The organism is Dokdonella sp. (genome assembly GCF_019634845.1).
Classification (GTDB): domain Bacteria; phylum Pseudomonadota; class Gammaproteobacteria; order Xanthomonadales; family Rhodanobacteraceae; genus Dokdonella_A.
This window is the reverse complement of the sequence record NZ_JAHCAQ010000001.1, coordinates 1-57,671: the sequence shown is the minus strand read 5'-3', so window position 1 is coordinate 57,671 and position 57,671 is coordinate 1. Positions and strand designations below refer to the sequence as shown.

General features: G+C 68.7%; 46 protein-coding genes and 1 riboswitch (1 of these 47 running past the window's edge). Of the genes, 22 read left to right on the top strand and 24 right to left on the bottom strand.

Annotated features, from left to right (window positions below):
* The 5 genes from KF903_RS00230 to rapA form a co-directional block, all read left to right on the top strand.
* Positions 1 to 696, top strand: the 3' portion of a protein-coding gene (locus KF903_RS00230) for an ABC transporter ATP-binding protein (RefSeq protein WP_291209633.1). The gene continues 447 nt to the left of window position 1, outside the view; only the last 696 of its 1,143 coding nucleotides appear in the window; its start codon lies off the left edge, out of view; it ends in the stop codon at positions 694 to 696.
* Positions 693 to 1,679 (top strand): ABC transporter permease subunit, encoded by a 987-nt coding sequence (locus tag KF903_RS00225; protein WP_345777723.1) that lies wholly within the window; start codon positions 693 to 695, stop codon positions 1,677 to 1,679. Before KF903_RS00230 ends, KF903_RS00225 begins: the two co-directional genes overlap by 4 nt.
* Positions 1,676 to 2,485, top strand: coding sequence for an ABC transporter permease subunit (locus KF903_RS00220; protein WP_291209631.1), 810 nt, complete (start codon positions 1,676 to 1,678; stop codon positions 2,483 to 2,485). Before KF903_RS00225 ends, KF903_RS00220 begins: the two co-directional genes overlap by 4 nt.
* An 82-nt stretch (positions 2,486 to 2,567) precedes the next feature.
* Positions 2,568 to 4,409: a choice-of-anchor tandem repeat NxxGxxAF-containing protein gene (locus KF903_RS00215; protein ID WP_291209630.1), complete on the top strand. Its 1,842-nt coding sequence runs from the start codon at positions 2,568 to 2,570 to the stop codon at positions 4,407 to 4,409.
* 125 nt (positions 4,410 to 4,534) lie between these two features.
* A complete protein-coding gene (gene rapA, locus KF903_RS00210) occupies positions 4,535 to 7,381 on the top strand; it encodes an RNA polymerase-associated protein RapA (RefSeq protein ID WP_291209628.1) in 2,847 nt (948 codons plus the stop codon).
* Between the two features lie 49 nt (positions 7,382 to 7,430).
* On the opposite strand, the gene KF903_RS00205 is transcribed toward rapA, so the two are convergent.
* The 13 genes from KF903_RS00205 to prmB form a co-directional block, all read right to left on the bottom strand.
* Positions 7,431 to 8,039, bottom strand: a complete 609-nt coding sequence (locus KF903_RS00205; RefSeq protein ID WP_291209626.1) for a hypothetical protein — start codon at positions 8,037 to 8,039, stop codon at positions 7,431 to 7,433.
* On the bottom strand, positions 8,036 to 8,656 hold the full coding sequence (locus tag KF903_RS00200; RefSeq protein ID WP_291209624.1) for an SCO family protein: 621 nt from the start codon (positions 8,654 to 8,656) through the stop codon (positions 8,036 to 8,038). The genes KF903_RS00205 and KF903_RS00200 overlap by 4 nt, the downstream gene beginning before the upstream one ends.
* Complete coding sequence (locus KF903_RS00195; RefSeq protein WP_291209622.1) at positions 8,625 to 10,112, bottom strand: cbb3-type cytochrome c oxidase subunit I; 1,488 nt, start codon at positions 10,110 to 10,112, stop codon at positions 8,625 to 8,627. Before KF903_RS00195 ends, KF903_RS00200 begins: the two co-directional genes overlap by 32 nt.
* A 1-nt stretch (position 10,113) precedes the next feature.
* A complete protein-coding gene (locus KF903_RS00190; RefSeq protein ID WP_291209621.1) occupies positions 10,114 to 10,683 on the bottom strand; it encodes a cytochrome oxidase in 570 nt (189 codons plus the stop codon).
* Positions 10,684 to 10,794: 111 nt separating this feature from the next.
* A complete protein-coding gene (accD, locus tag KF903_RS00185; protein ID WP_291209619.1) occupies positions 10,795 to 11,661 on the bottom strand; it encodes an acetyl-CoA carboxylase, carboxyltransferase subunit beta in 867 nt (288 codons plus the stop codon).
* 43 nt (positions 11,662 to 11,704) lie between these two features.
* The gene (trpA, locus tag KF903_RS00180; RefSeq protein WP_291209617.1) at positions 11,705 to 12,538 is read right to left on the bottom strand and encodes a tryptophan synthase subunit alpha; all 834 of its coding nucleotides are present in this window, start codon (positions 12,536 to 12,538) and stop codon (positions 11,705 to 11,707) included.
* Positions 12,535 to 13,770: a tryptophan synthase subunit beta gene (gene trpB, locus KF903_RS00175; RefSeq protein ID WP_291209615.1), complete on the bottom strand. Its 1,236-nt coding sequence runs from the start codon at positions 13,768 to 13,770 to the stop codon at positions 12,535 to 12,537. The genes trpA and trpB overlap by 4 nt, the downstream gene beginning before the upstream one ends.
* A gap of 198 nt (positions 13,771 to 13,968) precedes the next feature.
* Positions 13,969 to 14,604 carry a phosphoribosylanthranilate isomerase gene (locus KF903_RS00170; RefSeq protein ID WP_291209613.1) on the bottom strand — a complete coding sequence of 212 codons (636 nt, stop codon included), beginning with the start codon at positions 14,602 to 14,604 and terminating at the stop codon, positions 13,969 to 13,971.
* The gene (gene truA, locus KF903_RS00165; RefSeq protein WP_291209610.1) at positions 14,601 to 15,419 is read right to left on the bottom strand and encodes a tRNA pseudouridine(38-40) synthase TruA; all 819 of its coding nucleotides are present in this window, start codon (positions 15,417 to 15,419) and stop codon (positions 14,601 to 14,603) included. Before truA ends, KF903_RS00170 begins: the two co-directional genes overlap by 4 nt.
* A gap of 151 nt (positions 15,420 to 15,570) precedes the next feature.
* Positions 15,571 to 18,123 (bottom strand): FimV/HubP family polar landmark protein, encoded by a 2,553-nt coding sequence (locus KF903_RS00160; protein WP_291209608.1) that lies wholly within the window; start codon positions 18,121 to 18,123, stop codon positions 15,571 to 15,573.
* Between the two features lie 357 nt (positions 18,124 to 18,480).
* The gene (locus KF903_RS00155) at positions 18,481 to 19,509 is read right to left on the bottom strand and encodes an aspartate-semialdehyde dehydrogenase (RefSeq protein WP_291209606.1); all 1,029 of its coding nucleotides are present in this window, start codon (positions 19,507 to 19,509) and stop codon (positions 18,481 to 18,483) included.
* A 104-nt stretch (positions 19,510 to 19,613) separates the two neighbouring features.
* Positions 19,614 to 20,702, bottom strand: coding sequence for a chorismate synthase (gene aroC / locus KF903_RS00150; RefSeq protein ID WP_291209605.1), 1,089 nt, complete (start codon positions 20,700 to 20,702; stop codon positions 19,614 to 19,616).
* 82 nt (positions 20,703 to 20,784) lie between these two features.
* The gene (prmB, locus tag KF903_RS00145) at positions 20,785 to 21,705 is read right to left on the bottom strand and encodes a 50S ribosomal protein L3 N(5)-glutamine methyltransferase (RefSeq protein WP_291209604.1); all 921 of its coding nucleotides are present in this window, start codon (positions 21,703 to 21,705) and stop codon (positions 20,785 to 20,787) included.
* 100 nt (positions 21,706 to 21,805) lie between these two features.
* Between prmB and KF903_RS00140 the strand changes: the two genes are divergently transcribed.
* The 3 genes from KF903_RS00140 to KF903_RS00130 all read left to right on the top strand — a co-directional run bounded on the left by KF903_RS00140 (position 21,806) and on the right by KF903_RS00130 (position 23,911).
* The gene (locus KF903_RS00140) at positions 21,806 to 22,456 is read left to right on the top strand and encodes an SCO family protein (protein ID WP_291209602.1); all 651 of its coding nucleotides are present in this window, start codon (positions 21,806 to 21,808) and stop codon (positions 22,454 to 22,456) included.
* Positions 22,456 to 23,322 (top strand): archaetidylserine decarboxylase, encoded by an 867-nt coding sequence (gene asd / locus KF903_RS00135; protein WP_291210029.1) that lies wholly within the window; start codon positions 22,456 to 22,458, stop codon positions 23,320 to 23,322. Before KF903_RS00140 ends, asd begins: the two co-directional genes overlap by 1 nt.
* Before the next feature lie 148 nt (positions 23,323 to 23,470).
* Positions 23,471 to 23,911 carry a hypothetical protein gene (locus tag KF903_RS00130; RefSeq protein WP_291209600.1) on the top strand — a complete coding sequence of 147 codons (441 nt, stop codon included), beginning with the start codon at positions 23,471 to 23,473 and terminating at the stop codon, positions 23,909 to 23,911.
* Between the two features lie 227 nt (positions 23,912 to 24,138).
* Here the strand turns inward: KF903_RS00130 and KF903_RS00125 are convergent, their stop codons facing one another.
* Entirely contained in the window at positions 24,139 to 25,659 is a 1,521-nt protein-coding gene (locus tag KF903_RS00125; protein ID WP_291209598.1) for a transglycosylase SLT domain-containing protein, read from the bottom strand.
* Between the two features lie 136 nt (positions 25,660 to 25,795).
* Between KF903_RS00125 and KF903_RS00120 the strand changes: the two genes are divergently transcribed.
* Entirely contained in the window at positions 25,796 to 27,286 is a 1,491-nt protein-coding gene (locus tag KF903_RS00120; protein WP_291209596.1) for a helicase HerA-like domain-containing protein, read from the top strand.
* 112 nt (positions 27,287 to 27,398) lie between these two features.
* Positions 27,399 to 27,899 carry a transcription elongation factor GreB gene (greB, locus tag KF903_RS00115; RefSeq protein ID WP_291209593.1) on the top strand — a complete coding sequence of 167 codons (501 nt, stop codon included), beginning with the start codon at positions 27,399 to 27,401 and terminating at the stop codon, positions 27,897 to 27,899.
* 89 nt (positions 27,900 to 27,988) lie between these two features.
* Here the strand turns inward: greB and KF903_RS00110 are convergent, their stop codons facing one another.
* The 3 genes from KF903_RS00110 to KF903_RS00100 form a co-directional block, all read right to left on the bottom strand.
* The gene (locus KF903_RS00110; protein ID WP_291209592.1) at positions 27,989 to 29,143 is read right to left on the bottom strand and encodes a polyketide cyclase; all 1,155 of its coding nucleotides are present in this window, start codon (positions 29,141 to 29,143) and stop codon (positions 27,989 to 27,991) included.
* A gap of 196 nt (positions 29,144 to 29,339) precedes the next feature.
* A complete protein-coding gene (locus KF903_RS00105; RefSeq protein ID WP_291209590.1) occupies positions 29,340 to 29,981 on the bottom strand; it encodes a response regulator transcription factor in 642 nt (213 codons plus the stop codon).
* Positions 29,978 to 31,165 (bottom strand): histidine kinase, encoded by a 1,188-nt coding sequence (locus KF903_RS00100; protein WP_291209588.1) that lies wholly within the window; start codon positions 31,163 to 31,165, stop codon positions 29,978 to 29,980. The genes KF903_RS00105 and KF903_RS00100 overlap by 4 nt, the downstream gene beginning before the upstream one ends.
* 208 nt (positions 31,166 to 31,373) lie before the next feature.
* Between KF903_RS00100 and KF903_RS00095 the strand changes: the two genes are divergently transcribed.
* The 6 genes from KF903_RS00095 (at position 31,374) to KF903_RS00070 (ending at position 34,807) form a co-directional block, all read left to right on the top strand.
* Positions 31,374 to 31,991 carry a GNAT family N-acetyltransferase gene (locus tag KF903_RS00095; protein ID WP_291209586.1) on the top strand — a complete coding sequence of 206 codons (618 nt, stop codon included), beginning with the start codon at positions 31,374 to 31,376 and terminating at the stop codon, positions 31,989 to 31,991.
* Complete coding sequence (gene minC / locus KF903_RS00090; protein ID WP_291209584.1) at positions 31,988 to 32,764, top strand: septum site-determining protein MinC; 777 nt, start codon at positions 31,988 to 31,990, stop codon at positions 32,762 to 32,764. The genes KF903_RS00095 and minC overlap by 4 nt, the downstream gene beginning before the upstream one ends.
* A gap of 112 nt (positions 32,765 to 32,876) precedes the next feature.
* Positions 32,877 to 33,689 (top strand): septum site-determining protein MinD, encoded by an 813-nt coding sequence (minD, locus tag KF903_RS00085; protein WP_291209582.1) that lies wholly within the window; start codon positions 32,877 to 32,879, stop codon positions 33,687 to 33,689.
* A gap of 3 nt (positions 33,690 to 33,692) precedes the next feature.
* A complete protein-coding gene (gene minE / locus KF903_RS00080) occupies positions 33,693 to 34,007 on the top strand; it encodes a cell division topological specificity factor MinE (RefSeq protein ID WP_291209581.1) in 315 nt (104 codons plus the stop codon).
* 44 nt (positions 34,008 to 34,051) lie between these two features.
* Positions 34,052 to 34,495: a hypothetical protein gene (locus KF903_RS00075; protein WP_291210027.1), complete on the top strand. Its 444-nt coding sequence runs from the start codon at positions 34,052 to 34,054 to the stop codon at positions 34,493 to 34,495.
* A gap of 66 nt (positions 34,496 to 34,561) precedes the next feature.
* A complete protein-coding gene (locus KF903_RS00070) occupies positions 34,562 to 34,807 on the top strand; it encodes a hypothetical protein (RefSeq protein ID WP_291209578.1) in 246 nt (81 codons plus the stop codon).
* Between the two features lie 12 nt (positions 34,808 to 34,819).
* Here KF903_RS00070 and KF903_RS00065 read toward each other — a convergent pair whose 3' ends face one another.
* Positions 34,820 to 35,992: a multidrug effflux MFS transporter gene (locus tag KF903_RS00065; protein WP_291209576.1), complete on the bottom strand. Its 1,173-nt coding sequence runs from the start codon at positions 35,990 to 35,992 to the stop codon at positions 34,820 to 34,822.
* Positions 35,993 to 36,164: 172 nt separating this feature from the next.
* Positions 36,165 to 36,225, top strand: a riboswitch (Fluoride riboswitch).
* A gap of 85 nt (positions 36,226 to 36,310) precedes the next feature.
* Here KF903_RS00065 and crcB point away from each other — a divergent pair.
* From crcB to cfa, 3 genes are read left to right on the top strand one after another with little or no spacing between them, the layout of a single operon-like run.
* The gene (gene crcB / locus KF903_RS00060; protein ID WP_291209574.1) at positions 36,311 to 36,697 is read left to right on the top strand and encodes a fluoride efflux transporter CrcB; all 387 of its coding nucleotides are present in this window, start codon (positions 36,311 to 36,313) and stop codon (positions 36,695 to 36,697) included.
* 12 nt (positions 36,698 to 36,709) lie between these two features.
* The gene (locus KF903_RS00055) at positions 36,710 to 37,024 is read left to right on the top strand and encodes a DUF190 domain-containing protein (RefSeq protein WP_291209572.1); all 315 of its coding nucleotides are present in this window, start codon (positions 36,710 to 36,712) and stop codon (positions 37,022 to 37,024) included.
* A 40-nt stretch (positions 37,025 to 37,064) separates the two neighbouring features.
* Positions 37,065 to 38,183 carry a cyclopropane fatty acyl phospholipid synthase gene (cfa, locus tag KF903_RS00050; protein ID WP_291209570.1) on the top strand — a complete coding sequence of 373 codons (1,119 nt, stop codon included), beginning with the start codon at positions 37,065 to 37,067 and terminating at the stop codon, positions 38,181 to 38,183.
* 86 nt (positions 38,184 to 38,269) lie between these two features.
* Here cfa and KF903_RS00045 read toward each other — a convergent pair whose 3' ends face one another.
* Both KF903_RS00045 and KF903_RS00040 read right to left on the bottom strand, forming a co-directional pair.
* The gene (locus KF903_RS00045) at positions 38,270 to 38,650 is read right to left on the bottom strand and encodes a DUF805 domain-containing protein (RefSeq protein WP_291209568.1); all 381 of its coding nucleotides are present in this window, start codon (positions 38,648 to 38,650) and stop codon (positions 38,270 to 38,272) included.
* A 36-nt stretch (positions 38,651 to 38,686) separates the two neighbouring features.
* Complete coding sequence (locus KF903_RS00040) at positions 38,687 to 39,517, bottom strand: hypothetical protein (protein ID WP_291209566.1); 831 nt, start codon at positions 39,515 to 39,517, stop codon at positions 38,687 to 38,689.
* Between the two features lie 294 nt (positions 39,518 to 39,811).
* On the opposite strand from KF903_RS00040, the gene parC reads away from it, so the two are divergent.
* The gene (gene parC / locus KF903_RS00035) at positions 39,812 to 42,052 is read left to right on the top strand and encodes a DNA topoisomerase IV subunit A (protein ID WP_291209564.1); all 2,241 of its coding nucleotides are present in this window, start codon (positions 39,812 to 39,814) and stop codon (positions 42,050 to 42,052) included.
* Positions 42,053 to 42,199: 147 nt separating this feature from the next.
* Here parC and KF903_RS00030 read toward each other — a convergent pair whose 3' ends face one another.
* Entirely contained in the window at positions 42,200 to 44,179 is a 1,980-nt protein-coding gene (locus tag KF903_RS00030; protein WP_291209563.1) for a GEVED domain-containing protein, read from the bottom strand.
* A gap of 291 nt (positions 44,180 to 44,470) precedes the next feature.
* The gene (locus tag KF903_RS00025) at positions 44,471 to 48,889 is read right to left on the bottom strand and encodes a GEVED domain-containing protein (protein ID WP_291209561.1); all 4,419 of its coding nucleotides are present in this window, start codon (positions 48,887 to 48,889) and stop codon (positions 44,471 to 44,473) included.
* Between the two features lie 350 nt (positions 48,890 to 49,239).
* Here KF903_RS00025 and KF903_RS00020 point away from each other — a divergent pair, with 350 nt between their 5' ends.
* Positions 49,240 to 51,657: a penicillin acylase family protein gene (locus KF903_RS00020; protein WP_291209559.1), complete on the top strand. Its 2,418-nt coding sequence runs from the start codon at positions 49,240 to 49,242 to the stop codon at positions 51,655 to 51,657.
* 90 nt (positions 51,658 to 51,747) lie between these two features.
* On the opposite strand, the gene KF903_RS00015 is transcribed toward KF903_RS00020, so the two are convergent.
* Positions 51,748 to 53,745: a hypothetical protein gene (locus KF903_RS00015; protein WP_291209557.1), complete on the bottom strand. Its 1,998-nt coding sequence runs from the start codon at positions 53,743 to 53,745 to the stop codon at positions 51,748 to 51,750.
* A 205-nt stretch (positions 53,746 to 53,950) separates the two neighbouring features.
* On the bottom strand, positions 53,951 to 55,897 hold the full coding sequence (locus tag KF903_RS00010; protein ID WP_291209555.1) for a hypothetical protein: 1,947 nt from the start codon (positions 55,895 to 55,897) through the stop codon (positions 53,951 to 53,953).
* Between the two features lie 313 nt (positions 55,898 to 56,210).
* On the opposite strand from KF903_RS00010, the gene KF903_RS00005 reads away from it, so the two are divergent.
* Positions 56,211 to 57,671, top strand: a 1,461-nt coding sequence (locus KF903_RS00005) for a tetratricopeptide repeat protein (protein WP_291209553.1), incomplete at its 3' end; no start/stop codon positions are given.

Genomic DNA, 57,671 nt, shown 5'->3' with positions numbered 1-57,671 from the left:
CCCGACCAGTTGTCGGGCGGCCAGCGCCAGCGCGTGGCGCTCGCGCGCGCGCTGGCCAAGCAGCCCAAACTGCTGCTGCTCGACGAGCCGCTCGGCGCGCTCGATCGCAAGCTGCGCGAGCAAACCCAGTTCGAACTCGTCGGCATCCAGGAGCGCATCGGCATCACCTTCATCACGGTCACCCACGACCAGGAAGAAGCGATGACGATGTCGAGCCGCGTCGCGGTGATGGATGCCGGGCGCATCGTGCAGGTGGCCACGCCCGCGCAGCTGTACGAGTTCCCCGCCAACCGCTTCGTCGCCGGCTTCATCGGCGCCGTCAACCTGTTCGACGGGCGCGTCTCGCAGCAGCAGGGCGAGGACCTGGTGTTCCACTGCGAGGCGCTGGGTGGCGATTTCCTCATGTACCACGGCGATCCGCTGCCGATCGGCACGCCGGTGACGGTGGCGGTGCGGCCCGAGAAGGTCAGCGTGCATGACACGCGCCCGACCGACCGCCGCAACGCCGTGCACGGCAAGGTGGTCGAGATCGCCTACCTCGGCGACGTGTCGATCTACCACGTCGCCACCGACCACGGCCAGGTGGTACGCATCCAGATCACCCACGAGGCGCGCTATTCGCGCCCGCACTACAGTTGGGACGACGAGCTGTGGCTGTCGTGGGATCCCGACGATGGCGTGGTGCTCACCGCGTGAACGGCAGCGGCTTCAACTGGCTCGGCTTCTGGAACCTCGTGTTCAGCGCGCTGGTGCAGCGCATCGGCGTGCTCGGCCGCGAGCTGCGCCAGCGGCGCGGCCGCCTCGTGGTCGCGGGCATCCCGATGCTGTGGCTCGGCCTGTTCTTCCTGCTGCCTTTCCTCATCGTCGCCAGGATCAGCCTCACCACGATCGACCCGAACGCGCAGCCGCCGTACTCGAGCATCGTCACCTTCACCCAGGGCTGGCAGCTTGAGCTGCATTTCAACCTCGACAACTACCGGCGGCTGTGGCAGGACGGCCTGTACCTGAGCGCCTACCTCAACTCGCTCAAGACCGCGGCGATCTCGACGCTGCTGTGCCTCATGATCGGCTTTCCGATGGCGCTGGGCATCGCGCGCGCGAGCACGCGCTGGCGCCTGCCGCTGCTCACGATGGTCATCGTGCCGTTCTGGACCAGCTTCCTCATCCGCATCTACGCGTGGATCGGCCTGCTCAAGGACCAGGGGCCGCTCAACAACCTGCTGCTGTGGCTCGGCGTCATCGACGAGCCGCTGCACATCCTCTACACCAACACCGCGGTCTACATCGGCATCGTCTATTCCTACCTGCCGTTCATGGTGCTGCCGCTCACCGCGACGCTCCTCAAGCACGACCGCAGCCTGCTCGAAGCCGCCTTCGACCTCGGCTGCAAGCCGATGCGCGCGTTCTGGCGCGTCACCTTCCCGCTCGCGCTGCCGGGCGTGATCGCCGGCAGCCTGCTGGTGTTCATCCCCGCGGTCGGCGAGTTCGTGATCCCCGACCTGCTCGGCGGACCCGATTCGCTGATGATCGGCCGCGTGCTGTGGACCGAGTTCTTCCAGAGCCGCGACTGGCCGCTGGCCTCGGCGGTGGCGATGGCGATCCTGCTGCTCATCGTGATCCCGACACTGCTGTTCGAACACCTGCAGGCGCGGCGCGGCGCGCAGGAGGCGCGGCGATGAGGCAGCGCTCGACCTTCGTGTTCACGATGATGGCGTTCGGCTATGCCTTCCTGTACCTGCCGATCTTCTCGGTCGTCCTGTACTCGTTCAACGCCTCGCGCCTCGTGACGGTGTGGGGCGGCTTCTCGACGCGCTGGTACGGCGCGCTGTTCCACAACGAGACGATCCTCCAGGCGACCGGCCGCAGCCTGCTCGTCGCGGCAATGGCGGCCACCCTCGCGGTCGCGATCGGGACGCTGGCCGCGGTCGCGTTCACGCGCTTCCAGCGCCTGCGCGCGCGCCCGCTCCTGTCGCTGATGACCAGCGCGCCGCTGGTCATGCCCGAGGTCATGCTCGGCCTGTCGGCGCTGCTGCTCTTCGTCGGCCTGCAGCAATGGATCGGCTGGCCTGCCGGTCGCGGGCTCATGACGATCACGATCGCCCACACCACCTTCTGCTGCGCCTACGTCACCGTGATCGTGCAGTCGCGCCTCGCGCAGATGGACGAGAGCCTCGAGGAAGCCGCGCTCGACCTCGGCGCGCGGCCGTGGAAGGTGTTCTTCCTCGTCACGCTGCCGGTGATCTTTCCCGCGCTGGCCGCGGGCTGGCTGCTCGCCTTCACGCTGTCGCTCGACGACCTCGTGGTGGCGAGCTTCGTGTCGGGACCCAGCTCCACCACGCTGCCGATGCTGATCTACTCCAAGGTCAAGTTCGGCGTCACGCCCGAGATCAACGCGCTGGCCACGCTCATCGTGCTCGTCGTCACCAGCCTCATCGTCGCCGCGACGCTGGTGATGGGACGCCGCAACGCCAATCCGCTGCGCTGATACGCCTAGCACGTCCGAGTCCGCCACGGGCATTGGCGTTATGCTCGCGGCATCCCCTGTTCATGACGCACTGGAGCGCGCCATGCCGGTATCACGCTGGACCTTCGCCACGCTCGCCGCCTTGTCGCTGCATGCGCTGCCGCTCATGGCCGCGCTGCCGGCGTGGGACCAGGTCGAACTCGAGGCCCGCAGCAACCTCATCGTCAACGACAACGGCTGGAACGTGCCGCCGGGCACCTCGTTCAACAGCATCTCGGCCAACCTCAACGATGCGGGCCAGGTGACCTTCACCGCGGGCGTGGTGCCGATCGGCGGCGACCTCGCGCGCACCGGTGCGGGCATCTGGCTTGGCGGCCATGGCAGCGGCAGCTTCGTCTCGGTGCATGAATCGACGAGCGCCGATCCCGACGCGACGATGATCATTTCCGATCGCCCCGGCATCAACCTGCACGGCAAGCTCGCCTACTACACCAGCGACGACGGTGGCCCCTACGTGATGCGGCGCTACGACCCGCTCACGGGCCAGTCGACGACAGTGAGCCTGCTGCCGCTGACCCCGACGGCACTGGCCAACCCCAACATCGGCGCCGACCGCAGCATCGGCTTCCGCGGCTCGTTCGGCAGCGGCTATGGCATCGCACTGGCCGGCTTCAACCCGGGCGTACTGTATGCGGTCGACCGCAACGTCGATGCCGCAAGCCCCTACGCCTACCTCTACTCGCCGGCAACCAATGACGGCCAACGCATCGCGGTCAAGGTCAGCACCAGCGACTACAACCACAACGAAATCCGCCTGTTCCGTGCCCTCAACGACAGCCGCCTCGTGGTCGCCGACCAGGCCACCGATGCAGCCTCGCCGTTCAGCAAGTTCGACAACGGCCTCGCCCTCAACAACGCCGATGCGGTCGCCGCGGTGGTGACGCTGGCGGCCGGCAACGTGCGCGCCGTGTATCGCTTCACGCCGGGCGCCAGCGGCTATGCAGCCAGCGAGATCGCGCGCGTGGAGCCCACCGGCATGGTGCGCGCGATCGACGCATTCGCGCCCGCGATCAACGCGGCCGGACTGGTCGTGTTCCGTGGCGCGGACGCCAATGGCCAGGCCATCTTCGCCGGCGACGGCAATGGCCTCGTGCGCGTGGTCGGCAACGGCGATGCGGTCACCACCGACCTCGGCGCAGGCCAACTCGGCCAGCACGACGCCAGTCCGGTGTTCAGCGGTGCGCCGGCGCTCAACGACTTCGGCGACATCGCCTTCGTGGCCGGACTGCACCCCGCAGGCAACAACCAGGTCGAATGGGGCAGCGGCGTGTTCGTGGCCTACGCGCAGCGTCCGCCCGTGCTGGTCGACGACACGCTGCTGCGCGACGGCTTCGAGGACATGACGCCGCACCTGTATGCGCTCGACGATGGCAGCGGCAATACCAACCAAGGGCCGCCGTCGACGTTCGACCCCGACATGCTGTGGGGCAACTACTTCCCGGTCGCCAGCAGCGGTGCGCTCATCACGCGCCTGCAGGCGGCGTTCGGGCCGACCTTCCCCTCGCTCGCGCACGGCCCGGTGACGTTCTGGCTGCTCGAGGACACCGATGCCGATGGCGACCCGCGCAATGCGCACGTGCTGGCCAGCGTCCAGGCCGTGCCGACCGTGTCGGGCAACACCTTCCACGAGGTCGACATCGCGCCGACCTTCGTGCAGGGGGCGCTGTTCGTCGGCGTGAGCGCCAAGCTCATGGGCGGACAGGACAAACCCGCGCGTGCAGACACCGACAACGCCGGCACCCGGTCCTGGTTCTTCTACGCGCCCGACATCGCCAGCGTGATCGACGACCTTGCCGCGGCACCGTTCGGCGCGCCGAACGTGCCGCCGAACTCGCCGCTGGGCGGGGCGTACATGGTGCGCGCGGTCGGTATTCCGGGGCCGTGACCGTGCACGTCGGCGCCGCGGCCTGAATCGCGCGCGAATGCTGCCGCCGCTCGTCGCCACGCATTTTCTTCCCGTAAGCGTGGCGAGGGCGGATAATCGCGGCCCGCTACCGTCGCCTGTCACGCATGGCCTACATCCCCGGTCAACGCTGGATCTCCAATGCCGAGCCCGAACTCGGCCTCGGCACCGTGGTGCGACTCGATGGTCGCACCGTGCAGATTCTGTTCGCCACCGCCGGCGTGCTGCGTCGCTATGCCACCCATGCCGCGCCGCTCACGCGGGCGCAGTTCCGCGTCGGGCAGAAGATTTCGGGGCAGAAGCAGAGCTTTGCGGTCGAACGCATCAGCGAAGCCGGCGGACTCATCACCTATCACGGCGCCGAGCGCACGCTGGTCGAAGCCGAACTGGATGACACCCAGCCCATGTCGCGCGCCGATGAGCGCCTGCTGTCGGCGCGGGTCGATGCCCCGCACCGCTTCGAGTTCCGCCTCGCCGCGCTGCGGCGACGCGCGGCCGCGCTGCGCTCGCCGGCCTGGGGCCTGGCCAGTGCGCGCATCGATCTCATCGCCCACCAACTGCGCGTGGCCGGCATCGTCGCCGCCCGGCAACCGCCGCGCGCGCTGCTGGCCGACGAGGTCGGCCTGGGCAAGACCATCGAGGCCGGCATGGTGCTCGCCCGCCAACTGGCCAGCGGCCGCGCCGCGCGCGTGCTGGTGCTGGCGCCGGCCAGCCTCACTGCGCAGTGGCTGGTGGAACTGCTGCGCCGCTTCAACCTGCCATTCGCGCTGTTCGACGCCGAGCGCTGCGAGGCGATCGCGATCAGCGACCCTGCGCGCAATCCGTTCGAGGACGAGCAGTGCGTGATCGCCGACATCGGCTGGCTCGCCCACGACCCCGGTCGCGCCGCGCAGGTCGGCGCGGCAGGCTGGGACATCGTCGTCGTCGACGAGGCGCACCACCTGGAATGGTCGCCACAGCACCGTGGTCCGGCCTACGCGCTGGTCGAGCAACTGGCCGCACACGTGCCCGGCCTCATCCTGCTCACGGCGACGCCGCAGCAGCTCGGCCGCAGCGGCCATTTCGCCCGCCTGCGCCTGCTCGACCCGGCACGCTACACCGATCTCGATGCCTTCATCGCCGAGAGTGATGACTACACGCGGCTGTCGGCAGTGGCCGAGCGCCTGCTCGCGGCGCAGCCGCTCGACGCCGCCGATCATGCCTTCCTGGCCACGCGCTTTGCCAACGACGACGAGCTGGCTGACCTGCTCGCGCGCTACGACGCTGCGCGCGGCGAACTGGCAAGCACGCTCATCGACGCGCTGATCGACCGCCACGGCACCGGACGCGTCATGTTCCGCAACCGCCGCGCGCAGATCGGTGGCTTCCCGCGCCGTGTGGCCTGCCTCGATCTGCTCGACGGCGACAACCTCGACGAGGCGCAGCGCGAGCACCTGCTCGCCGAATTCCACGCCGATGCGCAGGAGCAGTCCGCGCCGGTGGAGCTCGACTACGCTGCCGATCCGCGCCTGCCGTGGCTGCTCGCGCTCATCGAGCGCCATGCCGGCGACAAGCTGCTGCTGATCTGCCGCACCCAGGCCAAGGTGCTGGCGCTGGAGGAAGCGCTGCGCACGCGCAGCGGTGCCAGGCTCGCGCGCTTCCACGAGGGCATGAGCATCATGCAGCGCGACCGCAACGCGGCGTTCTTCGCCGACCCCGCCGGTGCGCGCGTGCTGCTGTGCTCGGAAATCGGCTCCGAGGGGCGCAACTTCCAGTTCGCGCATCGGCTCGTGCTGTGGGATCTGCCGCACGATCCCGACCTGCTCGAACAACGCATTGGTCGCCTCGATCGCATCGGCCAACGCCACGACATCCAGATCCACGCCGCGGCGTTTGCCGGCACGGCCCAGCACGCGCTGCTGCGCTGGTACGTCGAGGGTCTCGATGCGCTGGCGACGAGTCCGGCCGACGGGCGCGAGATCCTGCGTCGCTTCGGCGCCATGCTGCACGAACTGGCCGAACAGCACGCCCGCGGCGGCGGCGATCCCGATGCCGAGCTCGACGCGCTCATTGGCGAAACCGCGGCCGCCCATCGTGAGCTGTCGGCGCTCGTGCAGCGCGGGCGCGACCGCCTGCTCGAACTGGCCAGTGAACGCGAGGCGCGCGATCAGGCGCTGGCCGACGCGCTGCGCGCACAGGATGCCGATGCCGACAACGATGCCTTCATCCTCGAGCTGTTCGAGGAGTTCGGCATCGACAGCGAAGAGACCGCGCCGCGCTGCGTCGTGCTCGATCCCGAATACCTCAGCACCGATGGCCTGGCCGGATTCAAGGATGGCCCGCAACAGGTCACGTTCGACCGCGCCGTCGCGCTGGCGCGCGAAGAATTGCCGCTGCTGCGGCTCGACCATCCACTCGTGCACGGTGCGCTCGACCTGCTGCTGGAAAGCGAGCAAGGCAATGCCGCGATCCTCGTCGATGCCGCACTGCCGCCACGCAGCGCGCTGCTCGAGTGCGTGTTCGTGCTCGAATGCGTGGCCGACCGCAGCCTCGAAGTGGGCCGCTTCCTGCCACCGCTGCCGATCCGCAGCGTGGTCGACACGCGCCTGACCCCACGCGCGGATTATGTGGCCGACCCGGCCAGTCTCGTGCGTGCGCGCGAGCAGGCACCCGATGCCGCGCGCTACCGGCCGCTGCTGGCCAAGCTCGTGCCGCCGATGCTCGGTGCCTGCGAGACCGAGGCACGACGCCTGGCCGCCAGCGAAATCGGCGCCGCGTTGACCGCGAGCGAGCGCGAGCTCGGCGCCCAGCGCGCGCGGCTGGCGGCGCTGGCCAAGGTCAACCCGGCGGTGCGCAGCGACGAGATCACCGCCGTCGAGGCCGAACTCGATGCACTGCGTGCGGCGCTGGCCGCGGCCGCGCCGCGGCTCGACGCCGTGCGCTTCGTCTGCAGCAGCGATCTCGCCGCGCGCTGATCGCGTCCACGCTGCGCGCAGGCACTGCGGCGACGCGCGGCGGTCGCGTTCAGGGCCGGTCTGGCGGGTCTGCGCCGCTGCCCCGCGTGTCGAAGCGCCCGGCCAACAGCTTGCCGAGCAACGCCACGCACAGCGCCAGGCCAATCGCCAGCAGCCACTGGCCGAGCCGCCGCTGGTCGTCGATGAGATAGTTGCTGCACAGCGACTGCGGGGCGACGAGGTACAACCAGCCGAGCCGGAAGCAGGTCGCCACCGCTTCCATGCAGAACACCCCGCGCAGCACAAAGCCCATGCGCGGCCAGGACAGCGCAAACGGTGCGCCGATCAGCAGGGGCACGCCGGCGAACTTGACCAGTGCCACCCATGGCAGGTCCACGGCGGCATCGAGCGCACGCGGCAGCATCCATGGCAGCGCGGCAACCGAGGCCAACAGCAACCCGCTGCAGCCGCCGCGATCCCACGCCGCCAGCGCCGTGCCCAGGCGTGCCGGCAGCGCCGCCGCCAACCAAGCGCCGAGCAGCGCCAGCAGCGGCAGCTGCACGAGCATCTGCAGCGTCATCGATGCCTCCAGCGTGCGGCGCAGCGGGGGCGTCGCCAGCAGCACCACGGTCAACAGCGCGATCGCCGCGCGCGCACGCGCATGACGCTGCTGGCTCATCGCAGCAGCCATTGCTGCACCGCGCCTGCCACCACGCCGGCTGCACCGGCGTCGAACACGTCGACGAGGCGCCCCTGCGGATCGACCAGCATGATCGAGGCGTTGTGCACGTAGCCGCCTTGGCCATCGGCGATGACCTTGATGCCGAATGCCTGCGTCAGCGTGGCCAGCTCGGCGGCATCGACGGGCCTTGCCGCGCTCCAGCCGTGGCCGCGATCGGCAAAGCGCCGCCGATACGCGACGAGCCGTGCGGGATCGTCGTGCTGCGGATCGAAGCTGATGCTGAGCAGGTGCAGGCGACCCTGCGCCAACGGCTGCGCCAGCCGATCCTGCAGTTGCGCAAAATCACCACCCAGCACGCTGCAGTAGCTCTGGCAGCGCGTGTAGATGAAGTCGACGAGCAGCCAGCGCCCGCGATAGTCGCGCAGGTCGATGAAGCTGCCGTCGTCGGCCTGCAGCCTGAGCGCCGGCAGCGCACGCGGCGCCTCGCGGATCGCCAGCCGCCGCGCCGATTCGGTGGTGAAGGCCCGCAGTCCGTCGCTGGCGGCGTGCAGCGTGGCGCCGCCCGCCGCCACGATGAACAGGTCAAGCAGCAGCGTTCGCAGCAGACTCGACACTGGGCGCCCGCAACAGGCCGGCAATGATGCGCGCGGCGAAGTAGAGCATCGCCAGCAGCACGAGACTGGCGCCGATCGCGCCGACGCGGTCATTCATGATCCACGCCGGCAGGTGCGATGACATGCGCCGCGCCACGCTCATGTGGCCGGCATCGAGGAAGGCCAGCGCGAATACCATGCCGCCGACGAGATAGACCGGCACGCCGATGCGATCGGCAGCCGAATCGGGCGCTGCGCCGCGCCGGCTGCCGACGACGTGATACAGCAGCGCAAGCACCATCGGCAGCACGCCGAGCAGCAGGTAGAAGTGGAAATGCCCCGGCACCCACTGCGTGTTGTGCATGACGCGGTTGATGCCGATCGTGCCGTCGAGGATCGCCGGCACGATGCCGGCCGCCCAACCGAACAGCGACAGGATCATCAGCCGCGCCGGCGTGGTCCAGCGCATGCCCGAACGATGGATGTTGTTGAGCGCGCCCCACACGGTGACGAGGAATACCGGGAAGCCCGCAAGGTAGGACACCACCTGGCCTGTCACCGACACCCAGCGCGGCTGCGCGTAATCCATCAGCAGGTGATGCGGGAACACGATGATGACGAACACGCAGCTCGCCGCCCATGACCACAGGAATGGCCGCGAGATCGCGTAGGGTCGGCCCGAATAGCGCGCCAGCAGCTCGTAGACGGCGATCACGCCCATGTAGATCGCCGCGTTGATGTACATGTGCCCGAACCAGTAGGTGAGGTTCTTCGCGTACAGCGCGTTCATCGTGAACCCGGGATAGGCGATCGCGACGAGATACATGACCAGCACCACCGCGCCGGCGAGGATGCCGAGCGAGTTGGCGATCACCACCATCGTGCCCGCCACCACGGTCTTGGGATGGTCGGGATCGATGGTGCCGCCGAACAGCCACTGCAGGCCCATCGCGCGGCCAAAGTTGCCATAGCGGGCGATGATGCCGGCGGCGGCATCGAGGTAGAACAGCAGCGAGCCGACACCGATGAACAGGTAGCCGACCATGAAGCAGGCGGCTGCGCTGTTTTCCCACATGCCCATCGGATGGGTCGGCAGCGGATACAGGAACGTCCACAGCCCGGCATAGCGGCCGATGAAGATCGCGCCGATGATGATGAGCGCACCGGTCAGGAACAGCAGGTAATTGGCGAGGAAGGCCCACAGGTGCAGCGTCACGTACTTGCGCAGGAAGAACCACATGACCGCGGTGGTCGCCAGCGACATCGTGCCGACCATGCCGGCACCGTGCATCGACAGGATCCGGTAGAACAGGTCGGGCGGCACGTTCAGCCACAACCCCTGCCCCATGCGCATGATGAGGCCGAGCGTCATCATCAGCACGAACAGCAGCAGCGCGCTGACCATGTACAGGTTGAAGGTGATGCGCTCGCCGCGCGGCAGGCGCTCGGATTGCGGATACAGCGTCAACGCAGCCATCTCAGCCTCCCGTCGCTGCGGCGACTTCGAACGCACTCACCATCGGTGCATGGCCGAGCCCGCAGTACTCCAGGCACATCACGCGGTAGGTTCCCGGCTCGGTGAAAGTGTGCAGGATCTTGTTGGTGAAGCCCGGCATGGCCTGGGTCTGGATCGCGATGCGGCCGTTGGGCGCGTAGATCGCGAAGCCGTGGTTGACATCGGCGCTGGTGACGCGGAATTCGACCGGCGAGCCACTGGTCAGGCGCAGCATCGCGCCCGGTTGCTGGCCCGGTTGGCTGAGCTGCCACGACCATTGGCGCGCCTGCACGTCGACCACCTGCGCAGCGTCGAGCGCCGCATGCTGCAACGGGATCGGAAAGCGATGCAGGCTGACGTAGCTGGCGGCGATGAACACCGCCACCAGCGCCCAGAACAGTCCCTTGCGCAGGCCGGCGCTACGCCGCTGCGCGGCAGTCTGCGCCGCCGGGTCGATGCGGTTGCCGGCGTTGACGATCACGTAGAGGAAAGCCAGCGCAACCAGGCCCATGCCAGTCAGCGCAATGGTCCACACGAGGTTCTGCAAGATCACGGCCCCTCCCGCTCGCGGTCGGACCGTCCGGTTCTACTCTCGTGGCGGACGCGCTGTCAAATCGGCAGGTGGCTGCGCATCGATGCGGACGTGGCGCGGCGGGCCAAGCCGTCAGGCCGCACGCGGTTGGCGCATGAGGATCGCGAGCAGTGCCGCCAGCGTGTCGCGCAGTTCGCGGCGATCGACGATGAGATCGACCGCGCCATGGTCGAGCAGGAATTCGGAACGCTGGAATCCTTCGGGCAGGGTTTCGCGCACGGTCTGCTCGATCACGCGCGGCCCGGCGAAACCGATCAGGGCCTTGGGTTCGGCGACATTGAGGTCGCCGAGCATGCCGAGGCTGGCCGACACGCCACCCGTGGTCGGATGGGTCAACACCGACACGAACGGCACGCCGGCCTCGCGCAGGCGCGCCAGCGCGGCCGAGGTCTTGGCCATCTGCATGAGCGAGTACAGACCTTCCTGCATGCGCGCGCCGCCGGTGGCCGAAAAGCACACCAGCGGCATGCGCTCGGCCAGCGCGAGTTCGGCACTGCGCGTGAATTTCTCGCCGACCACCGAGCCCATCGAGCCGCCCATGAACGCGAAGTCGAACGCGCAGGCCACGCACGGCAACGACTTGAGCGTGCCGCGCATCGCCACCAGCGCGTCCTTCTCGCCGGTCGCCTTCTGCGCCGCGACCAGGCGTTCCTTGTACTTCTTGGAATCGCGGAACTTGAGCGGGTCGGTCGCCTCCAGGGTCGTGAACAGCTCACGCGCGCTGCCGGCATCGAACAGCGCTTCGAGGCGGGCACGGGCGCGGATCGCATGATGGTGGCCGCATTTGGGACACACCATCAGCGCCGCTTCGAGCTCGGGCTTGTACAGCACCGCGCCACAGCCGTCGCACTTCTCCCACAGGCCCTCGGGCACCTTGCCCTTGGCCGTGCCATTGCTGCTGCGCGAACGCGGACCGACCAATTTCTGCAACCAGTTCATGGGAATTTCCGTAGCCAGCGATCACCCGCCGCAGCGGGATCGGTCAGTTGGATTGATGCCGCTCCTGGCGCGCGTGCGTCCCTGCGTCCAATGCCGCGCGAACCGGGGCGACGAACTCGCGCGCCCTTGCTCGCGCTTCATCGACGCTTGCCGCACCGGCCAGCCGCGCGACCAGCGCACTGCCGATGACGACCGCGTCGGCGAACGCGGCGATCGCCTGCGCGGAGGTCGCGTCGCGGATGCCGAAGCCAACCGCCACCGGCACCTTGGCCCATTGCCGCAATCGCTCCACATGGGCGCGCACCGCACCCACATCGATGCGATCGGCGCCGGTGATGCCGGCAAAGGACACGTAGTATAGGAAACCGGCCGCTTCCGCGCAGATCCGCGCCAGGCGCTCCTCGCCGGTGGTCGGCGCGGCGAGCAGGATCTGCTGCAGCCCGGCCTCGCGCAGCGGCGCCGCCGTGGCCGCCTCCTCGATCGGGCAGTCGACCAGCAGGATGCCATCGACGCCGGCCGCCACCGCTGCGTCGGCGAACCGCGCAGCGCCGTGGATCTCGACCGGGTTGAGGTAGCCCATGAGCACGATCGGCGTCGTCGCGTCGCGCTGGCGGAACTCGCGTACCCAGCCGAGGATCGTCGCCAGTTCGACGCCGTGCGCCAGCGCGCGTTCGCTGGCGTGCTGGATCACCGGCCCGTCAGCCATCGGATCGGAAAACGGCACGCCGAGCTCGATGAGGTCGGCGCCGGCGGCGACCAGCTCGTGCATGATCGCGACGGTGGCGGCCGGCAGTGGATCGCCGGCCGTGAGGAAGGTGATGAGGCCGGTGCGGTCCTGCGCGCGCAGCGCGGCAAAACGGTGGTCGATGCGGCTCATAGCGCAATGCCCTCGCGCGCGGCGATCGTGTGCACGTCCTTGTCGCCGCGCCCAGACAGGTTGCACAGCACGAGCCGGTCGGGCGGCAGGTCCTGGGCAAGCTTGATCGCCTGCGCCACCGCATGGCTCGATTCGAGCGCCGCCAGGATGCCTTCGCTGCGCGCGAGCTGGTGAAACGCCGCCAGCGCTTCGGCATCGGTGACGCCGACGTACTCGGCGCGCCCGCTGTCCTTGAGAAACGCGTGCTCGGGGCCGACGCCGGGGTAATCGAGGCCGGCCGACACCGAATGCGTCTCGGTGATCTGGCCGCCATCGTCGCACAGCACATAGGTGCGGTTGCCATGCAACACGCCGGGCCGCCCGGCGGCGAGCGAGGCGGCGTGACGACCCGTGGCGAGACCCTCGCCGGCCGCTTCGGCACCGACGATGCGCACCTGCGCGTCGTTGAGAAAGGCGTGGAACAGGCCGATCGCATTGGAGCCGCCGCCAACGCAGGCGGTAATGACATCGGGCAGGCGCCCGAACTGTTCGAGCATCTGCGCCCGCGCCTCGCGACCGACCACCGCGTTGAAGTCGCGCACCATCTGCGGATACGGATGCGGCCCGGCAACGGTACCGATGATGTAGAACGTGTCGGCGACGTTGCTGACCCAGTCGCGCATCGCCTCGTTGAGCGCGTCCTTGAGCGTCCTGGAACCGGCGGTGACCGGCACCACCTGCGCCCCGAGCAGCTTCATGCGATAGACATTGATCTTCTGCCGCTCGATGTCGGTGGCCCCCATGTACACGACGCAATCGAGACCGAAACGCGCACACACGGTGGCGGTCGCCACGCCGTGCTGACCGGCGCCGGTCTCGGCGATCACGCGCCGTTTGCCCATCGCGCGCGCGACCATCGCCTGGCCGATCGTGTTGTTGATCTTGTGCGCGCCGGTGTGGTTCAGGTCTTCACGCTTGAGCAGGATCTGGGCGCCGCCGACCTGCCGCGACAGGCGCTGCGCGTGGTAGATCGGCGAGGGACGACCGACGTAGTGCTTCAGGTCGTGCTCGAACTCGGCGCAGAAGGCGGCATCGCGGCGCAGGCGCTGGTAGGCGGCGCTGAGCTCGGCCAGCGGCGCGATGAGAGTTTCGGCGACGAAGGACCCGCCATAGGCGCCGAAGCGGCCGCTGGAGTCGGGGAACTGGTTGTAGTCGATCACCGCGGAAGGCGCGGTGGCTGGGTTGCTGGGCATGAACGTCTCCACACGAAGGCTTGCAGTCGCGCCGCGATGGCGCGGGCCTGGCTCGAACCGGCGAACGGACGCGGCGACGCTATCGCACGGCGGCGGCGGGCACACGGCGCCAGCGGCGCAGCGAGCGGCCGAACGGGGCGGACAGGCATGGGACGTGAATCATCGTGCGCATCTTAACCCGGATCGCCGCCGCCGACTTCAGGCCGGGGCGGCGTCGGCCTGACGCACGGCCGCCACGAAGGCCTGCATGCGCGCCGCATCCTTGATGCCGGGCGCGCTTTCGATGCCGCTGGACACATCGACCGCGAACGGACGCGCCAGCGCGATTGCCGCGCCGACGTTGCCCGCGTCCAGGCCGCCCGCGAGCAGCAGTGGCCGCGCGAGCGAATGCGGCACGCGCGCCCAGTCGAACGCGCCGCCGCTGCCGCCGGCCTCGCCCACCGCGTGGCTGTCGAGCAGGAACCCGCGCGCCTGCGGATGCTGCGCGACGTACGCCGCCACGTCGCTGACCGAGGCCATCGGCACGGCCTTGAGGTAGGGCCGGGCGCAGCGCGCCGCAAAGGCCGCACTCTCCTCGCCGTGGAACTGCACGAAGTCGGGCTGCACGAGTGCGCAGGCGTCGGCGACCCAGGCCAAGTCATCGTCCATGAACAGGGCCACCGCGCTCACGAATGGCGGCAGCAGGCTGCGCAGCTCGCGCGCCAGCGCCGGTTCGACGCAGCGCCGGCTGCGTCGCGTCAGCACGAAACCGACCGCATCGACGCCGAGCGCGATCGCGGCCTGCACGTCCTCGGCGCGACGCAGGCCGCAGAACTTGATGCGCGTGCGGCTCATGCGCCCGCCCCCGGCGCTCGCCGCGGCAGGAGCGCCGCCTGCGCGTCACTGAGCGTGCACTGCGGCGGCAGGCACCACTGGGCCGGGTAGGCGGGCGCGACGAACACGAGTCCGGCCGCAGCCGCGGTCGGCCCGGCCACGGTGCGGTCACGCCCCTGCAGCAACTGGGCGAGCCATGCCACGGGCCGCTCGCCGCGCCCGATCGGCAACAGCGAGCCCACGATGTTGCGCACCATGTGATGCAGGAAGGCATTGGCGGCGATGTCGATGGTGACGACTTCGCCGCTGCGCGCGACATCGATCGCCTGCACCTGGCGCATCGGCGTGCGCGCCTGGCACTGGGCCGTGCGAAACGCGCTGAAGTCATGCTCGCCAAGCAGCGCCTGCGCCGCCGCGTGCATCGCGCCGGTGTCGAGCGCGCAGCGCTCCCAGGCCATGCCGCGCGCATCGAGCGCGGCGCGCATCGGACGATTGAGGATCGTGTAGCGGTAGCGGCGCGAACGCGCCGCAAAGCGCGCATGGAACTCATCGGCCACCGGCTGCGCCCACAACACGGCGACATCGGCCGGCAGGTTCGAGTTGGCGCCGAGGGTCCAGGCACGCGCGCTGCGCACTGCCTCACTGTCGAAGTGGACGACCTGGCAGCGCGCATGCACGCCGGCATCGGTGCGGCCCGCGCACGTCACCTCGACCGCGTGCGCGGCCACGCGCGACAACGCCGCCTCGACCACGCCCTGCACGGTGCGGCCATGCCGCAGGCGTTGCCAGCCGAGGAAGTCGGTGCCGTCGTATTCGATACCCAGTGCGATGCGCATGGCCGGATTGTAGGACCGCCGAAGGAATCGAGGACCTGCTCGCGGGTGGCGCGAGCGGGCACCGCCGCGCAAAAAACAAGGGAGCCGCGCGAAGCGGCTCCCGTTCCAGTGCAGCGAGCGGGCCCGTGCGATGCACGGGCCTCGCCGGCGCTCAGCGCATCTGCGCGATGAGACGCTGCGCCTCGGCCTTCTGGGTTTCGTTGCCTTCGCTGGCGACTTCCTCGAGCATCGAGCGCGCTCCATCGGGATCGCCCATGTCCATGTAGGCCTTGGCCAGGTCGAGCTTGGTGGCGACGGCATCGGCATCGGCGAAGAAGTCATCGACCGGTGCCGGCGATGCGGCTTCGACCACGGGTTCAGGTTCGGCGGCCATGTGCGCGTCCTCGAGCGGCGGAAGATCATCAAAGCCGAAGCTCTCGTGAGACAGATCCTGTGCCGGCAACGACTCGTTCGCGTGTGGCGGCACGAAGAAGCCGAAATCGGGCTTGCCCGCCGCCGGGACATAGGACTCGGGCGCAGCATGTGATTCCAGATGCGCCTCGTGGTGACGATCCGCTTCCTCGCTGTCGTCCGCAGCGAACTCGGCATACTGTGCCTGTCCCGCCATGTCGCCGGACGACACTGCCCACAACGGGTTGTGCGGTGCGAGTTCCTCGCCCATCGCCTGCACTTCGGTCCACTCCAACTGGTGCGGATCGTGCACGTGTGCATGCATCGCCTCGGCGACCTGCTCGAAGCGTTCCACATCACGCTCGGCGTAATGGATGCTGAGCAGTTCGAGATAGGCACCGAGGTTGCCCGGATCGGCGGCGATCTGATCGTGCAGGTGCGCGATGTCGGCCTCGACGGCCTCGTGGCCGCCCGCGGCGGTCGTCGCCCCATCGGCGAAAGCATCGGCGATCGAGGGCGCACCCGCCGCTGCCTTGGCTGTTGCGGGCGCCTTGCGCTTGCGCATGCCGAGGAAGCCGAGCAACAGCAGCACCACGGCGCCACCGATGGCGGCGGGCTTGACCCAGGGCGCGTCGTACCAAGCGGGCGCCGGGGCGGGTGCCGGTTTGGCTGCCGGCGGCGGCGCTGCCGGCTTGGCTGCCGGCGTGGCCGGCTTCGCGACCGGTGTGGCCGCTGGTGCCGCTTCGCCGGGTTTGGCGGTCGCCTCGGCACCGGCGGCGGCCGGCGCTGGCGTCGCTGCGGTCACCTCGCCACCCGCCTTGTCAGCGGCTGCCGGCGCGGCCTTGCCGATATCGGCCGCCGCCGCAGGCGCGGCGTGATCGGCCGTCGCGGGCGCTGCAGCCTTGTCGGTCGGCGTGGCATCGGTGGCGGCGGGCGTCTTGGCGGCGTCGCCCCAGATGTCCTTCTTGTCGATCGCGGCCTCGGCCGGTTTGGCATCGGCCGGTTTGGCATCGGCCAGCTTCGGTTCGGCGGGCTTGGGTTCGGCCGGCCGGCTGTCCGCCGGCTTCGTCTCGGCCACGGCCTTGGCCGGCGTCGCCGGTGTTGCCTTGGCCGCCGCCTGCAGCTCCTTGAGCTTGGCCTGCAGTTCGGCGATTTCCGAATCCTTGAGCGAGATCAACCGCTCGTTCTTGCTGCGGATGTCTTCGAGATCCTTGACGCGCGACTTGAGTTCGCCGGACGCCTGTTCGCTGGCGGCAAGCGCTTCCTTGGCCCGCGCCAGGTCGCGCGCGGTCTCGCCGTTGGCGGTACCGCCACTGCTGCCCGCGCCGGGCTTGTCGGCCATCGCCAGACTGTCCTTGCCCGCCTTGGGCGGCACCAGCGCAAGCCGCTCCGCGGCGCTGTCGGTGGCCGCGGGCTTGGCCGGCGCGGGCGGTGCCGGCCGCGTGGCGGGCGGCGCGGTACCGGCCGTTGCGGCCACGCGCGTGGCATTGGCGCGTCCACCACGCCAATCCTCGATCTGCGCGTGCACCTGCTGTGCGGCCGCGGCCGCCGAACCAATGGCCTGTACCTCGTCGGCACTCGGCACGCGCAGGATCACGCCGCGCTTGAGCATGTTGATGTTGTTGCCGTAGAACGCGTCGGGGTTGCTCTTGAGCAGGGCCAGCATCGTCTGGTTGACGTCGGCATTGCCCGCGCGCACCGCGCGCGCAACGGTCGACAGCGTTTCACCGGCCTGGGTGGGGCCGTATTCGCCCTCCACCGCCTTGCGCGACGGGCTCGGCGCCACTGCCTCCTTGGCCACCGCAGGCGCGGCGGGCGCAGCCTTCGGCGCGGGCGCAGGCGCCGCCTTCGGCGCCGCAGGTGCCGGCTTGGCTGCAGCAACGGCAGCCGGCGCCGCTGCCGGCGCGGCAGCCGGTGCCGTGATCGGCGGATCGAGCAGCACCGTGTATTCGCGCAGCATGCGGCCCTTGGGCCAGTTCGCCTCGATGAGGAAGTCCAGATAGGTGGAGCGGACCGGTTCCTTGCTGGTCACGCGGATCACGGTCTGCCCCTGCGCATCCTTGCCCACCGCAAACTCGAGCGGGACGCCGAGATTGCTGCGGCTGATGCCGAGACGTTCGAAGTCTTCCTGGTCGGCCAAGCTCACGAGCAGGCCTTCGGCCTCACCGGGCGTGCCCTGGATGACCGGAATTTCGGCCTGCAGCGGCTGGTTGAGCCGGGAGGTGACGCGCACGGGCCCGAGGCCGAGCGCCATTACGTTCGTTCCGGTCAGCGCGAGCGCGATTGCCAGCGACAGTTGCAGCGGTCGTTTCATCTGAACGTGCTCCCCACAGCCTCATGGACCCGCGTTTCCGGGCTTTCTCGAAACGACCTTATAACACAATCGTAACTATCCATAGTAGATACGATTTCACGGAATTCGCCCCGATCGGGCACCACGCCGCGACCCGGCCACGGCGCCATGTGGCCCGCAGCAATCGCGCGCAAGTGATTGAAGCGCAAACGACCGGGCCGCTCGCGACCGGCCGGCCGCAGCGCTGCCGGTGGCAGCGTCACGCGCTGCGCCACACGTCGACGGCGTGCGCCAGCCGCCTGCAGTGCAAGCACTCGAGGCCGCTGGCAGCGGGCTGCGCGACGCCGGCATCGACGTCGGGACCGGCGCCGCGACGGGCTAGAGGTGATCGCGGATCAGCAATTCGGCGATCTGCACCGCGTTGAGCGCAGCGCCCTTGCGGATGTTGTCCGACACCACCCACAGGTCGAGTCCGCGCGGATGCGAGATGTCCTCGCGGATGCGTCCGACGAAAACCGGATCCTTGCCGGCGACATCGCCGACCGGGGTCGGATAGCCGCCGGCACGGCGCTCGTCCATCAGCACCACGCCTTCGGCGGCCGCCAGCAGCTCGCGCACGCGCTCGACACCGATCTTGTGGCGGGTCTCGATGTGCACGGCCTCGGAGTGACCATAGAAAACCGGCACGCGCACCGCGGTCGGATTGACCTGGATCGACTCGTCACCAAGGATCTTGCGCGTCTCCCATACCATCTTCATTTCTTCCTTGGTGTAGCCGTTGGGCTGGAAGTCGTCGATGTGCGGGATCACGTTGAACGCGATCTGCTTGGGGAACTTGGCTGGCACGACCTCCTGGAAGCTCAGCAGCGCCGCAGTCTGGCTGCCCAGCTCCTCCACGCCCGAGCGGCCCGCACCCGACACCGACTGGTAGGTCGCCACGTTGATGCGCTCGATCCCGGCCTCGCGGTGGATCGGTGCCAGCGCCACGAGCATGCCCATGGTGGAGCAGTTGGGATTGGCGATGATGCCGCGCGTGGTGTACTGCGCGATCGCCTGCGGGTTGACCTCGGCCACCACCAGCGGGACGTCGTCCTCGTAGCGGAACTCCGAGGTGTTGTCGATCACCACGGCACCGGCCGCCGCCGCGCGCGGCGCGTGCACGCGGCTGACGGCGCCGCCAGCCGAGAAGAAGGCGATATCGACGCCATCAAAGTCGTGGTCGGCGAGGTTGCGCACCGTCACCGATCTGCCGCCGAACTCGACCGTGCCGCCAGCCGAGCGCTCGCTGGCCAGCGCCACCAGTTCGCCGACCGGAAACCGGCGCTCGGCGAGGATCGCCAGCAGCGTCTCGCCGACGGCGCCAGTGGCGCCGACCATCGCAACCTTGTACCGCGTGTTCGCGTTCATCGATCGTCATCTGTGCCAGTTGGAGAAATGCCGCCATGCCACGGCGGTGCCGGCCCGGGCGAGCACGCAGCGCCTGCAGCGCTCGGCGCTTGCCACGCCAGGCCTCAAGCGAGCCGCGGCGCCACCACACCCACGTCGCCGCACTGCGCCCGATGGCGCAGCGCGTGGTCCATCAGCACCAGCACCAGCATCGCCTCGGCGATGGGCGTGGCGCGGATGCCGACGCAGGGATCGTGACGACCCTTGGTCACCACTTCCACCGCCTCGCCGGCCAGGTTCACGCTGCGGCCGGGAACGAGGATGCTGGAGGTGGGTTTCAGCGCGAGCGAGGCCGTGACCGGCTGCCCGCTGCTGATGCCGCCAAGGATGCCACCTGCATGGTTGGACGTAAAGCCGTCCAAACACATTTCATCCCGATGCGTGCTGCCACGTTGTTCGACCACCGCAAAGCCGTCGCCGATTTCGACGCCCTTGACCGCGTTGATCGACATCAACGCGGCGGCGAGGTCGCCGTCGAGCTTGCCGTAGATGGGCTCGCCCCAACCCGGCGGCACGCCTTCGGCCACCACGTTGACACGGGCACCGACCGAATCACCGGCCTTGCGCAGGGCATTGACGTATTGCTCGAGCTCAGGCACCTGCGCCGCGCACGGCCAGAAGAATGGATTGGCCTCGACCGCATCCCAATCGAAGGAGGCCGGCACGAGCTCGCCAATCTGCGCCAGGTAACCGCGCACGCGCACGCCGTGCCGCTGCGCCAACCACTTGCGGGCGATCACCGCGGCCGCCACGCGCATCGTCGTCTCGCGCGCCGACGAGCGCCCGCCGCCGCGCGGGTCGCGGATCCCGTACTTCTGCCAGTAGGTGTAATCGGCATGCCCGGGCCGAAACGTCTGCGCGATATCGCCATAGTCCTTGCTGCGCGGGTCGGTGTTGCGGATCAGCAGCGCGATCGGCGTGCCGGTGGTGCGCCCCTCGTACACCCCCGACAGGATCTCGACCGCATCGGCCTCGTGGCGCTGCGAGGTGTAACGGCTGCGACCGGTGGCGCGGCGTGCCAGGTCATGGCTGAACTCGCCGGCGTCGAGCGCCAAGCCGGGAGGACAGCCATCGACCACGCAGCCGATGGCGGGGCCGTGGCTTTCGCCGAACGTGGTGACCGTGAACAGTTTGCCGAACGAGTTGCTGGACATGGCGCCGGGAATCGGAAGTGGGATGTCGGGTCGGGCGCGCGGTGGTGGCGATGCCGATGACTCGCGTGGGTTGCCGCGTGCCTCAGCCGCGCCGTGCCGCGACCGCGCGGATCGCTGCCGCGTGCGTGACCAGATCGGCGCGATCGAGCAGGAACACGCCCATCTGGCCGACCGCGAACTCGATCCAGTTGAACGGTATCTGCGGCAACAGCGCGACGAGGGCGCGCTCGCTCTCGCCGACCTCGACGATGAGCACGCCATCATCGGTCAGATGCTCGGGCGCCTGCACGAGGATGCGCAGCGCAAAATCCAGACCGTCGGCGCCCGCGGTGAGACCGAGCTTGGGCTCGTGGCTGTATTCGGCCGGCAGCGCGGCGAATTCCTGTTCGGTCACGTAGGGCGGATTGCTGACGATGAGGTCGTAGCGGCGCCCGGCCAGGCCGGCGAACAGGTCCGAGCGAATCACCTCGACGCGATCGCCGACGTCCTGGAACTCGACGTTTTCGCGCGCGAGCGCCAGTGCCTCGTCGCTGACGTCGGCCAGATCGACCTGCCAATCGGGATTGTGCGCGGCCATCGCGATGCCGATGCAGCCCGAACCCGTGCACAGGTCGAGCGCGCGCTCGACGTGACGTTCGTCGAGCCATGGCGAAAAACCGCCCTGGATGAGTTCGGCGATCGGCGAGCGCGGCACCAGCGCGCGCGCATCGGACTTGAACTTGAGGCCGGCAAACCACGCCTCGCCGGTGAGATAGGCAACCGGCCGATGCTCGTCGACACGGCGATCGATGAGCTCGAGCACGCTGCGCTTTTCGCCGGCGGTGAGCCGCGCGCCGCCATAGGCGGGCGACAGGTCGTGCGGCAGATGCAACGCATGCAGCACCAGATGGGTCGCCTCGTCGATCGCGTTGTCGTAACTGTGGCCGAAGGTGAGACCGGCCGCGCCGAACCGACTGGCGCCGTAGCGGATGAAGTCCACGATCGTGGCAAGTTCCTCGGTCATCGCGCGATCCGCTGCAGGTGGGCCGCCGAGTATAAGGCCGGATGCCATGGCACCGCCGGCGCGCCTGCCGCCGGCGCATGCGCTCGCCTATACTGGGCGGATGAATATCGCTCGCTCCGCCGGTCGCGTCTCCGCCAACTGGCTCATCGTCATCGCCGCACTGGCGGCCGCCGCCGGGTTGTGGTTTGGCGCCCGCCTGTTCACGACCACCACGCCGGCGCCGCTGCTGCCGCCGCTGCAGGCCGGAATGGCGTTTCCGGCGCCACGCGAGGTGCCGGCATTCGAACTGGACCGCGCCGACGGCGGCAAGCTGAGCCAGGCGGACTGGCGCGGTCGCTGGACGATCGTGTTCTTCGGCTACACCCACTGCCCCGACATCTGCCCGACCACTCTGGCCAGTTTCGGCCAGGCCTGGAAGAAGCTCGACGCGGCGGCGCGCGAGCGGTTGCGTTTCGATTTCATCTCGGTCGACCCCGCGCGCGACAACCCCGAGCAACTGGCGCGCTACGTCGGCCACTTCGACAAGGACTTCGTCGGCGCCACCGGCAGCGACGAGCAGCTCACCGCACTGACGCGCGCGCTGGGGATCATGTACGCGCGCGAGCAGGGCGAGGCCGGCAGCTACACGGTCGACCACAGCGCCTCGGTGCTCATCATCGATCCGGCGGGGCGCGAAGTGGGCCTGTTGCGCCCACCGTTCGACGCCAGCCAGATCGCCGCCGATCTGCAGACACTGGCGCGTAGCCAATGATGCGCGCCGCCGTGGCGGTGCAGTACCTGCTGCCGCATCGGTTGCTGTCGCGCCTGGTGCTGTGGGCGGCGCGCTGCCGCTGGCGCCCGTGGAAGAACCTGCTGATCCGGCGCGTGGTGGCTGCCTACGAGGTCGATCTCGGCGAAGCGGCCGTCGAGGATGCGACCGCCTACCCGAGCTTCGCCGCCTTCTTCACGCGCGCACTCAAGCCCGGCGCGCGACCGCTGCCGACCGCCGCGCAGGCCATCGCCTGCCCTGCCGATGGCCGCATCAGCCAGGCCGGCGCGATCAGCGCCGGTCGCATCGTGCAGGCCAAGGGCCAGGCATTCAGCGTCGCCGAGCTGCTCGGCGACGAAGCCGCCGCGGCGCCCTACGCGCAGGGCCAGTTCGTGACTGTGTACCTGTCGCCGCGCGACTACCACCGCGTTCACATGCCGCTGGCCGGTGAACTGGTCGAGACCCTGCACATACCCGGACGCCTGTTCAGCGTGGCGCCGTTTGCCGTCGAGGCCGTGCCGCGCCTGTTCGCGCGCAACGAGCGCCTGGTCTGTCACTTCCGCGGGGCCGATGGCCCCTTCGTCGTGGTGCTGGTCGGCGCGATGCTCGTGTCGGGCATCGAGACCGTGTGGAGCGGCGTCGAAGTGCCTCCGTATGCCAGCCGGCCCAACGGCCGCGACTGGCAGGGGCAGGGCATCCGCCTCGAACGCGGCGCCGAACTGGGGCGCTTCAACATGGGCTCGACCGTGATCGTGCTGCTGCCGACCGGCCCTGCCCGCTGGGGCGACCTGGTGCCCGACCAGCCGGTGCGGATGGGGCAAACTCTCGGCAACGTGACCGACGTCGCGAAAACAAGTGTGGATTCCTGACTCGGCGACCTTCCAAATCGGCGCGCATTGGGTCAGAATATGACACACGTTGGCATGTTGTGACGCATCATCACCACCTGCCAACCATCGTAGCAGCGCCGCATGGACGCACCTGTCCCGCGGCAGGAATCAGGGGGAAACACCAATCATGGCCATCGTCACCCGCGTCATCGCCTTGAGTCGCGCGATCCAGCTGCGTCGCCAGCTGCGCGAAGTCAACAAGGCACTGGAAATGCTGCCACCCAACATTCGCCGCCAACTGGCCGCCATCGCGGTGCGCGAGTTCAACGCCGCCGCCACCAGCGAATTCCCGCATCTGTACGGTACGCCGCGTGACGACAAGTATCGTCCGTGGGGCGCCGGCACCGATATCGCACTGGAGCGCCTGCAGTCGGAAAACCTGCAGGTGCGCCTGCGCGGGATCGCGCTGTGGATCACGGTCGCCTATCACGAGACCAAGGACTCGCCCTACAGCGAACAGCAGGATTTGCACCGGCAGGTACTGCGCGCGATGCGCTCGCTCAAGGAAAGCGTGCCGGCCGACCAGATCAAGGAATGGATGAGCGCCGGCGTCGAAGAAGCCGCGTAAGCACCGTCTCCAGCGTCACCTTTCATCACGCCCGCCTCGCGCGGGCGCTTTTTTTGCGCGCCGCAGCCGGACGCGAGGACGGCGCGCAGTGGTCGGCTGCCGGGAATGGTGTCCCCGCGCGTGACCGTGATGCCTCCGGGCGCGTCCGCCGCGACGCCGGCACTGCCTGCCCGAGCGGCGCCGGACGCGCCGGCACCGGCGCTCGAGGTCCGTTCCCGCGCGGCTGCTCAGCGCGCGCAGGCCGGCAGCTGCAGGCGCTGCCCCGGCTTGATCGGATAATGCGGCGCGCGCAAGGCGTTGTGGTCGGCAATGTCGCGCATGCTGCAATGGCTCGTCTTGCGTGCAATCGCGGCCACCGTGTCGCCCTTGCGCACCACGTACACACGCGATCCGGAGCTGGCGCTGGCGGCGCCGCGGCTGGCCACGCGCGCCACGATGCCGGGCGGCGCGGGCGGCAGCGCCGCCGCATGCAGCTCGCTGGCCAGACGCTGCCAGCGCCCCGCGGCGCAATTGCGCGCATACACGGCTTCGAGCTGCTGCGGCACTACGAGCTTGCTGCCGGCCGGTGCGGCCTGTTGCGGATCCAGCTGCGGATTGAGGTTGCGCAGAGCGCGGAACCAGCCATCGCTCGCGCCGCCGTCCTGACCCAGGCAGATCGTCAGTTCGGCGATCGACGCGGGCTGCTGCAAGGTGATGCTGCCGGGCTGCATCGCGATCTTCGGCCACTCGAGGTTGTAGCGCTCCGGGTGCATGAACAGCCAGGCCGCAGCGAGCACCATCGGCACGTATTCGCGCGTCTCCTGCGACACGCCGTAGTAGATCTGCGGATTCCAGAAACTCAGGGCACTCTCGCCACGGCCGGCACGGCGCTGCATCGCACCCTCGCCACCGTTGTAGGCACCGATGACCAGTTCGAGGTTGTTGTTGAATATCGCAAGCTGCTCGTTGATGTAGGCGGCATTGGCGCGCGCCGACAGCCGCGGGTCGAAACGCTGGTCGAAGCCGTCGACGGTGCGCAGTCCGAAGCGCAGGCCGGTGGCGTACATGAACTGCAACGGCCCCGACGCGCCCGAGCGCGACACCGCATGCACCTTGCCGCCCGATTCCTTGGCCAGCATGCCGAACAGCAGCGCTTCGGGCAGGCCGGCCTTGTCGTACTCGGGTGCCATCTGCCAGCGCAGATACTGGTAGTTGACGTAGGCGGTCATGAGGTTGGGCCGGTACTGCGTCAGCCACTCCTCGAGTGCGACCTGCACCGGACCATTCATCTCGATGAGCTCGCTCAGCTCGCGTCCTTTCAGCAACGTGACGCTGCGGCCCAGCTCGGGCATGGCGCGTGACAACTGCTCACCCTCGCCCGCCGGGGTCACCTCGCCGGGGCTGTCGCCAGCGGCATCGGCGCTGCCCTCGCCGCCGGCGTCGGCAGAGGTCAAGCCACCCCGCAGCAGCGCATCGAAACCGGCGACGAAACGCTGCCCATCGCAACCGCGCGTCGTCACGCAGGCACTGGCGGCATCGCGCAGGTCATCCAGCGCGGCCCTGAGCTCGGCATCGCCGGCAGCGGCATCGCCACGCCGCTGCAGATCGAGCCCGTTGGCGTAGCGTCGGGTGGCGGCGTCCAGGCGCGCATACAGCGCACCTGCCGCGTCGGCTGCCGTCGCCCGCGTGGGCCGCGTGGCTGCCGTGCCGGCGCAGCCGGCGAGTGCGGCCAGTGCCGCACACAATGCGAATCGTTGCAGCACTTGCATCACCTGGGCCCGTTGCGGCCGCCTGATCGACCCGCCACGGTAGCGGCGCCCTCGCCAAGCGGCAAGTATCGACCGGCACCGGCGGGATCGCCGCTACAATCGGCTTGTCACGCCCAACCCGCACCGGAGCCCGCCTGTGAACGACATCCTCATCGGCAAGAGCGAGCACGACATCGTCCTGCTCGCCCAGTACGCCAATCGCCACGGCATGGTGGCTGGCGCCACCGGCACCGGCAAATCGGTGTCACTGATGCTGATGGCCGAGGGCTTCTGCAAGCTCGGCGTGCCGGTGTTCCTGGCCGACGTCAAGGGTGATTTTGCCGGCCTGTCACAAGCGGGCGTGGCCAGCGACAAGCTCAAGGCGCGGGTGGAAAAGCTCGGCATCGAGTGGACTCCGGCCGCCAACCCGGTGGTGTTCTGGGACATCTACGGCAAGGCCGGTCATCCGGTGCGCACCACGGTGTCGGAAATGGGCCCGACCCTGCTGGCGCGCCTGCTCGAACTCAACGACACCCAGAGCGGTGTGCTCGAGATCGTGTTCAAGGCCGCCGACGACAATGGCCTGCTGCTGCTCGATCTCAAGGACCTGCGGGCGATGCTGAACTTCGCCAGCGAGCACGCCAAGGACATCTCGCAGCAGTACGGTCTCATTGCGCCGACGTCGGTGGCCGCGATCCAGCGCGCGCTGCTGTCGCTCGAGCAGGCGGGCGGCGATGCGTTCTTCGGCGAGCCGGCGCTGGACCTGGCCGACTTCATGCGCCAGGACCTGTCCGGCCGCGGCATCGTCAACATCCTCGCTGCCGACCAGCTCATCCTCAAGCCCAAGCTCTACACGACCTTCCTGCTGTGGATGCTGTCCGAGCTGTTCGAAAAGCTGCCCGAAGTCGGCGACCTCGACCGGCCCAAGCTCGTGTTCTTCTTCGACGAGGCACATCTGTTGTTCGACGACGCGCCGCCCGCCTTGCGCCAGCGCATCGAGCAGGTGGTGCGGCTGATCCGTTCCAAGGGCGTGGGCGTGTATTTCTGTTCGCAGAATCCCGACGACGTGCCCGACGTGATCCTCGGCCAGCTCGGCAACCGTATCCAGCACGCGCTGCGCGCGTTCACGCCGCGCGACCAGAAGGCCGTCAAGGCCGCGGCCGAGACCTTTGCACCCAATCCGGGCCTCGACGTGGCGCAGGCAATCACCCAGCTCGGCGTCGGCGAGGCGCTGGTGTCGATGCTGCGGGCAGGCGGCGTTCCCACGCCGGTCGAGCGCGCAATGATCGCCACACCCGGCTGCCGCCTCGGCACGATCAGCGAGGAGGAACGCGCGATGGTTCGCGCGCGTTCGCCGGTCGGCGGCAAGTACGACACCGCGATCGATCGCGAGTCGGCGTTCGAAGTGCTGGCGCAGCGCGCGGCCACCGCGCCGGCGGCGCCCGCCACCGCGGGCAAGGCCGCCAAGGCCGACGCCAAAGCCGACGCCAAGGACAGCGGCGTGGGCCAGATGGCGCACGACATGCTATTCGGCACCGGCCGCCGCCAGGGCATGCTCGAGGCGATGGGAAAATCGATGGCACGCAACGCGGGCTCGCGCATCACCAACGCGATCATGCGCGGCATCTTCGGCTCGATGAAGCGTTGAGACCGCTGGCGGCCTGCCGGTCACAGGCGCCGGCGGCCGATGGCGGCTGCGGCGACCGCACCGGGCCACACGCCGCACGGCCCTTGTCCACCGCCACGAGCGCCCACCTACCATGAGCCGCTGGCGACCACCCGCTCCGCACTCGACCGCGATCATCACCGCCGAGGGTCATGCGCGGCTCAAGGCCGAACTCGACGAGCTGTGGCGGCAGCGTCGTCCTGAGGTGGTGCGTGCGCTGGCCGCGGCCGCCGCCGAGGGCGACCGCTCGGAGAATGCCGAATACACCTATCGCAAGAAGCAGCTCGGCGAGATCGACCGCCGCGTGCGCTACCTCGGCAAGCGACTCGAGCAGCTGCGCGTGATCGAAGCGCCGCCAGGCGATCGCGGCGCGGTGTATTTTGGCGCCTGGATCACGGTCGAGGATGCGGCCGGCACGCAGCACGTCTACCGCATCGTCGGTCCCGACGAGACCGATGCGGGCCGTGGCTGGATCAGCATCGACTCGCCGCTCGCGCGCGGCGCGCTGGGCAGGCACGTCGATGACGAATTCGAAGCACGCCTGCCCGACGGACCGGCCAGCTTCGTGGTGCTGGCGGTGCGCTACGCGGGCTGAGCGGCCACTGCACGATCGCACCGCCGACACGCTTGAGGAAAAAAAATGGCGGCCAATGGCCGCCATTTTTCGCGACTGCAGGAAGGCAGTCAGCGCGTGATCGGCAGATACACGCGGAAGGTCCGCTGGTCGTCGGCAGCGCCCGGATCGGAGACGTCCTCGTCCCATGGCCGGCCGAGGCCAGCTTCGCTGTAGCGGTAACCGTGCGTTTCGGCGTAGGCCTTGTGGTTGAGGCGCACCAGCGGCAACTGCGCCGCACTGCCGGTGTACTCGGTGTACAGCGCCAGGCCCTGGTACCACAACGCAGCGCGCACGTTGTCGTCGACCACGAGCAGCCCCTTCTTGTCGCGATCGCCTGCCACCAGCGGCTGACCCGCGTCGGCGCTGTCGTCGTCCGCATCGGCCTTCGGTGCCGGCGCATCGATCGTGAAGCTGTGGCCGTCGAGCGTGAAGCTGGTCTGGTCGACCGGGATGGCGACCGCGAAGGTGTAGTTCTCGTCACCCCATTCGGTGGTGATCGTCAGCATCGGACCGGACTGGGTCAGACCGGTCTTCTTGAGCACGGCTTCGATCTTTTCCTTGGCTTGCGCGGTGGCGTCGGCGACCTCGTCGAGCGAACGCGGCGCGCGCGTGTTGACGAGCAGTACCGGCTTGGCGGTGATCTCGACCACCGAGATGTCCTGGTTGCTGTAATCGGTGTTGGGGAAGCCGGCCATCATCGCCGCCAGGCTCGCCAGCGAGCCCTGCACGACCGCGGAAGGATCGCCATTGATGTAGAGGCCGCCGAAGCGCCACAGCAGGTTCCAGCCGTAGTCGACATCGTAGGATTCGGTGACGTACACGGTGCGGCCCTTGGGCGAGGGCGTGATCGTGAGGTTGTAGGTCTTGTTGGTGCCGATCCAGTCATTGTCGAGCGTCATCGTGACGTCGCTGTCCTGGGTGCTCTTGGTGATGGTCAGGCTGCCGTCGCCGACCTTGGGCACGCTGCTGGTCCAGCTGATCTTGGAGCCGACGCCGGCTTCGGGACCACCGAGCGTCGTCTGCATGGCCGGGTCGAACGCACGCAGGCCCGTGTACTGCGGGAAGCGCCGGAATCCATTGATCGTGTCGTAAACCTGACGCGCTGGACTGGGGACCTCGACGCGCCGTTCGATATGACCATGGTCGGGCAGCACGAGGCCGACCAGCACGGCCAGCGCGAACACGATCAGCAGGGCCACCAGCATTTCGAAAATACGCATCATCCGAGGATTCTCCAGGACTGACATTGACGGTGCCGCATCGTGGCGGACCGGGCCATCCCCCGGCACCGCGCACCCTGCCCCACGCACCTGCGCGCCCCGCACCGGCGGAGCGAAATGCCGATGTTACTGGACTTCCGGCCCCGCGCGCCACGGCCAGACAGCCGCGGCACCCCGTGCCCTTGCCGCGGGCGGGCCTTCAGACGATGCCGAGCTCGAACGCCTTGAGCACGGCCCGCGTACGGTCGCGCACGCCGAGCTTGGACAGGATGTTGGAGACGTGATTCTTGACCGTGCCCTCGGCCACCCCAAGTGAGTTGGCGATCTCCTTGTTGCTGTAGCCGCCGGCCATGAGGCGCAGGATTTCGGTCTCGCGCTCGGTCAGCGGATCGGGGCGGTCGAGGCTGGTGAATTCGTTGTGCATGCGCTCCAGTCCCGACAGCAACCGCTGGGTCACCACCGGCGACACCAGCGAACCGCCGCCGGCCACGGTCCTGACCGCGTCGACGAGCTGGTCGAGCGACACGTCCTTGAGCAGATAGCCACGGGCGCCGGCCTTCAGCCCGGCCAGCACGAGCTGGTCGTCGTCGAACGTGGTGAGGATGATGGTCGGCGGCAACTGCTGGCGGCTGGCCAGGGCATTGAGCACGTCCAGCCCCGACATGCCCGGCATGCGCATGTCGAGCAGTACCACGTCGGGCCGCACCTGCGGGATCGTCTCGACCGCCTGCGCGCCGTCGGCGGCTTCGGCCACCACGCGGATCGAATCGGACAGCTCCAGCAGCGAACGGATTCCCTGTCGCACCAGGGTCTGGTCGTCGACGAGGCAGACTTTGATCATGGGTCGGACTCCAGAGGCAGGATGATGTCGAGCGCAAAACCACGCCCGGCGCCGGCGTCGATGTCGACGCGGCCGCCAAACTGCGCCAGCCGCTCGCGCATGCCGGCCAGGCCGTTGCCCTGCACCAGCGCGCTGGCGCCACGGCCATCGTCGCGCGCACGGATCGCGACTTCGCGGCGCGCGTCATGCTCGAACACGAGCCACAGGTTGCGCGCCTGGGCATGGCGCACCGTGTTGGTGATGATTTCCTGCGCGCAGCGCAACAGCACCTGGGCGCGGCGCGGATCATCGACCCCCAGTCGCGCTGGCAGTTGCAGGTGGATGGCCAGACCCGGTACGCCCTCGACCAGATCACGCAGCGCCTGGGTCAGATCGATGCTGTCGCCCTCACGCAGCTGGCTGACCACCTCGCGCACGTCACCGAGCAGCAGCTTGGCCACCGACTGCGCCTGCAGGATGTGCTTCTGCGCCGGACCGTCGACGAGGTGGCTGGCCACCTCCAGGTTGAGGCTCAGCGCGGTCAGGTGGTGCCCCATCAGGTCGTGCAGCTCGCGCGAGATGCGCATGCGCTCGGCCAGCCGGCTCGATTCGGCCAGCAGCGCGCGCGTGGCGCGCAGCTCGGAGTTGAGGCGACGCTGCTCCTCGCGCGCCTCGACCTGCTGCTTGGTGACCAGCGCCGTGACGAAGGCGAGCACGATGAAGCCCGAATACAGGCTCGACTGCAGGAATGCGTCGCTGAGACTGAAGGCGGGCTCGCGGATGCTGGCGAACACCGGCACCAGCGAGAAGTTCTGCAGCACCATCCAGGCAATGCCCACGCGCAGCGGCACCAGCCAGGGCAACACCACGGCCACCACCGCCAGCAGCAGCGCCGAAATGCCGCTCTGGCTGAACCAGCCGATCGCCACCGCCATGAGGTTGAGCACGACCAGCAACGCGATCTGCACGCCGCGCCGCAACGGCGTGCGGCCGAGCGTGCCCAGATCGCGCGTCAGGTACCAGTAGACGATGCCGAACACGACGTAGCAGCCGAGCCACAGATGCACGTAGCTGCCCGGCAACTGCTTGGCGGCCAGATCCTCGACCACGGTGCGGTAGCGCAGGAACGGCGTGCCCACGCTCGCGTACTGGAACAGCCCTGCGTAGCGCAGCAGCTGGATGTGGTTGAACTGGGCCCAGGTCATGGCGCCATCATAGGCGGGCGCGGTCCTCGCGCGACCCTGTCCGAAGTCACTGCGATGCTGCGCCTGCAACACGGCGCCGCGACCGCGGCAGCCATGCCGCGCTGCCGGTCGGCGTGGCTGCGGCGGCCTGTTCTTGGCACCCGCGCATGCGATAATCGGCGGCGCGGCGTCACCGGCACCGGCGCGCCGCCTTGCAATGGAGCACATCATGGCAGTACGCATACGCGACGTCGGTTCGCACGATCTGGATTCGGTACTCGCACTCAACAACGCCGCCGGTCCGACGATCCTGCCGCTCACCGCCGCCGCGCTGCGCAAGTTGCACGACGAAGCCTGCTATTTCCGCGTGGCCGAGGTCGATGGCCACATTGCCGGCTTCCTGTTCGCGCTGAACCAGGATGCCGACTACGACAGCGCCAATTTCCGCTGGTTCCAGCAGCATTACGCCCAATTCGTCTACATCGACCGCATCGTCATCGCCAAACCGTACCGCGGCCTCGGTCTGGGCCGCATCTTCTACGCCGACGTGATCAGCTACGCCGAGACCCACTCGCCCGAGTTGACCTGCGAGGTGTTCCTCGAGCCGCGCAACGACGTCGCCCTCCTGTTCCACGGCAGCTTCGGCTTCCAGGAAGTGGGCCAGCAGGTCATGCCCGGCAACGGACAACGTGTCGCGCTGTTGGCCAAGACGCTGTGCAGCTACCCGTTCGTGCGCGACACCTATCTAAGCGGTGGCGCCGCGCGCCTGCCCGACCTGCCGTGGCTGCGCGAGCGCACACACACCGCCACGGCTGCGCCCGCCACGCGCGCGGCAGGTGGCGCGTGAGCGCACGACAGGCGGCCGGCGCGCCGCTCGATCTCGAACCGGTGGCCGAAATCAAGTTCGGCCAGGTCGGCATCGCCAACCTCAAGCTGAGGGTGCTCGATGCCGATGCGCTCGAAGCGGAACTGCGTGCCAAGGTGAGTGGCGCCGAAAAGCTGTTCCGCCATGCGCCGGTCGTGCTCGACCTGAGCCACCTGCCGCAGCTGCCCGCAGTGGCGGTCGTGCGCGAGCTGCTCGACTGCATCCGCAGCGCCGGCATGTTGCCGGTCGGGCTGTCCTACGGCACCAGCGAGAACGAGGCCATCGCGCGCGAACTCGGCATTCCGGTGATCGCCAAGTTCCGTGCCGCCTACGAGCGCGCCGGCGGCCATGACGAAGCAGGCCCGCCCGCCGCACCGCCTGCCGCGCCACAGCCGCCACGACCAGCGACACCCGCCGCGCCGCGCGAGGTCATCGGCCAGATCCATGACAAGCCGGTGCGTTCGGGCCAGCAGCTCTACGCGCGTGGCCGCGACCTGATCGTGACCGCCCTGGTCGGCAACGGCGCCGAGGTCATCGCCGATGGCTCCATCCACATCTACGGCGCGCTGCGCGGGCGGGCGTTGGCCGGCGCGCAGGGCGACACCAGCGCGCGCATCTTCTGCCGCGAATTCCATGCCGAACTGGTCTCGATCGCGGGACAATACCGGGTGTTCGAGGACATTCCGGCCGAGCTGCGCGGGCAGCCCGTGCAGGCCTGGCTGGATGGCGACAAATTGCTGTTGAAGAAGCTGTGAGCGGGGCGAGCGCAGTGCGCAGTCACCGGCACGCAGGCGCCAGGCGCGGCCCCGCGCAGCGCGCCGCGGCTCCGTTTTCATCGTCCCATTCCCCCGTCAGCGGAGAACTCCATTGAGCGAAGTCATCGTAGTCACCTCGGGCAAGGGCGGCGTCGGCAAGACCACCACCAGCGCCTCGCTGGCCGTGGGACTGGCCCGGCGCGGCAAGAAGGTCGCCGTCATCGACTTCGATGTCGGCCTGCGCAACCTCGACCTCATCATGGGCTGCGAGCGGCGCGTGGTGTACGACTTCGTCAACGTCATCCAGGGCGAATGCACGCTCAAGCAGGCGCTCATCAAGGACAAGCGCATCGACACCCTGTTCGTGCTGGCCGCCTCGCAGACGCGCGACAAGGACGCACTCACCAAGGAAGGCGTCGAGCGCGTACTCAAGGAACTGGACGAGGACGGCTTCGACTACGTGCTGTGCGATTCGCCGGCCGGCATCGAGAAGGGCGCCGCACTGGCGATGTATTTCGCCGACCGCGCCGTGGTGGTGGTCAATCCGGAAGTCTCCAGCGTACGCGACTCCGATCGCATCCTCGGCCTGCTCGCCAGCAAGACGCGCCGCGCCGAGCAAGGCGGGACCGGCGTCGAGCAGCACCTGTTGCTGACGCGCTACAACCCCGAGCGCGTCGCCAACGGCGACATGATGGGCATCACCGACGTCAAGGACATCCTCGGCATCGACGTGATCGGCGTGATCCCCGAATCGGAAGGCGTGTTGACCGCCTCCAATGCCGGCGTGCCGGTGATCCTCGACGACGCTTCCGACGCCGGCCAGGCGTATGCCGACGCAGTGGCCCGCCTGTGCGGTGAAACGCTGCCGATGCGCTTCACCGAAGCGCAGAAGAAAGGCTTCTTCTCTCGCATCTTCGGAGGCTGAATCATGGGCCTGTTCGACCTGTTCCGCTCCCGCCCGAAGAACACCGCATCGGTCGCCGCCGAACGCCTGCGCATCATCGTCATGCAGGAACGCAAGGCCGACGGCCGCGGTGGCCATGACTACCTGCCGACCATGCGGCGCGAAATCCTCGAAGTGATCCGCAAGTACGTCAATGTCGACGCCGATGCGATCGACATCCACGTCACGCGTGAAGGCGAGGACGAGGTGCTCGAACTGTCGGTCACGCTGCCCGAACGCGACAGGGACGCCGGCGCCGAGCGCGGCCGCGCCGACGAAGCGTCCAGCGGCGCGGACTGAGCGCCGCGCGCGTGCAGGCTGCCGCGGCGCCCGCCGTGCTCGCGATGGCCGACATCGGCTTCGCCGCGGCGCGCGCGCTGCTGGCAAAGTTCGAACTCGAGCTGCTCGAAGTCGAAGCCGGTGCGGCGATCCCGGGCAGCTACTGGGGCGATGCCGAGGCCGGCGTGATCGGTTCGCGCGTGTACGCACGCGCCGACACGCCCGTGCACTCGCTGTTGCACGAGGCCTGCCACCTCATCGTCATCCCGCCCGCGCGCCGCGCGCTCGTGCACACCGACGCCTCCGACTCGCAGATCGAGGAGGACGCCACCTGCTACCTGCAGATCGTGCTCGCCGACCACCTGCCCAGCGTCGGCCGCCAGCGCCTCATGGCCGACATGGATGCCTGGGGCTACTCGTTCCGGCTCGGCTCGGCGCGCGCCTGGTTCGAGGCCGATGCCGAAGATGCGCGTGCATTCCTGCAGGCGCGGGACCTGCCCGTGACATGAAGCGGGCACACGCGGACGCCCGGCATCGCTAGAATGCCCCAGTCCCCAACGTCCGGAACCGTTCCCATGCAACGCTGGATCAAATTGCCCGATGGCCGCTTCATCGACGCCAATCGCATCGCCTACATCGGCAAGACCGAGACCTTCGCCCACATCGACGAGAACGGCACCGACATGGGAATGGCCTATTCGGTCAACCTTGGCACCGGCATCGAACGCGAAAGCCAGCTCACCGTGATCGGCACGCGCGAGGAAGTGCTGAGCGTGCTGCGCGCCGTACTCGGCCGCGGCGAGGCACCGCCGGCCGCCTGAGCGACCCGCGCCTCACCAGCGCCGCACCACCTCGAGGTAGGCGCGCCAGCAGCCCAGCCCGAGCATGGTCACGCTGGCCGCAGCGAGAGCCAGTCGCAGCGGACTGGCCGCCAGCACCGGCGCCAGCGCGCCGGCGATCACCGCGCTGATCAGCAGGCTAACGAACGCCTGCACCGACGAGGCCGCGCCGCGATGGTGCGGGAAGCGATCGAGCAGCAGTAGCGTCAAGGTCGGAAAACTCATGCCGATGCCGATCGCGTGCAAGCCGATCGGCAGTACCGACCACGGCACAAGCGGTTGCGGCAGCTGCGCGGTGACCGCCAGGTTGAGCGCGCTGGCCAGCACCATGATCGTGTAGCCCACGCGCACGGTCGTCGCCGCGGTCAATCGTCCGGCGACGCGCCCGGACAGGAACGAGCCCAGCATCATGCCGCTGATTGCGGGCACGAACAGCCAGGCGAAGTGCTGCGTATCGAGCCGCAACATGCCAAGCACGAAGGCCGGCGCCGACGAGATGTAGACCCACAGCGCATTGAAGTTGAACGAACCGGCCAGCACCAGCGGGAAGAAGGCGCGATCGGTGACGATGACGCGCCAGGTCGCGCCCAGTTCGCGCAGCGACAGGGCAACGCGCCGCTCGCGCGGATGGGTCTCGGGCAGCCAGGCCAGACAGGCCAGGCACAGCGCCAGCGCGAATGCCGCCAGCAGCACGAAGATCATCGGCCAGCGCGCGAACGCAACCACCCAGCCGCCGACGATCGGTGCGAGCGCCGGCGCGATGCCGAAGATCATCGACACCGAAGCCATGAGGCGCTGCGCCTCGGCGCCATCGAACACGTCGCGGATCACCGCGCGGCCGACGATGATGCCGGCGCCGGCCGACATACCCTGCAGCGCGCGGAACAACAGCAGCGTTTCCAGCGTACGCGCCATCGCGCAACCGAGCGAGGCGAGCGCGAACACGATCACGCCGGTGATGATGACGCGGCGCCTGCCCAGGGCATCGGACAGCGGGCCATGCAGCAGCGACATCAGCGCATACGGCGCCATGTAGGCGCTGATCGACTGCTGCATCTGGAACGTGCTGGCGTGCAGATCGGCTTCCAGCGCCGGGAACGCCGGGAAGATCGTGTCGATCGCAAACGGTCCGAACATCGCCAGCGCGCCCAGCAACGGTGCCAGCACGCGTCGCCTCGGCGGCGGCATGGTCGCGACGGCGCCGCTCACGCGACGCCAGCGGGCAGGTCGCTCAACGGCACCGCATCGCGCGCGCATCGCCTCATGTCTGCTTCCGCTGCACTGGACCGCGGACTGTAGCACGCTGCCGGATTGGCGCCGCCCACGCGCGCTGGCATCATGCGCGGCGGGAGATGGCATCCTCCCCGAACCGCCGCATGGCTGATGATGCCTGGCCACGTTTGCCGGCAACGGAAGCGGCCAGGCGTCGTGCCCGGAACGCGCGCGCCCGCCGCGCCCCGTCGCCTCGACAGCATGAGGACTGCGATGAACCTGATCTCGGTACTGGCGGTGGGGCTGGGTGCCTTCGTGGGTGCGATTGCGCGCTGGCTGCTCGGCATTGCGCTCAACCCGCTGCTGCCCTCACTGCCGCTGGGCACGCTCGCGGCGAACCTCGCCGGCGGCTTCGTCATGGGACTGGCGCTGGGCGTGTTCGCGCACTACGAGGCACTGCCGATTGCATGGCGGCTGGCGCTGACGACGGGCTTCCTCGGCGGCCTGACCACGTTCTCGACGTTCTCGGCCGAGACCGTCACCCTGCTGCTGCGCCAGCAGTACGGCTGGACCGTGGCGATCGTGCTCGCACATGTGGGCGGCTCGCTGCTGCTGACCCTCGCCGGCGTCTTCACCATGCGCCTGTTGCTGCGCGCCTGAACGGAGAGCCCCATGCAAGCCTGGTCGTTGCGCCTCTACCTGCACGAAAGCAACCGGCACGCCGGCCAGCCCACCTGGGAGTGGCTGCTCGAACAGGCGCGCACGCTCGGCATCGCCGGCGGTTCGGCGTTCCGCGCGATCGCAGCGTTCGGCCGCCATGGCGTGCTGAGCGAGCAGCATTTCTTCGAACTGGCCGGACAATCCACCATCGTGGTCGAGTTCGTGCTCGACGCCGAGCAGTCCGCGCAGTTGCTGGCCCTGATCGAGGCCGAACGCATCGCGCTGTTCTACCTGCGCCACGCCGTCGACTGCGGCACCACCGGATGATCACCCTTTAAATGGCGCCGAGCGTGCCAATATCGCCAGCATGACTGCGATGACCGCCAGGGATCGTGTCGAAGGATTGCTCGCGCAGGCGGGCGTGCAGGCCAACGGTCCTGCCGCGACCGATATCCAGGTGCATGACCCGCAGCTGTACGAGCGCGTGCTGGCCCATGGTTCGCTCGGCCTCGGCGAGGCCTACATGGAAGGCGCCTGGGATGCGCAGGATCTGGACGGCTTCCTGTTCAAGCTGCTCGACGCGCGTCTGGACGAAGCGCTGCACACCTTCGACGACCTGTTGCTGCACCTCAAGGCCCGCGTGCTCAACATGCAGCGTGGCCAGCGCGCATGGCAAGTCGGCGAACGCCACTACGACCTCGGCAACGAGCTGTACCGGGCGATGCTTGGCCAGCGCCTGGTCTACAGTTGCGGCTACTGGAAGGATGCGACCGGGCTCGACGCCGCGCAGGAGGCCAAGCTCGCACTGGTCTGCGCCAAGCTCGGTCTCGAACCCGGCATGCGCGTGCTCGACATCGGCTGCGGCTGGGGCGAGGCGCTCAAGTACGCCGCCGAGCGCCACGGTGTCAGTGGCGTCGGTGTCACGGTGTCGCAGGAACAGGCGCACTTTGCCAGCGAGCTCTGCGCGGGCTTGCCGATCGAGATCCGCGCCGAGGATTACCGCGAGCTCGACGAGCGTTTCGATCGCGTGCTGTCGATCGGCATGTTCGAGCATGTGGGGGTCAAGAATTACCGCACCTACTTCGAAGTGGCGCGTCGTTGCACGGCCGATGACGGCCTGTTCCTGTTGCACTGCATCGGCTCCAACGTCTCCACCGACCGCACCGACCCGTGGATCGAGAAATACATCTTCCCCAACTCGATGCTGCCGTCGGCGGCGCAGATCACCCACGCCGCCGAAGGACTGTTCGTGATCGAGGACTGGCACAACTTCGGCGCCGACTACGACCGCACGCTGATGGCGTGGCGTGCCAACTTCGACGCCGCCTGGCCACAGCTTGAATCGCGCTACGATGAACGCTTCCGCCGCATGTGGCGCTTCTACCTGTCGGCCTCGGCCGCTACCTTCCGCGCCCGCCGCGACCAGCTCTGGCAGCTCGTGCTGAGCCCGCATGGCGTGCACGGCGGCTACCGCGCCCCGCGCTGATCGGCCACGTCCACCAACGGCAGGCGCAGCCATGCCCGGGCACGCCTGCCGCAGGGTCCCAGGGCCGCGGCGCCGGACGCGCGGTGCTAGGCCGGTGGATTGCCGTAGCGGTTGGCGCCCGCAGTGCCGGCGACGAAGCCGTTGAACACCAGCGCCACGAGCCCGCCGACCACCGGCACGAGGGCGATGAGGATCCACCATGCGGACTTGTCGACGTCGTGCCAGCGCTTGGCGCAGATCGCCAGGCTCGGCCACAACAGCAGCAGCGACAGCAGCGGCAACAGGCCGGTGGCCATGCCGACTCCGGCCGGCGGCGCCTGCGTATCCAGGCTGGCCGCGCCGAACAGCGCCGCACCGAGCGCCACGAACGCGACGCCGAACAGCACGCACATCGCCAGCACGAAATACCAATACGGCGCGCGGCCGATGCGTCCTTCAAACGAAAACAGCAGTTGGGTCCAGCTCATCTTGGCTTGCTCCGGTTGGTTTGGACTATGGCAGCGTCAGCCGCCGGCCTGCGTCGATTCCCTCTCGACCTTCCAGGCGCCGTCCTCGCGCCGCATCGACACCGTGCTCACCACCGCCTTGCCGTCGGCATCCTTGCCCTGGTAGTCGAGCGTGGCACTGTCGCCCTTGACGTGGCCGGCGACGTATTTCGGCGCGCGCAATGCCTGGCTCTGGATGAAGCCGAACATCATCTTGAAGTCGGCGTCGTTGCGGTGAGCCTGCAGTTCGGCGGCGCGCTCGCGCGTCATCGTGCCGACCAGCGCATCCACATCGCCCTTGCGCAACGCCGCCAGGTGGGCGAGGTAAACCTTGCCCAAGTCGCCGCCGCCGGCAGGCAGGGCAACTCCGGGATCGGCCGGGCCCGGCAGATCGAGGGCGAAGCGCAGGTCGTAATAGCTGCCGTCCTGCTTGTCGGACTCGTTGTTGCTGCGGAAGCTGCCTTCGATGCGCTGCGCGTCGTTGCGCTTGAGATCGAGGGTGTACCAGCCGCTGCCGCTCTGGGAGCCAAAGGTATCGCCCAGCCTCAGGTTGACGTTCTGCACGCTGCCGTCGGCTTCGATGTTGAGGTCGACACGGGTGGCGCCGCGCAGCATGGTCTCCAGCGCGTGGCCGCGATCGCGCTCGTCGCGCAGCGCGGCGGCGTCGATCGGCCGGTCGGCGAACACCACCGTCGTGATCTGTCGCGTCTTGTCGAACGGATCGGGGCCAGGCCAGGCGTAGGCGTGTTCGAGCGCCGTCACCTTGCCATTGTGATACAGCGTCCCTGCACCGTCGGCCAGCGCGCCGCCGCACGCCAGCAGCAGTGAAACCGCCAGGCATTTCGTCATCGTTCGCATTCTTCCACCCTCCGCTCGTTGTCGGGTCCGCCGTGATGCCACCGCCAGCCGGTGTGCGCCCTGCAGCAGCCCGTTCCTGATCCAATACGGAAAACCGTCCGCGCAGGTGCCAGCCCCCCGCTGCATCAAACACCGCACGGCGGCCAAGCGAACATGCGCCGGCCCGATTCCCTGCCCGCCGGCGGCGTGATGGCGCCGCCCACGGGCCGGGAACGCGCAGGCGTTCTGGCACAATGACGGGCTGCACGCGCGCCGCGGCGCCGCCTCATCCGCATCGAACCGACCATGATCCTGCACGCCAACCACGAACAGATTCCGCTCAAGGACTACGCCGAACGCGCCTACCTCGACTATTCGATGTACGTGGTGCTCGATCGCGCCCTACCCTTCATCGGCGACGGGCTCAAGCCCGTGCAACGGCGCATCGTCTACGCGATGAGCGAACTGGGCCTGGAAGCCGGCGCCAAGCCCAAGAAGTCGGCACGCACCGTCGGCGATGTGATCGGCAAGTTCCATCCGCATGGCGACTCGGCCTGCTACGAGGCCATGGTGCTGATGGCGCAGCCGTTCTCGTACCGCTACCCGCTGATCGACGGCCAGGGCAATTTCGGCTCGCAGGACGATCCCAAGTCGTTCGCGGCGATGCGCTACACCGAATCGCGCCTGACGCCGCTGGCGCAACTGCTGCTGGACGAACTCGGCCAGGGCACGGTCGAATGGACGCCCAATTTCGACGGCACGCTCAAGGAGCCCTCGTGGCTGCCTTCGCGCGTGCCGCATGTGCTGCTCAACGGCTCGACCGGCATCGCGGTCGGCATGGCCACCGACATCCCACCGCACAACCTGCGCGAGGTGGCGAGCGCCTGCATCCGCCTGCTCGACGAGCCCGAGGCCAGCGTCGCACAACTGTGCGAGCACGTGCGCGGCCCCGACTTTCCGACCAGTGCCGAGATCATCACGCCGGCGGCCGAGCTGGCCGCCCTCTACGCCACCGGCACCGGCTCGGTGCGCTGTCGCGCGGTGTGGCGGCGCGACGACGGCAACGCCGTGGTCACGGCGCTGCCATGGCAGGTGTCGCCATCGAAGATCATCGAGCAGATCGCCGGGCAGATGCGCGCGAAGAAACTGCCGATGCTCGAGGACATCCGCGACGAGTCCGACCACGAGAATCCGATCCGCATCGTGCTGATCCCGCGTTCGAGCCGCATCGACCTCGATGAGATGATGCAGCACCTCAACGCGACCACCGACCTGGAGAAGAGCTACCGCGTCAATCTCAACATGATTGGCCTCGACGGCAAGCCGCAGGTGAAGAACCTCAGGCAGATCCTCGGCGAGTGGTTGCGCTTCCGCGCCGACACGGTGACGCGCCGCCTGCAGCACCGCCTGGCCAGGGTCGAACGGCGCCTGCACCTGCTCGAGGGCCTGCGCATCGCCTATCTCAACCTCGACGAGGTGATTCGCATCATCCGCCACGAGGACGAGCCCAAGGCCGCGTTGATCGCGCGCTTCGCGCTCAGCGAGGAGCAGGCCGACTACATCCTCGAGACGCGCCTGCGCCAACTGGCGCGGCTGGAGGAGATGAAGATCAATGCCGAACGTGACGAGCTCGAGGAGGAGCGTGCGCGCATCAATGTGGTGCTGGGTTCCAAGGCGCGACTCAAGACCCTGCTCAAGGACGAGCTGCGCAAGGATGCGGAGAAGTACGGCGACGCGCGCCGCTCACCGCTGATCGAACGTGCGGCGGCGCAGGCACTCGACCAGACCGCGCTTGTCGCCAGCGAACCCATCACCGTGATCCTGTCCGCCAAGGGCTGGGTGCGCGCGGCCAAAGGCCACGAACTCGATGCGCGCGAACTCGGCTACCGCGAAGGTGACGCCTACCTCGCGAGCGTGCGCGGCCGCACCACGCAGAACGTCGCCTTTCTCGACTCCAGCGGCCGCAGCTACAGCGCCGCGGCGCACACGCTGCCATCGGCGCGTGGCAACGGCGAGCCGCTGACGGGCCGCTTCACACTGCCGGCCGGCGCCCAGTTCGAGGCGCTCGCGATCGGTGAGTCGACCAGCAAGTTCGTGCTGGCCACCGACTTCGGCTATGGCTTCGTCACCGGCTTCGAGGCGCTCCTCGCCAACAAGAAGGCCGGCAAGCAGGTGGTCAGTCTCGACGCCAAGGCGCACGTGCTGGCGCCCGCGGCCGTCGCCGACACCGCGCGCGATCGCATCGTGGTCGTCACCAACGCCGGCCATCTGCTCATGTTCTCGGTGGCGGAACTGCCCGAGCTCGACAAGGGCGGCAAGGGCAACAAGCTGATCGAGATACCCAAGGCCAGGCTCGGCGATGGTGAGCGCGTCGCCGGCATCGCCGTGGTGAGCGAAGGCAGTGGCGAAGTGACCCTGTATGCGGGTCAGCGCAAGCTCAGCCTGCGCTGGAACGATCTCGTCGAGTATGGCGGCAGCCGCGCCACGCGCGGTGCGCTGCTGCCGCGCGGCCTGCAGCGCGTGGATCGCATCGAGACCACCGGCTGAAGCCGCTGACGGACGCCGCGCTGGTCCAGCACCGGACCAGCCGACCCGGTTGCCCGCCGCGCGTCGTCCGATACCTCGCGGCGCGCCGCGAGGTCCCGGGTCGGGGTTGCGGACAGTGGCGTGGACCGGCCCTGTCCGGCATTGCGGTCAGGGCGGCAGGCAGGCGCCGGTTTCGCCGAGCTCGAAGCCACTGCAGAAGATGTAGTCCACGGCGGCGCCGACCGTCACGCTGACCGGTATCGCGAGCAGCGGATGGACCGGATCGTTGGTGGTGACGCACAGCTCCGCCGCGTGACTGCCCGGCGCAAGACCGGCCGCCGCCGGATCGACCGTGACTGTCACGCTGCTGCTGGTCCCGCCGGCAACCGTGCCACTGGTCGGATTGGCCGTCAGCCAGGTCAACGGCGCCCCATTGCATGGCGTCGGTCCGCCATTGCCAGTCGCCGTGGCGCGGATCAGCCAGTTGCCCGGTATGCCAAAGCGATCGGTGACGCCGGTCAGATCATTGTTGCCAAGGTGGTCGATGTCGGTGGGCGGTACGGTCGAACCAATCAGCCAGGACTTGCCCGCGCTGCTGCCCTGGTCGAGCGCCGCCGGGAACAGTCGCGGCGTGTAGCCACCTGCGATGGCCCACTGGTCGACGAAGCCGATGTAGACATGGCCTGGCCCCGGCACGACGAAGTGCACGGGATAGGTTTGGAAACTGTCGAGCGCCGCGATCGTCACCAGCTCGTCACCGCCGATGCGCACGGCATTGTTGGGGTCGCCGTCAGCGTCAGCGTCGTAGTACACGACGAGATTGGCCTGCAGGCCGACCAGCGTTCCGTTCGAGTTGCCCGGCCACAGGATCGCGATGGTGTCGATCGTGACGGGCTCGGGTACCGCGAAACGATTGAGCCACACCGCCGCCGACTCGGTGGCTGGCGGACCGGGTGTGCCCACGCCCACCGTGTCCTCATAGGTGCCGTCATCGAGTGCGAACGTGTAGTCGGCCAGCGGTGCCAGCCACGCCGCAGGCCGCGGATCACCGCCCGCGTGGCCACCCAACGCCAACGCCGGTGGCAACCCCATGCCGCTTGCCGCGACGGCATGGACCTGCACCGGCACGAGCGGCGCGCTGGTCTCACGCGCGGCCAGCGAGTAGGTCAGCGGCGCATGCCCCAGCGCGTTGGCGATGCTGAGCGTCGCGCTCGTCACCTGGTTGGCCGGCACGCTGAACGTGAATGTCGCCGGGCTGAGCGAGACCAGTGGATCAGCCGGTGAACCGTCGAGCGCAAAGTTGGCAACCACCGTGCAGTTGGCGCTGACGGGAGCGGTCGTGTAGGCGTTGCCGTTGAGTGTACCGCCGCAGGTTCCACCGACCGTGCCCACGTGATAGCCCGTCGCGGGAAACAAGCTGAACGTGGCGACGGCACCGGCGGCGATCGTCTGCGGTCCGCTCGGCGAGATCGTGCCGACCGGCAACCCCACGCTGGGCGTGACCGTATAGGTGGTACCGGCAGCAACCGTCAGCGTGTAGTCCTCGCCTTGGCCATAGCCGGTAGTCTCGCAGGCCGTGGCAGCCGCGCTGTAGCGTTTGATCACGCGCAGGCGCACCGCACCCGGCGTGACGCCGGGCGGCACCAGGATCGTGTTCACCGCCTGCTGGCCGTCGACACCGGTCGAATTCGTGATGTCGCCAATTGCATAGGCTTCATTGCTGTCGAACACGCCGTTGCGGTTCCAGTCGATGAAGGCGTTGACGACGTCGTCCCAGTCGCCGTCGGTGTTGCCCTCCACCTCGATCTGGTAAGTCTGGCCGGCCTGGACGAGTCCACCGCCGACCGCGAGGAAGTCTTCCAGCGGCGCACTGCCGGTGGTCGCGGCGGGGCTGGTATTGTCGATGCCGCTCACGACCACGCGCGTGATCGGCTCCACCCCTTGCGGAAACGCGAGCGCACAGTAGGGATCGGGAAAGGCGCGCAGCGCCGCCGGTGCCGTGGTCGCGACCATTGCCGCCTGCGCCGGCAGCGGCGGCGCGCACAGCGCAGCAACGACGCCGCCAATGAGGATCCCGACGATGACGGTTGGAGTCCGCCCGCGCCGCGACCGGTCACGCTGCAGACTGGCAATTTCACGCTCGGACATCGCTGACCTCGACACACAGTGGCACCGGCACGACGAAGCGACACACCTCCCGCGCATGGCCGACGCGATCGCAGTGCGGACCTCGGCGGGGTGCCGCTGCGTCGTCGCCACGCAGCGCTGCAAGCAGTTGAATAGCCCTTTCGGTTGCGGCCGTCAACCGACTTGTCTTGCGCAACGCGTCAACGACGGTCACGCTCCGGCTCGACGCCAGCACGTTGGCAGAACGCCGCGCGAAAAAAAAAAACGGCCCCGTTTGCCGGGGCCGTCGAAGTGAAACCGGATGTCGCGTGATCAGGGAATCGTGATCGCCGCGCCGGTCTTGTCGTAGGCGTACTCCAGCCACTGCGCCGGATAGCCGTCCGGCGAACCCGTGGTCATGTGGATGTAGCCATAGTTGAGCTCGCCGGTGTCCTCGTTCTCGAACGCGATGCCGATGTAACCGTCGGTACCACCGATCCAGTTCGCCATCGGAATCGACGCGGCACTGATCGTCGAGGCCGGACCGATCGTGTCGCCCGAGTGCAGCACCGCAAACTCCGTGCCGCCCGCGTCGACCACGCCACCGACCGCCAGCGACGCCATGTCGCCGTACCAGTACACATACATGCCCGAGCCGAAGTCGTAGATGTTGATGTCATCCACTCGCCCCGCATCGTAGGTACCGAACTGGCCCGTCACGAAGTCGAACGTGCTGCCGTCACCATCCTGCACCAGCGGCTGGTTGATGATGCCAGTGACGATGTCGCCACCACCCGCCGTGGGCAGCGGGCAGGCGCCTGTTTCGCCATCCTCGAAGCCGCTGCAGAAGATGTAGTCACCCGGAGTGACGGTCACGCTGACCGGGATGGCAACCAGCCCATGAGTCGGGTCGTTGGTGGTGATGCACAACTCGGCGCTGTAGCTGCCCGGGACCAGGCTGCCGGCAGACGGATCGACCGTGATCGTCACCGCGGTGCTGGCGCCGCCATTGACCGTGCCACTGGCCGGGCTCGCGCTCATCCAGCTCAGCACCGCACCCGTGCAGGTGCTGCCGCCACCGCTGGTCGCGGTCGCGCGGATGAGCCAGTTGCCAGCCAGACCGAAGCTGTCGATCACACCGATGAGACTGTTGTTGCCGAGGTTGTCGACATCGGTCGGCGGGGTGCCGGCGCCGGCAACCCACGACATGCCAGCGCTGGCCGAGTCTTGATCGATCGCCGCCGGGTAGTAACGCGGCGTGTAACCGCCTGCGAGCGCCCATTGGTCGACGAAGCCGACGTAGACGTCGCCCGCACCGGGCACCACGAAGTTCGTGGTGTAGGTCTCGAACGCGTCCTCGCTCGCGATCGTCACGAGCTGGTCGCTGCCCACACGCACCGCGTTCGACGGGTCACCATCGGCATCGGCGTCGTAGTACACGACGAGGTTGGGCTGCAGACCGACCATGCTGCCGCTCGACTGCGTCGGCCACATGATCGAGATGCTGTCGATCGTCACTGCCTCGGTCACCGCGAAGCGGTTGATCCACACCGCACCCGATTCGGTGCCGGCCGCTGAACTGCCCAGGCCGATCGAGTCCTCGTAGCTTCCGTCGTCCCACTGGAAGGTGTAGGTCGCCAGCGGGTTGTAGAGCGGCGCAGCGTGCCTGCTGCCACCCGAGCGACCACCGGCGGCCAGGCTCACGGGCTGCAGGTTCACGCGCGGTGCAGTGGCGCGCGCGGTCAAGGCACTGGCACGTGCGCGCGGACGCATGACGTCGCGGCTGTCGATCGAGAACGTCAGCGGCAGGCGCCCCGCACCATTGGCGATGGTCAGGGTGTCACTCGCGGTGGCATCCACGGCAACCGTGAATGCGAACGAGCCCGGCGTGAACGTCGCCAGCGGCGGCGGCGTTGGTGTGACCGTAAGCGTCGCCGTGGCCGGCAGTGCATTGTTGCCCTGGTCGGTCTGCAGCGCCCCGGCCGCGATCGTGTTGACGTACGTACCCGGCGTAGCGGTTTGCACCGTCGCCGTGATCGCACAGCTGCCACCGGCCGGCAGCACGACGCCGGCAGGCAGGGTGATCGAGTTTGCGCTCGGCACCATACCGCCACCACCGATGATGAGGCCGCAATTGGTCGACGCCGCGGTCACCGTGAGGTCACCCGGCAGGGTGTCCACCAGCGGCGCCGTCAGCGTCGCGTTGGCCGCCGTCGGGTTGGTCAACGTGATCGTCAGCACGCTGGTACCGCCCTCCTGGACCGAGCTCGGGCTGAACGCCTTGGCCACCTTCGGGGTCGGCGGACTCACGAGCAGGGTGTAGTCCTCGGCCTGGCCGTAGCTCACGCTTTCGCAGGCCGATGCGGTCGCCGAGTTGTACTTCTTGGTGATGCGCATCCGCGTCGGACCAAGCAACGCGCCGGCCGGCACGGCAATGCTGCTCACGGCCTGCTGGCTGTCGGTACCGGTCGAGTTGGTGATGCTGCCGGCAGCATAGCTTTCGCCCGCATCGGCGAAATCGCCGTCGTGGTTCCAGTCGACGTACACCATGAAGTAGTTCGTGAAGCTGCCATCGGAATTGCCCTGCAGCGTCATCGTCAACGTGTCACCGGGGGCGACATTGCCGACGATCGCGGTGAAGTCCTCGAGCGCCGGTGTGCCGTTGACGGTCGGAGACGTCGTGTTGTCGATGCCATCGAACACGACGTGGGTGATCGGCTCGACGTTGCTCGTGACGTTGAAGGCGCAATAGGGCTCGGGGAACGTGAAGCCGATCTTGAGGTTGGCGCTGGCCGCGAACGGATTGTCGCCCATGTCGGTATGCAGCGCCGCGACCGGGATCGTGTTGGTGTAGGTGCCGTTGACCGCGGATTCCACGTCCACCGTGACGGTGCAGCTTCCGCTGCCAGGGATCTTCGCGCCACTAACCAAGGTGACCGAACCGCTGCCGGCGGCTGCGGTGACCGTGCCGCCGACGCAGGTCGTCGCGGCATTCGGTGTTGCAGCCACCACCACGTTGGGCGGGAAGGTGTCGGTGAAATCCGACAGCAACTCCGCATCGGCGGTGTTGTCAAGGTTGTTGAGCGTGATCGTGAGTGTACTCGGATCACCCGCCGCCACCTGTGCTGGCACAAACGCCTTGGCGACGGTCGGCGCGGTGGTGGCCGGAGCGATGTTGAGCGTGTAATCCTCGGCCTGGCCATAACCGGCGCTGTTGTTCGGCGCGGCATAGGCATTCCACTTCTTCATCACGCGCATGCGCGTACTGCCCGACAGCGCCGTCACGGGCACCGTGATGTCGGCCTCGACGGTCTTGCCGTCGACACCAGTCGAATTGACGAGATCGCCGAGCTGGACTTCCTCACCTGCGTCGAACGCGCCGTTCTGGTTCCAGTCGAAGAACACGTTCACCTTGGTGGTGAAGCTGCCGTTGGTATTGCCTTCCACCTTGATGTGGAAGGTGCCGCCCGGCGCGACGTTGCCGCTGATCGCGGTGAAGTTCTCGAGCGCCGGCGTGCCGTTGACGGTCGGAGACGTCGTGTTGTCGATGCCGGCAAACACGACGTGCGTGATCGGCTCGACGGCGCTCGGGAACGTGACCGGCGGATACGGCTGCGGGAAGGTGTAACCGACCGTGAGCGTGGCGTTCGCCGGATTGGCGTTGTTGCCGTGCTGGGTCTGCAGCGCGCCGGCCGGAATCGTGTTGGGGTAGCTGCCGTTGGCTGCGCTCGTCACCTTCACCGTGATCGTGCAGCCGCCACTGGCCGGGATCTGCGCACCGCTGGCCAGCGTCACCGTGCCGGCACCAGCGTTGGCCGTGAGCGTACCGGTGCAGGTCGTGGCCGCATCGGGGCTGGCGGCGACGACGAGGCCCGCCGGCAGCGTGTCGACGAGATCGGCACTGAGCACCGCCGCGGTCGGCTGGCTGTGGTTGTTGAGCGTGATCGTCAGCGTGCTCGGCACGCCCGCCAGCACCTGGGTCGGCGCAAACGCCTTGCTGAGCGAGGGCGCGCCCGGTCCTGCACTCGGCATCGTGGCGCGGATGAACAATGCGCGATAGTCCGCGCGCGTGGAGACGATCGGCGCCCATGGGTCCGCGTTGGCACGCTGGTAGCCGCCATTGAGCGGCGTCGTGGTGCTCTGGTCGGCCGCAATGAACACGCCGGCCGGTTCGACCGCCGCATTCCACTCGGTGGCAATGTAGACGCTGCCCGAGCCGATGTTGAGCGCCATGCTCGAGATGTCGAAGGCCTCGAAGGTCGGCGTCGCCGGCACCCCGGTGATGTTCATCGGGTGGCCGACGAAGGTCATGCGTCCGAGCTCGGTGCCGGGAGCGCCGCCGCTGCCATCGTCGGCGTAGACCGCGATGTCGAAGTTGAACGAAGTGACACCGGCGTTGGTGATGAACGCCATGCACACCGTACCGACGGTGGCCGGATACACCAACGGCGTGAACTTGTCGCCCTGACGACCGACGTTGGCACTCGCGTTCCAGCCGTAGCCATTCTCGGCCACGCCATCGTCATGGATGATCACGTCTGGCGTGGCGCTGTCGCAGTTCGCCGTCGGCGCGGTGACGCTGAAAGGCTGCAACTGACCATCGGTCAGCCGCAGCAGGTCGATGGAAGGACTTGCGGCAAGCAGCGCGGCTTGTTGCTGCGCCTTGCGCGCGATTTCGTCCTTGGTGACGCCGGCCTGGGCGATGCCCGAGGCGGCTACCAATGCGAACAACGCGGTACTCAATGACTTCATCGGGAACACTCCCCAGTCGTCTGCCAAGTGAATGGTCGACTGAAGGCGCGTACGGATTGGTCACTGGCTCAACGGTGATCCACTGACGTCACGACCTGCGCCAATCAAAACGACCCGTTACGGTGTGTGCGGCAAAGCCCCAGCGCTTGCAGCAAAGACTCCCGACTCCGTCCGGGTACTATAGTCGGGTTCACGCCAACCATACAACCCGCGTTCAGCTTGCACGGAGTGTTGCGCGGCAACACCGTGCGTCGCGCAGCCGACGTGCGGGCAGTGCCTCGCGCCCGCGCCATCGTCGCTGCCTCTGGCTCGGGTATGCCTGCAACTGCGCGCGCCAACCGGTTTCCATCATGGCTTCGATCCAGACCACGCTGCGCCGCAGCGCAATTTTCCTCCTGCTCGTGGCGCTCGCCGCGCTCGCCGCTGCGTGGCTTGCACTGCGCGCCAGCCTGCCGCGCGCCGACGGTCTGCGCAGTGGCAGCGGCGTCGCCGCGGCCGTGCGCGTGGAGCGCGATGCACTGGGCACGGTCACGATCCGCGCCGGCAGTCGCCCCGATGCGGCATGGGCACTGGGCTACGTGCACGCCCAGGAACGCTGGTTCGGCATGGACCTGGCGCGGCGCAGCGCTGCCGGTGAGTTGGCCGAACTGTTCGGTCCGCTGGCGCTGCCGGCCGATCGTCGCGCTCGCGCGCACCGCATGCGCGCGCGCCTGCAGGCGGCGTTCGCCGCGCTGCCAGTGCAGCAGCGCGCACTCATCGAGGCCTATCGCGATGGCGTCAACGCCGGCCTGGCCGATCTGTCGGCACGCCCGTTCGAGTACTTCCTGCTGCGCGCCACGCCCTCGCCGTGGCGCAGCGAGGACACCTTGCTGGTGGTCGCGGCGATGGCTTTCACGCTCAACGATGCGCAGAACAGGCGCGAGCTCGCGCTGGCGCAATTGCATGCGAGCCTGCCCGCGGCGGCCTATGCGTTCCTGACCGCCACCGGCGGTCCCTGGGACGCGCCGCTGACCGGCGCGGCACTGGCGCGTCCACCCGTGCCGACCGAGGCGCAGTTCGATTTGCACGCCTTGCCAGCGACACCGCCACCGACCACGACGGGCGCCACGGTCGCCGCGCTGGTCGCGGACGGCCACGATCCGGTCGGTGAGCTGGTGCCAGGCAGCAACAGCTTTGCGGTCGCGGGCAGCCTGACCGGCGCTGGCGCGCTCGTCGCCAACGACATGCACCTCAGCCTGCGCGTGCCCAACATCTGGTTCCGCGCGCGGCTCAGCTACCCCGATCCGGCCAATCCTGCGCTGATGATCGACGCCAACGGCGCGACCTTGCCCGGCGCGCCCGCGATCGTGGTCGGCAGCAATGGCACGATCGCCTGGGGCTTCACCAACAGCGAGATCGACGCCGTCGACTGGGTGCGCGTGCAGCGCGATCCGGCGGATGCGGGCCGCTACCGCACCGCAACCGGCTGGCAAGCGCTGCGCGTGCACGACGAAGTGATCAAGGTGGCGCGCTCGAGCGACGAACACCTGCGCGTGGAGGAGACGCACTGGGGCCCGATCCTGGCCACGGACGTCGATGGCACGCCGCTGGCACTGGCCTGGAGCGCACAGCAGCCCGGCGGCATCGATGTCGGCATCGGCCGCATGGAGACGGCGCGCTCGCTCGATGCGGCGCTGGCGATTGCGCACGACAGTGGCATGCCGGCCCAGAACCTGCTGGTCGGCGATCGCGACGGGCACATCGCGTGGACGATCGCCGGCCGCATCCCGCAGCGGCGCGGTGGCTACGACCCGCAACTGCCGGCGGACTGGTCGCAAGCGGACACCGGTTGGGACGGCTGGCTTGCCGGGCACGATTATCCGGTGCTGCGCGATCCGGCCGACGACCGCATCTGGACCGCCAACCAGCGCATCGTCGCCGCGCCCGAACTCGCCGTGCTCGGCGATGCCGGCTACGACCTCGGGGCGCGCGCCGGCCAGATCCGCGACGACCTGCGCGCGCGCGAACGCTTTGCGCCGCGTGACCTGCTCGCAATCCAGCTCGACGACCGCGCGCTGTTTCTCGAGCGCTGGAAGGACCTGCTGCAGGTCACGCTCGCCGCGGCGCCCACCACGCCGCTGCGCGACTCGATGCGCCGCGCGCTCGGCGACTGGGACGGCCGCGCCGACACGGCATCGGTGGCCTACCGCCTCGTGCGCGCCTGGCGCAACGCGGTGATCGAGCGCCTGCTCGATGCCTGGTATGCGCCAGCCCGCGCACGCTTTGCCGACTTCGCCGCGCCACGCCTGCCACAGGGCGAATACCTCGCCTGGACCTTGCTGCACGAGCGACCGCCACACCTGCTGCCGTCATCGGCAGCGGACTGGGACGCCGTCCTGCTCGCTGCGGGCGACCAGGTCGGCGCCGAACTGGCACGCCAACCGGGCGGGATCGCGGCCAGCAACTGGGGCGAGCGCAACACGGCGCGCATCGACCATCCGATCTCGCGCGTGCTGCCGGCCTTCATCGCGCGTTGGCTCGACATGCCGCATGAGCCGCTGCCGGGCGATGCCAACATGCCGCGCGTGCAGGCGCCCGACTTCGGCGCTTCGGAGCGGTTCGCGGTCATGCCCGGCGACGAGGCGCACGGCTATTTCATGATGCCGGGTGGCCAGGGCGGCCATCCGCTGTCGCCGTGGTACGGTGCCGGCCACGAGGACTGGGTGCATGGCAGGCCGACTCCGTTCCTGCCCGGTCCGACGCGGCACGTGCTCGAGCTGACGCCCTGAGCGTGGCGTCAGGTCCGCGCCCACGCGCTCGACCGGTGCCTCCGCCGGGCCATCCATGGCCCGCGCGCATGGTCGCTCAGATGCAGCCGCTCACTTGCCCAGCTGCAGCGCGTTGGCACCCGGCACCAAGGTGGTGACGGTGTACTGGCTCGGTGTGCCTGCCGTCGCCACGTGCAAGGTGGCGGTACCTTCGACCGGCGCGCGCGTCGAGATCAGCGTGAACGAGTACATGGTGCCCCAGTCGAGCGTGCGCGGCACGACACCGGGCGGCGTGCTGCCGGTGCCGACACCGATCGCACCCGGGTTGCTGGTCCAGCTGGCGACGCCATCGGTCACCGCTGCCCGCCAGAAGTAGCCGATATCGACCTCACCCACGCGTCCCGAAGACACCGTGGTGCGCGACGAGGTCGGCACCGGCACGCTGAACGCGTCGAAGCCCTGGTTGCTCTGGACGCGGATGTTGGGATTGCTGCCCGAGGTCACCGCGCGCGCAAAGTCGATGTTCATGACGGCGTAGTCGTAACGCCAGCGGTTGGTGCCGATATGGGTGGCCTTGACCGCAACCTTGACGCGACCCTCGCTGGTGACCAGTTCGCTGTTCTTCGCGTTGGCCGGCGGGTTGACCGGATCGACCCAGCGGTCGATCGCCGGACCGAGCTTGTAGCCGCTGCTGTTGCCTGGCGCCCAGACCGCGCCGGCCCAGGTCGGCGTGCCGACCACGGTTCCCATCGAGTTGTAGGGGTTGATGTCATCGCGCGCGATGTACCAGGACTCGAACAGATAGCTCGCGCCGGGGTTGCGCGTCGCGCTGATCTGGCTCTCGCGCACGACCATGCGCTGATCCCAGCTGCCGTTCGGACTGGCGGTCAGGCTGCCGACGCAACCGGGATCGTAGATCGACCCGCAGCGTCCCCAGATGCCGGCTGCCGGCACGATTTCCGAACGCGGCCCGAGATCGGAGTTGGTGTCGTTGTTGCCCGAACTGTAGGTATCGGTGCAGCCGCGGCCAAGGATGTGCGAATCATGGTCGCTCGAATCCATGCAGCCGCCGTTGGTGGTGAGCCAGGCGTGCTTGACGCCGGAACGGCCGATCTGCTCGATGCTGCCATCGGCATTGATGCGGTACATGTTCCAGATCAGGAACGGGTGCTGGTCATTGCCATAGGGCGGATTGCTGCCGCTGAACTTCGCATACCACGGCACGCTCGCCGCCCACAGCGCGGTGCTCTTGCCACGGTCGCCCTGACCCGGAATCGTGGTTTCGATGCTGCCGGCATTGACGTTGTTCTGCAGCGTCGAGCTCGGCGTGAACACGACCTTGCCGCTGCCGTTGTTGCCGCTGCAATCACTGCAGCGGCTGTAGATCATGCTGAACGTCTTCATGAACAGGTCGGCCTGCCAGGTGCCGCCATTGGGCGCTGCCGTGCCATGCCAGTGGGGCGAGGTCGCCAGCGGCATCGCGCCGCTGCCCTGGGTCTGCACATCGGTGGTCATGGCCAGATCGGCGATCGGCCAGTCGGCCACTTCGGGATGGCCGATGCGTTGGGCGAACGCCGGCGCGATGCGCATGTCCATCGTGCCGACCGACAGCACGCTGTCGTGGTCGAGCAGTTCGTACATCATGCGGTCGACGTAGAACCACACCTGGCCATCGCGACCGACGAAGTCGAGCACCAGCGGATCCTTGGCGTTGGCGACGAGGCTGAAATCGGTGTAGTCGACCATCTCGCCGTTGGGCAGGCGCATCGTATAGCCGCCGACCGCCTGCAGCTTGCCGCCGTCGAAGCCGCGGAAGTAGCCGCCGACGACATGGAACTCGATGCCGCCGTTGGCGCGCACGCTGAACCGATCGCGCCCGCGCTGGCTCAGGCCCGGCAGGGCATCGCTGGGCTTGGAGATCGTCAGGCCCAGATCCTTGGCCAGGTCCCGGTTCCAGCGCACTTCCAGGGTGCCGCCCCACGCGGCCCACAACTGTTGCGGCGCCGCGACGGACGCGCGCGCCTCGTCGGCCTGGGCTGTCTTGGCGGCGTCGGCAACGGCCGGCAGGAGAATCGCCGCGAGCGCGGCGGCAAGCAGTTGCATTTTCATTGGATTGACTACCCCGAACGTCTGGTTGTGGAGTGCAGGCCGGTTGCCTGCCCGCAGGCAGGCATGCGCCGGCGCACAAGCCGTCGTGGCCGCCGCCCGCAGCGCTGGCTGGCGACACACAAGCAAAGCAAACTAGCACGCGGCAACCGGCGTGGGTAGTTGCGCTGCGCCAACGCGCATCGCCACGCCGTGGCGTGGCCGTCGCTCAGGCGCCGCCGTCGAAGCCGTCGCGGAAGATGCGGTCGTTGTCACTGATCGCACTGTCGAAGGCGATCGCCTCGGGCGGCGACTTGCCGTAGCCGGGCTGCTGCGCATCGTTGCCGGCGTTGTTCCACAACTGGTACAGGTACTCGCCGCGCGTGCGGTCCTTGGGACCGACCACGTAGGGCCGACCGGGACCGTCCGCGCACATCTGGTTCTCGCCCTCGAACGCGTTGACCTGGGCCTCGCGGCGCAGGAACTCGATGTAGTCGCGGCTCGAGGTCTGGTAGTAGAGCCGCGCCTGCACCGTGAACGGACCCATCGCGCCGGCCGGCAGGACGAAGCTGTACGGCACAAGGTCGTGGTTGACGAGCACGCCCGAGCCCGGCGTGGTCTCGGGATAGCTCGCCGCGACCGGACGCACCTCGTAGCCCTGCGGGTCGGCCGCGGTGGCCGGGGTGAACCCCAACGGCGGGATGCGGTTGTCTTTGGCGATGCAATCACTCAGCGCGAAATGGAACATGGGCTGGTTGCCGAGGTCGGTCGTGTCGCAGTTGCCACCGCCCTTGTAGTTCCAGATGCCCTGCAGCACCTCGTACACGCGGGCCTGAGCATCATGGGTCAGCACTGCCGTCGCGCCGTCATAGGCCGCGCTCTCGACGAGAAGGTTGCCGTAGCGGTCGTGGACGCGCACGTTGAGCCAGGCGCGCCGACCCTCGCTGTAGCCGCTCGGAAACTTGTGGCCGCTGCGGTTGGTGACCTTGACCTGCAGCCCGATCGAGCCCGGACTCCCCGATCCCGGCGCAACCAGGCTCGTGATCGTGGCCTGCAGGGTCGCCGCCGACTGCAGCATCTGCCGCGCCCACTCGACGGTCTGGTCGAAGGAATTGCCGCGCTGGAGACCATTCCACGAGCCAGGGATCCCTTCGGTGTCGTCGTATTCGCCCTTGAGCACAGCCGGAATCCAGGTATTGCCACCGGCGAAGGCGTGCACGGCCAGCGTGCCCGAACGGTTCGGATAACCCGGATTGCCACAGGCGCTGGCGTTAGGATCCTCGCTCATCGGCATGTGGCAGCCCTGGCAGGTCTGCGCCTGGCCACCGCCCGCGTAACTGCTGCGCTGCCATTCGCTGAAGGTGCGCTCGATCGGGAACGGCACGCCGGTATCGGTGCCGTCGGCGAGCTTGAGCGTCTTGAGCGGCCCGCTGCCGGTGTCGGGCGAGGTGACATCGTGGCACTGGCCGCACATCGCGCTCTGGGTGTGCAGCGGCGAGTACTGCCATGGATGCGGCGGTGTCACGCCGGTGTAGGTATACGGTCCGCGCCGGCACGGCTCGCCCGCACCGCCGCAATCACTGTCGTCGAGCCAGGCCGCACCGTTGCCGGGCATTGGCGCGCCGCCTGGTCCCTGCGCCATGTTGCGGTGGCAGAAGTGGCAGCTCAGGCCGCTGTAATCGCTGTAGCCATCGGGGGCGTCGTAACTGCCTTCGAGCAGGCAGGCCGCGGCCCCGAGCGTCACGTCGTTGGCGGGCAGGCCAAAGCCCTGCTTGACCACATGCCCCGCGTACCAGCCGTTGGAGGTATGGCAACGCAGGCAGAAATCGCCCACGCCCGGCACGTCGTGGTTGGCGACGTCGAGCGCGGCGAGAAACAGCGGATCGCGCATCGCGTTGGCCATCATCGAGCCGGCCCACGCCGCGTGCGGGCGGTACTTGAGCGTCGGATCGGTCGGCGAGGTACTGTCGGCGCCATGACAGGCACTGCAATCATCGGAGCTCTGCAGCGGATAGACCAGGCCCGGTTGCGTGCCATGCGGCGTGAAATCCACGCTGCGACCACCGCTCAGGCGCTCGGACAGATGCAACCAGTCGTTCGGCGCGAGGTCGGTCGCCGCCGCGAGTTGGGCCAGGCAGGCCAGCAGCAGCGGGGCGAGGCGAAGGAGGCGGGTCATGGTCATGGACGGATCACCAATGGCGGACGCACAAGAAGCAAGCCTGTCGACGGACCGCTGGCCGGTTGCGCAGCGCCCGTCGTCGGTGGCTGGCCGCGGTGGCGCGCCCCAAGCTGCCGAGTCTAGGGATGCGCGGATCGATCGCGCAATGGCGCCATGCAGTCGGCTCATGGAAATACAGTCGTTTGCGGCACGTGGGGACCGAGCATGGCATCCATCGGTATAACTGCACTTCCAAGTCACCGTTGCGGGACCCATTCGTGATGCGAATCGACTTCAGCCACACCGCGCGCGCCGGCGGCCGCGCCGACCCGTGAACGCGATCGTGCCGGTCGTCGAGCTCGCCGCGATCGCCGGGCTGCTCGAGCGCGGCGAGTTCGCCGCGGCAGCGCAGCGCAGCGCGCGGCTGCACGAGCACCATCCACAGGCCGCCGAGCCGCTGCGCCTGCAGGCACTGGCCCTGCTGCAGAGCGGCCAGCTCGACGCCGCGCGCACGGCGATCCTGGCCGCGCAGGCACGCGCGCCGGGCGACGTGCCGATCCTGTGCAACCTCGGCAGCATCGAACTGGCCAGCGGCAATGCAGGCGCCGCAGCGGCCGCCTTCCGCCGCGCGCTCGCGATCGAACCCACGCAGGCAGCGGCGCTCAACGGCCTCGGCAATGCCTGTCGCGCGGCCGGCGATCCCGCCGGCGCCGTCGCTGCCTACACGCGCGTCACCCAGCTCGCGCCCGCCCATGTGGGCGCCTGGCTCAACCTCGCCGCCCTGCGCCTGGAACTGGGCGAGGTCGATGCCGCCGCAGCCGCACTCGAGCGGGCGCGCGCGCTGGCACCGGGGCATCCCGATGCGCTGCTGCTGCTGGGCCAACTGCGCGCCGCCCGCGGCGATGCCGACGGCGCGCTCAATGCCTATGCGCAAGGTCGCCAGCTCGCGCCGCACGATGCGCGCTTTCCCTACGAGCTCGGCCTCATCGCCGAGCAACGCAAGCAACTGGCGCTGGCTGCCGACGCGCAGGCGCACGCGCTGCAGCTCGATCCGATGCTGCACCCGGCACTCGGCCAGCTCGTGTTCCTGCGCCGGCAGCTGTGCGATTGGCGCGACCTCGATGCGCTGTCGCAGGCCGTGCGCGAACGCGTGGCAGCCGGGGTCGGCGGCATTGCACCGTTCGGCTTTCTCGCCGAACCGGCCAGTGCCGCCGAGCAACTGCAATGCGCACGCAATGCCGCGCGCGACATCGCCGCGCGGATGGCGCCACTGCGCGCGCAACTGGCGCCACCGCCGGTGCGCGCGCGCGACACCGCGCTGCGCGTCGGCCTCGTATCCAACGGCTTTGGCGACCACCCGACCGGACTGCTCTGCGTGGCCGCGATCGAGGCGCTGCGCGAACACGCGGTCGACCTGCATCTGTTCGCCACCAGCGCCGATGATGCCGGCCCGATCCGCGCCCGCCTGCGCGCGGCGACGCGCCTGCACCAATGCGACGGCGCCGGTCCGCTCGCACTCGCACAGTCGATCCGCGCGCACGACCTCGATGTGCTGATCGACCTGCGTGGCTACGGCGGCGGCAGCGTGGCCCACACGCTGGCGCTGCGGCCCGCACCGCTGCAGGTCGCCTGGTTTGCCTATCCGGGCAGCTCGGGCGCGCCGTGGATCGACTACCTCATCGCCGACCGTGTGGTGCTGCCAGCGACCTTGCGTGGGCATTTTTCCGAGGCGATCGCGACGTTGCCGCGTTGCTTCCAGCCGTCTGACACCACGCGCGAGGTCGGTCAACCA

Excerpts from the sequence above, each read along its gene's own strand:
- KF903_RS00015 (WP_291209557.1), bottom strand. The coding sequence starts at position 53,745 with ATGAAAATGCAACTGCTTGCCGCCGCGCTCGCGGCGATTCTCCTGCCG.
- KF903_RS00125 (WP_291209598.1), bottom strand. The coding sequence starts at position 25,659 with ATGCAAGTGCTGCAACGATTCGCATTGTGTGCGGCACTGGCCGCACTC.
- KF903_RS00100 (WP_291209588.1), bottom strand. The coding sequence starts at position 31,165 with ATGACCTGGGCCCAGTTCAACCACATCCAGCTGCTGCGCTACGCAGGG.
- asd (WP_291210029.1), top strand. The coding sequence starts at position 22,456 with ATGCGCGCCGCCGTGGCGGTGCAGTACCTGCTGCCGCATCGGTTGCTG.
- KF903_RS00010 (WP_291209555.1), bottom strand. The coding sequence starts at position 55,897 with ATGACCCGCCTCCTTCGCCTCGCCCCGCTGCTGCTGGCCTGCCTGGCC.
- KF903_RS00215 (WP_291209630.1), top strand. The coding sequence starts at position 2,568 with ATGCCGGTATCACGCTGGACCTTCGCCACGCTCGCCGCCTTGTCGCTG.
- KF903_RS00030 (WP_291209563.1), bottom strand. The coding sequence starts at position 44,179 with ATGTCCGAGCGTGAAATTGCCAGTCTGCAGCGTGACCGGTCGCGGCGC.
- KF903_RS00195 (WP_291209622.1), bottom strand. The coding sequence starts at position 10,112 with ATGGCTGCGTTGACGCTGTATCCGCAATCCGAGCGCCTGCCGCGCGGC.
- prmB (WP_291209604.1), bottom strand. The coding sequence starts at position 21,705 with ATGACCGAGGAACTTGCCACGATCGTGGACTTCATCCGCTACGGCGCC.
- KF903_RS00020 (WP_291209559.1), top strand. The coding sequence starts at position 49,240 with ATGGCTTCGATCCAGACCACGCTGCGCCGCAGCGCAATTTTCCTCCTG.
- rapA (WP_291209628.1), top strand. The coding sequence starts at position 4,535 with ATGGCCTACATCCCCGGTCAACGCTGGATCTCCAATGCCGAGCCCGAA.
- KF903_RS00220 (WP_291209631.1), top strand. The coding sequence starts at position 1,676 with ATGAGGCAGCGCTCGACCTTCGTGTTCACGATGATGGCGTTCGGCTAT.
- aroC (WP_291209605.1), bottom strand. The coding sequence starts at position 20,702 with ATGTCCAGCAACTCGTTCGGCAAACTGTTCACGGTCACCACGTTCGGC.
- trpB (WP_291209615.1), bottom strand. The coding sequence starts at position 13,770 with ATGCCCAGCAACCCAGCCACCGCGCCTTCCGCGGTGATCGACTACAAC.
- KF903_RS00110 (WP_291209592.1), bottom strand. The coding sequence starts at position 29,143 with ATGATGCGTATTTTCGAAATGCTGGTGGCCCTGCTGATCGTGTTCGCG.
- KF903_RS00155 (WP_291209606.1), bottom strand. The coding sequence starts at position 19,509 with ATGAACGCGAACACGCGGTACAAGGTTGCGATGGTCGGCGCCACTGGC.
- KF903_RS00070 (WP_291209578.1), top strand. The coding sequence starts at position 34,562 with ATGCAACGCTGGATCAAATTGCCCGATGGCCGCTTCATCGACGCCAAT.
- greB (WP_291209593.1), top strand. The coding sequence starts at position 27,399 with ATGAGCCGCTGGCGACCACCCGCTCCGCACTCGACCGCGATCATCACC.
- parC (WP_291209564.1), top strand. The coding sequence starts at position 39,812 with ATGATCCTGCACGCCAACCACGAACAGATTCCGCTCAAGGACTACGCC.
- KF903_RS00040 (WP_291209566.1), bottom strand. The coding sequence starts at position 39,517 with ATGACGAAATGCCTGGCGGTTTCACTGCTGCTGGCGTGCGGCGGCGCG.
- KF903_RS00055 (WP_291209572.1), top strand. The coding sequence starts at position 36,710 with ATGCAAGCCTGGTCGTTGCGCCTCTACCTGCACGAAAGCAACCGGCAC.
- KF903_RS00095 (WP_291209586.1), top strand. The coding sequence starts at position 31,374 with ATGGCAGTACGCATACGCGACGTCGGTTCGCACGATCTGGATTCGGTA.
- minE (WP_291209581.1), top strand. The coding sequence starts at position 33,693 with ATGGGCCTGTTCGACCTGTTCCGCTCCCGCCCGAAGAACACCGCATCG.
- truA (WP_291209610.1), bottom strand. The coding sequence starts at position 15,419 with ATGCGCATCGCACTGGGTATCGAATACGACGGCACCGACTTCCTCGGC.
- KF903_RS00140 (WP_291209602.1), top strand. The coding sequence starts at position 21,806 with ATGAATATCGCTCGCTCCGCCGGTCGCGTCTCCGCCAACTGGCTCATC.
- KF903_RS00160 (WP_291209608.1), bottom strand. The coding sequence starts at position 18,123 with ATGAAACGACCGCTGCAACTGTCGCTGGCAATCGCGCTCGCGCTGACC.
- KF903_RS00205 (WP_291209626.1), bottom strand. The coding sequence starts at position 8,039 with ATGAGCCAGCAGCGTCATGCGCGTGCGCGCGCGGCGATCGCGCTGTTG.
- KF903_RS00130 (WP_291209600.1), top strand. The coding sequence starts at position 23,471 with ATGGCCATCGTCACCCGCGTCATCGCCTTGAGTCGCGCGATCCAGCTG.
- KF903_RS00025 (WP_291209561.1), bottom strand. The coding sequence starts at position 48,889 with ATGAAGTCATTGAGTACCGCGTTGTTCGCATTGGTAGCCGCCTCGGGC.
- crcB (WP_291209574.1), top strand. The coding sequence starts at position 36,311 with ATGAACCTGATCTCGGTACTGGCGGTGGGGCTGGGTGCCTTCGTGGGT.
- trpA (WP_291209617.1), bottom strand. The coding sequence starts at position 12,538 with ATGAGCCGCATCGACCACCGTTTTGCCGCGCTGCGCGCGCAGGACCGC.
- KF903_RS00075 (WP_291210027.1), top strand. The coding sequence starts at position 34,052 with ATGGCCGACATCGGCTTCGCCGCGGCGCGCGCGCTGCTGGCAAAGTTC.
- KF903_RS00170 (WP_291209613.1), bottom strand. The coding sequence starts at position 14,604 with ATGAGCCGCACGCGCATCAAGTTCTGCGGCCTGCGTCGCGCCGAGGAC.
- accD (WP_291209619.1), bottom strand. The coding sequence starts at position 11,661 with ATGAACTGGTTGCAGAAATTGGTCGGTCCGCGTTCGCGCAGCAGCAAT.
- cfa (WP_291209570.1), top strand. The coding sequence starts at position 37,065 with ATGACTGCGATGACCGCCAGGGATCGTGTCGAAGGATTGCTCGCGCAG.
- KF903_RS00105 (WP_291209590.1), bottom strand. The coding sequence starts at position 29,981 with ATGATCAAAGTCTGCCTCGTCGACGACCAGACCCTGGTGCGACAGGGA.
- KF903_RS00045 (WP_291209568.1), bottom strand. The coding sequence starts at position 38,650 with ATGAGCTGGACCCAACTGCTGTTTTCGTTTGAAGGACGCATCGGCCGC.